At 71.5% G+C, this 56,740-nt stretch carries 49 protein-coding genes, 2 tRNA genes and 1 pseudogene (1 of these 52 cut by a window edge); 24 read left to right on the forward strand and 28 right to left on the reverse strand.

All coding sequences use genetic code 11. The features are described 5' to 3' along the window. Nucleotides 1-249: 249 nt before the first annotated feature. The 11 genes from HQM25_RS05285 (at nt 250) to HQM25_RS05335 (ending at nt 11,740) form a co-directional block, all read left to right on the forward strand. Nucleotides 250-747, forward strand: coding sequence for an HNH endonuclease (locus HQM25_RS05285; RefSeq protein WP_172989294.1), 498 nt, complete (start codon nt 250-252; stop codon nt 745-747). A 106-nt stretch (nt 748-853) separates the two neighbouring features. Then, nucleotides 854-1,420, forward strand: coding sequence for a cysteine hydrolase family protein (locus HQM25_RS05290; RefSeq protein ID WP_172989295.1), 567 nt, complete (start codon nt 854-856; stop codon nt 1,418-1,420). Between the two features lie 97 nt (nt 1,421-1,517). Next, entirely contained in the window at nt 1,518-2,261 is a 744-nt protein-coding gene (locus HQM25_RS05295; RefSeq protein WP_254359556.1) for a hypothetical protein, read from the forward strand. Between the two features lie 5 nt (nt 2,262-2,266). Next, on the forward strand, nt 2,267-3,859 hold the full coding sequence (locus HQM25_RS05300; RefSeq protein ID WP_172991522.1) for a DNA polymerase Y family protein: 1,593 nt from the start codon (nt 2,267-2,269) through the stop codon (nt 3,857-3,859). Between the two features lie 33 nt (nt 3,860-3,892). After that, a complete protein-coding gene (locus HQM25_RS05305) occupies nt 3,893-7,477 on the forward strand; it encodes an error-prone DNA polymerase (protein WP_172989296.1) in 3,585 nt (1,194 codons plus the stop codon). Nucleotides 7,478-7,569: 92 nt separating this feature from the next. Continuing rightward, nucleotides 7,570-7,998 carry a VOC family protein gene (locus tag HQM25_RS05310; RefSeq protein WP_172989297.1) on the forward strand — a complete coding sequence of 143 codons (429 nt, stop codon included), beginning with the start codon at nt 7,570-7,572 and terminating at the stop codon, nt 7,996-7,998. A gap of 28 nt (nt 7,999-8,026) precedes the next feature. Further along, complete coding sequence (locus tag HQM25_RS05315; protein ID WP_172989298.1) at nt 8,027-8,548, forward strand: GNAT family N-acetyltransferase; 522 nt, start codon at nt 8,027-8,029, stop codon at nt 8,546-8,548. A 109-nt stretch (nt 8,549-8,657) separates the two neighbouring features. After that, entirely contained in the window at nt 8,658-9,182 is a 525-nt protein-coding gene (locus tag HQM25_RS05320) for a hypothetical protein (protein WP_172989299.1), read from the forward strand. A 53-nt stretch (nt 9,183-9,235) separates the two neighbouring features. Then, nucleotides 9,236-10,177 carry a diacylglycerol/lipid kinase family protein gene (locus tag HQM25_RS05325; protein ID WP_172989300.1) on the forward strand — a complete coding sequence of 314 codons (942 nt, stop codon included), beginning with the start codon at nt 9,236-9,238 and terminating at the stop codon, nt 10,175-10,177. Between the two features lie 120 nt (nt 10,178-10,297). After that, complete coding sequence (locus tag HQM25_RS05330) at nt 10,298-11,002, forward strand: GAF and ANTAR domain-containing protein (RefSeq protein WP_172989301.1); 705 nt, start codon at nt 10,298-10,300, stop codon at nt 11,000-11,002. A 24-nt stretch (nt 11,003-11,026) separates the two neighbouring features. Then, on the forward strand, nt 11,027-11,740 hold the full coding sequence (locus tag HQM25_RS05335) for a GAF and ANTAR domain-containing protein (RefSeq protein ID WP_172989302.1): 714 nt from the start codon (nt 11,027-11,029) through the stop codon (nt 11,738-11,740). A gap of 19 nt (nt 11,741-11,759) precedes the next feature. Here the strand turns inward: HQM25_RS05335 and HQM25_RS05340 are convergent, their stop codons facing one another. Beyond that, a complete protein-coding gene (locus tag HQM25_RS05340; protein ID WP_172989303.1) occupies nt 11,760-12,860 on the reverse strand; it encodes a fatty acid desaturase family protein in 1,101 nt (366 codons plus the stop codon). Nucleotides 12,861-13,117: 257 nt separating this feature from the next. On the opposite strand from HQM25_RS05340, the gene HQM25_RS05345 reads away from it, so the two are divergent. Next, on the forward strand, nt 13,118-13,360 hold the full coding sequence (locus tag HQM25_RS05345; RefSeq protein ID WP_172989304.1) for a hypothetical protein: 243 nt from the start codon (nt 13,118-13,120) through the stop codon (nt 13,358-13,360). A 38-nt stretch (nt 13,361-13,398) separates the two neighbouring features. On the opposite strand, the gene HQM25_RS05350 is transcribed toward HQM25_RS05345, so the two are convergent. From HQM25_RS05350 to HQM25_RS05410, 13 genes are all read right to left on the reverse strand, one after another. Continuing rightward, complete coding sequence (locus HQM25_RS05350; RefSeq protein WP_172989305.1) at nt 13,399-14,856, reverse strand: glycosylase; 1,458 nt, start codon at nt 14,854-14,856, stop codon at nt 13,399-13,401. Continuing rightward, entirely contained in the window at nt 14,853-15,887 is a 1,035-nt protein-coding gene (locus HQM25_RS05355) for a glycosyltransferase (RefSeq protein ID WP_172989306.1), read from the reverse strand. The genes HQM25_RS05350 and HQM25_RS05355 overlap by 4 nt, the downstream gene beginning before the upstream one ends. Then, nucleotides 15,884-17,017, reverse strand: a complete 1,134-nt coding sequence (locus HQM25_RS05360) for a glycosyltransferase (protein WP_217275197.1) — start codon at nt 17,015-17,017, stop codon at nt 15,884-15,886. Before HQM25_RS05360 ends, HQM25_RS05355 begins: the two co-directional genes overlap by 4 nt. A 176-nt stretch (nt 17,018-17,193) precedes the next feature. Next, complete coding sequence (locus HQM25_RS05365; protein WP_254359558.1) at nt 17,194-18,186, reverse strand: glycosyltransferase family 4 protein; 993 nt, start codon at nt 18,184-18,186, stop codon at nt 17,194-17,196. A 204-nt stretch (nt 18,187-18,390) separates the two neighbouring features. Next, a tRNA-Arg gene (locus HQM25_RS05370) sits at nt 18,391-18,462 on the reverse strand. A 98-nt stretch (nt 18,463-18,560) separates the two neighbouring features. After that, nucleotides 18,561-18,842 (reverse strand): Fe-S cluster assembly protein HesB, encoded by a 282-nt coding sequence (locus HQM25_RS05375; protein ID WP_172989308.1) that lies wholly within the window; start codon nt 18,840-18,842, stop codon nt 18,561-18,563. Nucleotides 18,843-18,984: 142 nt separating this feature from the next. Continuing rightward, nucleotides 18,985-19,338, reverse strand: a complete 354-nt coding sequence (locus HQM25_RS05380) for a histone-like nucleoid-structuring protein Lsr2 (RefSeq protein ID WP_172989309.1) — start codon at nt 19,336-19,338, stop codon at nt 18,985-18,987. 98 nt (nt 19,339-19,436) lie between these two features. Continuing rightward, nucleotides 19,437-21,140, reverse strand: a complete 1,704-nt coding sequence (locus HQM25_RS05385; protein ID WP_172989310.1) for a carbohydrate-binding domain-containing protein — start codon at nt 21,138-21,140, stop codon at nt 19,437-19,439. Then, on the reverse strand, nt 21,122-21,913 hold the full coding sequence (locus HQM25_RS05390) for a polyphosphate polymerase domain-containing protein (RefSeq protein ID WP_172989311.1): 792 nt from the start codon (nt 21,911-21,913) through the stop codon (nt 21,122-21,124). The genes HQM25_RS05385 and HQM25_RS05390 overlap by 19 nt, the downstream gene beginning before the upstream one ends. After that, nucleotides 21,910-22,500 carry a DUF4956 domain-containing protein gene (locus HQM25_RS05395; RefSeq protein WP_172989312.1) on the reverse strand — a complete coding sequence of 197 codons (591 nt, stop codon included), beginning with the start codon at nt 22,498-22,500 and terminating at the stop codon, nt 21,910-21,912. The genes HQM25_RS05390 and HQM25_RS05395 overlap by 4 nt, the downstream gene beginning before the upstream one ends. After that, nucleotides 22,497-23,642 carry a bifunctional glycosyltransferase family 2/GtrA family protein gene (locus HQM25_RS05400; RefSeq protein WP_172989313.1) on the reverse strand — a complete coding sequence of 382 codons (1,146 nt, stop codon included), beginning with the start codon at nt 23,640-23,642 and terminating at the stop codon, nt 22,497-22,499. Before HQM25_RS05400 ends, HQM25_RS05395 begins: the two co-directional genes overlap by 4 nt. 6 nt (nt 23,643-23,648) lie before the next feature. Beyond that, the gene (locus tag HQM25_RS05405; RefSeq protein WP_172989314.1) at nt 23,649-24,632 is read right to left on the reverse strand and encodes a phosphodiester glycosidase family protein; all 984 of its coding nucleotides are present in this window, start codon (nt 24,630-24,632) and stop codon (nt 23,649-23,651) included. 72 nt (nt 24,633-24,704) lie between these two features. Continuing rightward, nucleotides 24,705-25,562, reverse strand: a complete 858-nt coding sequence (locus HQM25_RS05410; protein ID WP_172989315.1) for a helix-turn-helix transcriptional regulator — start codon at nt 25,560-25,562, stop codon at nt 24,705-24,707. A gap of 139 nt (nt 25,563-25,701) precedes the next feature. Here HQM25_RS05410 and HQM25_RS05415 point away from each other — a divergent pair, with 139 nt between their 5' ends. Next, nucleotides 25,702-26,055 carry a DUF485 domain-containing protein gene (locus HQM25_RS05415; protein WP_172989316.1) on the forward strand — a complete coding sequence of 118 codons (354 nt, stop codon included), beginning with the start codon at nt 25,702-25,704 and terminating at the stop codon, nt 26,053-26,055. Then, nucleotides 26,052-27,665: a solute symporter family protein gene (locus tag HQM25_RS05420; RefSeq protein WP_172989317.1), complete on the forward strand. Its 1,614-nt coding sequence runs from the start codon at nt 26,052-26,054 to the stop codon at nt 27,663-27,665. Before HQM25_RS05415 ends, HQM25_RS05420 begins: the two co-directional genes overlap by 4 nt. A 67-nt stretch (nt 27,666-27,732) precedes the next feature. On the opposite strand, the gene HQM25_RS05425 is transcribed toward HQM25_RS05420, so the two are convergent. Further along, nucleotides 27,733-28,257, reverse strand: a complete 525-nt coding sequence (locus HQM25_RS05425; protein ID WP_172989318.1) for a methylated-DNA--[protein]-cysteine S-methyltransferase — start codon at nt 28,255-28,257, stop codon at nt 27,733-27,735. A 175-nt stretch (nt 28,258-28,432) separates the two neighbouring features. Here HQM25_RS05425 and HQM25_RS05430 point away from each other — a divergent pair, with 175 nt between their 5' ends. After that, nucleotides 28,433-32,155 (forward strand): AAA family ATPase, encoded by a 3,723-nt coding sequence (locus HQM25_RS05430; protein WP_254359559.1) that lies wholly within the window; start codon nt 28,433-28,435, stop codon nt 32,153-32,155. Next, nucleotides 32,142-32,354, forward strand: a complete 213-nt coding sequence (locus tag HQM25_RS05435) for a hypothetical protein (protein WP_172989319.1) — start codon at nt 32,142-32,144, stop codon at nt 32,352-32,354. Before HQM25_RS05430 ends, HQM25_RS05435 begins: the two co-directional genes overlap by 14 nt. Nucleotides 32,355-32,366: 12 nt before the next feature. On the opposite strand, the gene mscL is transcribed toward HQM25_RS05435, so the two are convergent. From mscL to HQM25_RS05450, 3 genes are read right to left on the reverse strand one after another with little or no spacing between them, the layout of a single operon-like run. Next, the gene (gene mscL / locus HQM25_RS05440) at nt 32,367-32,783 is read right to left on the reverse strand and encodes a large conductance mechanosensitive channel protein MscL (protein WP_172991525.1); all 417 of its coding nucleotides are present in this window, start codon (nt 32,781-32,783) and stop codon (nt 32,367-32,369) included. Nucleotides 32,784-32,823: 40 nt separating this feature from the next. After that, nucleotides 32,824-33,099, reverse strand: coding sequence for an FmdB family zinc ribbon protein (locus HQM25_RS05445; RefSeq protein ID WP_172989320.1), 276 nt, complete (start codon nt 33,097-33,099; stop codon nt 32,824-32,826). 14 nt (nt 33,100-33,113) lie between these two features. Then, nucleotides 33,114-33,710 (reverse strand): 5-formyltetrahydrofolate cyclo-ligase, encoded by a 597-nt coding sequence (locus tag HQM25_RS05450; protein ID WP_172989321.1) that lies wholly within the window; start codon nt 33,708-33,710, stop codon nt 33,114-33,116. An 80-nt stretch (nt 33,711-33,790) separates the two neighbouring features. Here HQM25_RS05450 and galU point away from each other — a divergent pair, with 80 nt between their 5' ends. From galU to HQM25_RS05465, 3 genes are read left to right on the forward strand one after another with little or no spacing between them, the layout of a single operon-like run. Continuing rightward, on the forward strand, nt 33,791-34,678 hold the full coding sequence (galU, locus tag HQM25_RS05455) for a UTP--glucose-1-phosphate uridylyltransferase GalU (RefSeq protein WP_172989322.1): 888 nt from the start codon (nt 33,791-33,793) through the stop codon (nt 34,676-34,678). Nucleotides 34,679-34,702: 24 nt separating this feature from the next. Continuing rightward, nucleotides 34,703-35,332, forward strand: a complete 630-nt coding sequence (locus tag HQM25_RS05460) for a GNAT family N-acetyltransferase (protein ID WP_172989323.1) — start codon at nt 34,703-34,705, stop codon at nt 35,330-35,332. Nucleotides 35,333-35,389: 57 nt separating this feature from the next. After that, the gene (locus HQM25_RS05465) at nt 35,390-36,355 is read left to right on the forward strand and encodes a large exoprotein (RefSeq protein WP_172989324.1); all 966 of its coding nucleotides are present in this window, start codon (nt 35,390-35,392) and stop codon (nt 36,353-36,355) included. 54 nt (nt 36,356-36,409) lie between these two features. Here HQM25_RS05465 and HQM25_RS05470 read toward each other — a convergent pair whose 3' ends face one another. Continuing rightward, nucleotides 36,410-37,615, reverse strand: coding sequence for an amidohydrolase family protein (locus HQM25_RS05470; protein ID WP_172989325.1), 1,206 nt, complete (start codon nt 37,613-37,615; stop codon nt 36,410-36,412). 88 nt (nt 37,616-37,703) lie between these two features. Between HQM25_RS05470 and HQM25_RS05475 the strand changes: the two genes are divergently transcribed. Beyond that, a tRNA-Ala gene (locus HQM25_RS05475) sits at nt 37,704-37,776 on the forward strand. A gap of 120 nt (nt 37,777-37,896) precedes the next feature. Here the strand turns inward: HQM25_RS05475 and HQM25_RS05480 are convergent. Both HQM25_RS05480 and HQM25_RS05485 read right to left on the reverse strand, forming a co-directional pair. Then, a pseudogene (locus tag HQM25_RS05480) lies at nt 37,897-39,050 on the reverse strand (IS481 family transposase). A 543-nt stretch (nt 39,051-39,593) separates the two neighbouring features. Further along, a complete protein-coding gene (locus HQM25_RS05485) occupies nt 39,594-41,186 on the reverse strand; it encodes an AMP-binding protein (RefSeq protein ID WP_172989326.1) in 1,593 nt (530 codons plus the stop codon). 198 nt (nt 41,187-41,384) lie between these two features. Between HQM25_RS05485 and HQM25_RS05490 the strand changes: the two genes are divergently transcribed. After that, entirely contained in the window at nt 41,385-43,517 is a 2,133-nt protein-coding gene (locus tag HQM25_RS05490) for a beta-galactosidase (protein ID WP_172989327.1), read from the forward strand. A 25-nt stretch (nt 43,518-43,542) separates the two neighbouring features. Here the strand turns inward: HQM25_RS05490 and HQM25_RS05495 are convergent, their stop codons facing one another. Both HQM25_RS05495 and HQM25_RS05500 read right to left on the reverse strand, forming a co-directional pair. Then, a complete protein-coding gene (locus HQM25_RS05495) occupies nt 43,543-44,649 on the reverse strand; it encodes a Glu/Leu/Phe/Val dehydrogenase family protein (RefSeq protein ID WP_172989328.1) in 1,107 nt (368 codons plus the stop codon). An 89-nt stretch (nt 44,650-44,738) separates the two neighbouring features. Then, nucleotides 44,739-46,661 (reverse strand): heavy metal translocating P-type ATPase, encoded by a 1,923-nt coding sequence (locus HQM25_RS05500; RefSeq protein ID WP_172989329.1) that lies wholly within the window; start codon nt 46,659-46,661, stop codon nt 44,739-44,741. Nucleotides 46,662-46,729: 68 nt separating this feature from the next. Between HQM25_RS05500 and HQM25_RS05505 the strand changes: the two genes are divergently transcribed. Next, entirely contained in the window at nt 46,730-47,206 is a 477-nt protein-coding gene (locus tag HQM25_RS05505) for a YbaK/EbsC family protein (protein WP_172989330.1), read from the forward strand. A 62-nt stretch (nt 47,207-47,268) separates the two neighbouring features. Here the strand turns inward: HQM25_RS05505 and HQM25_RS05510 are convergent, their stop codons facing one another. Then, nucleotides 47,269-51,336: a S8 family serine peptidase gene (locus tag HQM25_RS05510; RefSeq protein ID WP_172989331.1), complete on the reverse strand. Its 4,068-nt coding sequence runs from the start codon at nt 51,334-51,336 to the stop codon at nt 47,269-47,271. Nucleotides 51,337-51,491: 155 nt separating this feature from the next. On the opposite strand from HQM25_RS05510, the gene HQM25_RS05515 reads away from it, so the two are divergent. Next, nucleotides 51,492-52,460 (forward strand): helix-turn-helix transcriptional regulator, encoded by a 969-nt coding sequence (locus HQM25_RS05515; RefSeq protein ID WP_172989332.1) that lies wholly within the window; start codon nt 51,492-51,494, stop codon nt 52,458-52,460. A gap of 18 nt (nt 52,461-52,478) precedes the next feature. Here the strand turns inward: HQM25_RS05515 and HQM25_RS05520 are convergent, their stop codons facing one another. From HQM25_RS05520 to HQM25_RS05535, 4 genes are all read right to left on the reverse strand, one after another. Then, a complete protein-coding gene (locus HQM25_RS05520) occupies nt 52,479-52,949 on the reverse strand; it encodes a SixA phosphatase family protein (RefSeq protein WP_172989333.1) in 471 nt (156 codons plus the stop codon). Nucleotides 52,950-52,969: 20 nt separating this feature from the next. Then, nucleotides 52,970-53,335, reverse strand: coding sequence for a gamma-glutamylcyclotransferase family protein (locus HQM25_RS05525; RefSeq protein WP_172989334.1), 366 nt, complete (start codon nt 53,333-53,335; stop codon nt 52,970-52,972). A gap of 38 nt (nt 53,336-53,373) precedes the next feature. Further along, nucleotides 53,374-54,600 (reverse strand): DUF445 domain-containing protein, encoded by a 1,227-nt coding sequence (locus tag HQM25_RS05530; protein WP_172991526.1) that lies wholly within the window; start codon nt 54,598-54,600, stop codon nt 53,374-53,376. Between the two features lie 77 nt (nt 54,601-54,677). Further along, a complete protein-coding gene (locus tag HQM25_RS05535; protein WP_172989335.1) occupies nt 54,678-55,841 on the reverse strand; it encodes an acyl-CoA dehydrogenase family protein in 1,164 nt (387 codons plus the stop codon). Nucleotides 55,842-55,918: 77 nt separating this feature from the next. On the opposite strand from HQM25_RS05535, the gene HQM25_RS05540 reads away from it, so the two are divergent. Next, nucleotides 55,919-56,740, forward strand: partial view of a TIGR00341 family protein gene (locus HQM25_RS05540; RefSeq protein WP_172989336.1) — the 5' portion only. It continues 183 nt past the right edge of the window; only the first 822 of its 1,005 coding nucleotides appear in the window; the start codon lies at nt 55,919-55,921; the stop codon falls past the right edge of the window.

Consider the following 56,740-nt stretch of genomic DNA (forward strand, 5'->3'; position numbering starts at 1 on the left):
TGTGGGCTAGCCTGAAACCCGACGCTGGAACGAAGCGGAGGGGAGCTGATGGGCGACACACCTCGCATCCGAACCATGGATGCGCTCGGACGACTCGTCCTTCGGCATTGCACGAGCGGATGCCGCGGCCATGCCGTGGCGCCATGGCGCTGTCAGTAGACAGCGCCTTTTTTTCATGCCTCTGCGCGGGAGTCCTGCGCCGACGTCGAATCACCGGGAAGCCGTCCCGGCCGTTCGAGAGGATGAGGAATGCGCACTCTGGTGCTCAACGCGGGCTACGAGCCCCTGGCCGTCGTGTCCTTCAAGCGAGCCCTCGTGCTCGTGATGAATGAGAAGGCCACCGTCGTCGAACACATCGTGGACGACCCGGTCTGGGGGACCAGACGCACCTACGATCGGCCGGCGGTCATCATCCTCACCCGCTATGTGCGGGTGCCCGGCGCTCGCCACATCCCGGTGACCAGACGCGGGGTGCTCCGCCGTGACGCGCACCGGTGCGCGTACTGCGCGAAGTCCGCCGCGACGATCGATCACGTGCTGCCCCGCTCCCGCGGCGGCGCCGACTCGTGGGAGAACCTCGTGGCGTGCTGCCTTCGCTGCAACAACGTGAAGGGCGACAAGACCCCGCAGGAGATGGGCTGGTCGCTGCGGATCGTTCCGCGCGCCCCGCACGGCGCCCAGTGGACCGTGCGCGGCACCGACCGCGCCGACCCGACCTGGGAGCCCTACCTCGCACTGGCGGCCTAGCGGGCTGGAGGTCTCGGGGCCGGTCTGCTCGGAGGGCGGCAGTGCGGCGATGCCGCCTGTCGGTTTCGCGAGCGCGCGGCGCCGGGGATCGTGGTCTGATGGGGGCATGACCCGTGCCCTTCTCGTCATCGACATGCAGCGCGGCTTCGACGATCTCGACTTCTGGGGTCCGACGGCCAACCTTCCGGCGTGCGAGCGCAACGTCGCGGCGCTCGTGAGCGCGTGGGAGCGTCGCGACGAGCCCATCGTGGTGGTGCGCCACGATTCCCTCTCACCGGCGTCGCCGCTGCATCCGTCCCACCCGGGCAACGCACTCGTCGATGCCGTCGCGGAGGTGGATGCCGCGCTCAGCGTGTCGAAGAACGTGAACTCCGCCTTCTACGGCACCCCCGATCTGCACGCGTGGCTGCGCGAGCGCGGGATCGAGGAGGTCGTCGTGTGCGGCATCCAGACGAACATGTGCGTGGAGACGACCGCCCGCATGGCGGGAAACCTCGGCTACGAGGTCACGGTGGCGCTCGACGCGACGCGCACCTTCGATCTGCGTGCCGAGATCCCCGGTCTGGGCGAGGTGACCCGCGCCGCGGCCGATCTCATGGCGTCGGCCGCGCTGGAGCTGCAGGCAGGTGGATTCGCGCGCATCGTGACGACGGCGGAGCTCGCGGGGGACTGAGCTCGGTCTGCGCGATCGCCCCCGACGATGTCGAAGGGTGAGCGTATCTTCGATCCCGACGGTGGAAGTACTAGAACATACGTTCTAGAATGTCGGAATGAGGGCGATCGTGCAGAGCACTGCTTCGGCGCCGAGCGCACGTGAGGAGATCGCGCGCCTGCGTGCGCAACTGGAGCGCGTTCAGGGCCGGCGCCTGGACGCGCCGGTCCTGCCGGTGCATCCCGCCCTCGCCTCTCTCCTTCCCGGCGGCGGGCTGCGGCAGGGCAGCGCCTACTCCGTCGCCGGGTCGATGTCGTTGCTGCTCGCCCTCATGGCCCAGCCGTCGCAGGCCGGCGCCTGGTGCGGTGCGGTGGGCATGCCGCAGCTGGGCGCGGAGGCCGCCGGGGCGCTCGGGGTCGACCTCTCCCGGCTGGTGCTCGTGCCCGAGCCGGGCCCGCGCTGGCTCGCGGTGACCGCCACCGTCGCCGAGGTGCTGCGGGTGGTCGCGGTGCGACCGCGCGGTCGCGCCGCCGACGGCGACGTCTCCCGGCTGGCGGCACGCCTGCGCGATCGCGGTGCCGTGCTGCTGGTCGACGGGCCGTGGCCGCAGGCGGAGGCGGTGCTCGAGATCGAGTCGTCGTCGTGGGTCGGGCTCGGTCGCGGGCGGGGCATCCTCGAGGGGCGTGAGATCGCGGTGACCTCCTCGAGCCGGCGATGGCCGCGCGCCCGTCGTGCCCGCGTGATGCTGCCTGACGCGCACGGTGAGATCGCCGTGGCGCCGGCGCTGCCCTTCCCCGAGCACGAGCCGGTGCCTGTGTCGGTGTCGGTGCCGGGGCCGACGCCGATCCGGGCGGCGGGGTGACGACGGTGCCGGCTCCCCTGCGCAGCCTGGTGCTGTGGTTCCCCGACTGGCCGGTCACCGCGCTCCTGCGGGAAGAAGGGGCGACCGCCGACGCCGCGCGGCCGGTCGCGGTGATGGAGCGCAATCTCGTGCGGGCCTGCAACGCGGCCGCGCGGGCGGAGGGGGTGCGCGGGGGTCTTCGTCGCCGTGACGCGCAGGCGCGGTGTCCGCGGCTGAGGGTGGTGACCGCCGACGATGCGCGGGATCACCGGGCCTTCGCCCCGCTGGTGGCCCGCCTCGAGGAGCACGCCCCCGGTGTGCAGGTGGTGCGTGCCGGACTGTGCGCGCTGCGGGCGCGGGGGCCGGCGCGCTACTACGGCGGTGAGCCGGAGTCGGCGCGCGTGCTGGTCGACGCGCTGCGGGCGGAGGGCGTCGCCGATGTGCGCATCGGCGTGGCCGACGGCCCGTTCACCGCCGAGCAGGCGGCGAAGGCCGCCACCGCCGCCGCGGATCCGGTCTTCGTCGTGCCGGCGGGAGCCGCCGCCGGATTCCTGGCACCCCTGTCGGTCGCCGTGCTCGACGCCTCGTCGCTCGGAGGGGGGTCGGCTACGGCATCCGACGACCTGGTCGGGCTCCTCGCCCGACTGGGCGTGCAGACCCTCGGGCAGTTCGCCGCGATGGACCTCGAGCGGGTGCGCGAGCGGTTCGGACCGCGCGGCATCCGTCTCCATGCCCTCGCCGCCGGACTCGACTCGCAGCAGGTGGCCCCGCGCACACCCCCACCCGAGCTGCATCGGGAGGTGGCCTTCGAGCCTCCCCTGGAGCTGGCCGAGCAGGTGGCGTTCGGCATGCGCATGGCCGCCGACGAGTTCGTCGCGCGGCTGGGGGCGCACGATCTCGTGTGCACCGAGCTGCGGGTGGAGATCACCGGCGACCGGGGCGAACACAGCGAACGGGTGTGGCTGCATCCCGGTTCGTTCGACGCGGCGGCCGTGGTCGACCGGGTGCGCTGGCAGCTGGCGGAGCGGCAGGAGACGCTGCGCAGCGCCGTCGCCCGGGTGCGCATCAGCCCCGAGGCCGTCGACGAGGCTGCCCACCACGCCCCGGCGATCTTCGGGGGAGGGCCCGATGAGCGCGTGCACCACGCCCTCTCCCGGGTGCAGGCGATGCTCGGCCACCGCGGGGTGCTCACCCCGGCGATCGGCGGGGGCAGGTGGCTGGCCGAGCGGCAGGTGCTCGTGCCGTGGGGGGACCGTCACGAGAAGGGGAGCGCGGGGCTGGCGTCGGAGAGGGCGCAGCCCTGGCCGGGAAGCCTTCCCGACCCGCTGCCGACCACGGTGTTCGCCCCGCCGCGGCCGGTCGAGGTCATCGCCCTCGGTGGAGGGGTGATCGACGTCGACGAGCGCGGGGCCGCCTCGGCCGCCCCGGCGGTGCTCGTGGAGGGCGGGCGTGCGCGGGCGGTGGCCGCCTGGGCAGGGCCGTGGCCCGTGGTCGAGCGGGGGTGGGATGCCGCGCGACGGCGTCGCGCCTACCGGTTCCAGATCGTCGACGACGAGGGGGCGGCCTGGCTGCTGGTGTGCGAGGGGGGCGTCTGGAGCGCGGAGGCCGCGTATGACTGAGCGGCTGCGCGCCGCGCGCGGGGCGGGGGACTGATGGGCTTCAACAACCCCTCGGTGCCGTGGTCGGAGATGGAGCGGCTGCTCAGCGACCGCCGCCGGCCCGGCGGACCGCCGGCCGGAGCAGACGGGGGCGACAGCCCGGCGTGGTCGCGCAAGCGCGGACCCTATGCAGGGCCGGCCATCGACCGCCCCGCGGAGGCGGTGCCGTACGCCGAGCTGCACGCGCACTCGTCGTTCTCGTTCCTCGACGGGGCCTCCTCACCCGAGGAGATGGCCGAAGAGGCGGAGCGGCTGGGTCTGCACGCGCTGGCCATCACCGATCACGACGGGTTCTACGGCATCGTGCGCTTCGCCGAGGCGGCCGAGGCGCTGCAGGTGAAGACGGTGTTCGGCGCCGAGCTGTCGCTGGAGCTGCCCGCACCGCAGAACGGCGAGGCCGACCCGGTCGGCTCGCACCTGCTCGTGCTCGCGCGCGGCGAAGAGGGCTATCACCGGCTGGCCAAGGCGATCACCCATGGGCAGCTGCAGGGCGCCGAGAAGGGGCGACCGGTCTACGACCTCGACGAGCTCGCCGCGCAGGGCGCCGACCACTGGGCGGTGCTGACCGGCTGCCGCAAGGGCGCCGTGCGCCAGGGCCTGGCCCGCGGCGGGGCGGCGGAAGCGGCGGTCGAACTCGACCGGCTCGTCGCCCGCTTCGGAGTGGATGCCGTGCACGTCGAGCTCATCGACCACGGCAATCCGCTCGACAGCCGCGACAACGAGATCCTCGCCGGGCTCGCCCGCGAGCGCGGGCTGCCGCTGCTGGCGACCAACAACGTGCACTACGCCGTGCCGCAGCGACAGCTGCTGGCCGCCGCGGTGGCGGCGGTGCGCGCGAACCGCGGCCTCGACGAGCTCGACGGGTGGCTGCCCGCCCACGCCGGCGCGCACCTGCGTTCGGGGGCCGAGATGGCGGAGCGGTTCGTGCGGCATCCCGACGCCGTCGCCCGCACGGTCGCGCTCGCCGACGAGCTGGCCTTCCCGCTGCGGCGCGCCAAGCCGGCGCTGCCGAAGCAGGAGGCGCCCCCGGGGCACACCCCGATGTCGTGGCTGCGGCATCTGGTGTGGGAGGCGGTGCCGCGCAAGTACCCCGATCTCACCGAGGCGGACCGGGCGCGCATCGAGAAGGAGCTCGGCGTCATCGAGATGAAGGACTTCCCGGGGTACTTCCTCATCGTGCACGGCATCGTGCAGGAGGCGCGGCGGCGCGGCATCCTGTGCCAGGGGCGGGGATCGGCGGCCAACAGCGCCATCTGCTACCTGCTCGACATCACCGCCGTCGACGCGATCGCCTACGACCTGCCGTTCGAGCGGTTCCTCTCGAGCCTGCGCGACGAGGAGCCCGACATCGACGTCGACTTCGACTCGGACCGGCGCGAGGAGATCATCCAGTGGGTGTACGCGACCTATGGCCGGGAGCGGGCCGCGCAGGTGGCGAACGTCATCCAGTACCGACCGAAGAACGCGATCCGCGACATGGCGAAGGCACTCGGCCATTCGCCCGGCCAGCAGGACGCCTGGTCGAAGCAGGTGGAGGGCTGGGGGGTCGGTCTCGAGACGCCGGCAGACCACGACATCCCGGATCAGGTGCTCTCGTTCGCGACGGCGCTGCTGAAGGCGCCGCGCCATCTCGGCATCCACTCCGGCGGCATGGTGCTCACCGACCGGCCCGTCGGCGAGGTCGTGCCCATCGAGCACGCCCGCATGGAGAACCGCACCATCATCCAGTGGGACAAGGATGACGCGGCCTGGATGGGGCTCGTCAAGTTCGACCTGCTCGGGCTCGGGATGCTGGCCGCGCTTCAGTACTGCTTCGACATGATCCGCGCCGCGACCGGGGAGGAGTGGGAGCTGTCGACGCTGCCGAAGGAGGAGAAGGCGGTCTACGACATGCTGTGCCGCGCCGATTCGATCGGTGTGTTCCAGGTCGAGTCGCGCGCGCAGATGGGGCTCTTGCCGCGCCTCCAGCCGCGCCGGTTCTACGACCTCGTGATCGAGATCGCGCTCATCCGTCCCGGCCCGATCCAAGGCGGGGCGGTGCACCCGTTCGTGCGGCGCAAGCTCGGCGACGAGGAGGTCACCTATCCGCACCCGAAGCTGAAGCCGGTGCTGGAGCGCACGCTCGGCATCCCCGTGTTCCAGGAGCAGCTCATGCAGATGGGCATGGCGGTGGGTGGGCTCAGCGGTGAGGATGCCGACCTGCTGCGCCGTGCGATGGGGTCCAAGCGCGGGGTCGAGCGCATCGAGTCCCTGCGCGAGAAGCTGTACGACGGGATGGCCGCGAACGGGCTCGTCGGGGACGACGCCGATGCGATCTACGCGAAGATCCAGGCCTTCGCGAACTTCGGATTCGCAGAGTCCCACTCGCTGTCGTTCGCGCTGCTGGTCTACGCCTCGTCGTGGATCAAGCTGCACTACCCGAGTGCCTTCCTCGCGGGACTGCTGCGCGCCCAGCCGATGGGCTTCTACTCGCCCGCGACCCTCGTCGCCGACGCCCGGAGGCACGGAGTCGAGGTGCGCCGCCCCGATCTCCACCTGTCGGGCGTGGAGGCGGTGCTCGAGCCGGCGGCCGGGGGAACCGGCACCTCCGCGACCCAGGGCGGGCCGGGTGCGGCATCCACTCGCCGAGATCAGGAGATCCGCTCGGAACAGGGCGGGCCTGGTGCGGCATCCACTCGCCGGGATCAGGTGATCCGCTCGGAACAGGACGATGGGGGGCAGGATCCTCCTGTTCTCGGCGGATCACCTGTTCCGAGCAACGGGATGCCGGACCCGACAGGCCTCGACACCTGCACGCATCGGAGGCAGCCGCCGGTGGGGGTCTTCGACCGTGACGCGCCCGATGAGTCGGCGGCGCACCGGCGCGACGGCGGGTTCGCGGTGCGACTGGGGCTCGCGGGGGTGAAGGGGATCGGCGCCAAGGTCGCCGAGCGCATCGTGGCCGCCCGCGAGGCGGAGGGGGAGTTCCGCGACCTTCGCGACCTCGTGCGGCGCACCGGGCTCGTGGCCGCGCAGCTGGAGGCGCTGGCCACGGCGGGGGCCTTCGAATGCCTGGGGCTCACCCGGCGGGAGGCGATCTGGCTCGCGGGTTCGGCGGCGCAGGACCGGGCGGAGTTCCTGCCCGACTCGCTGATGGCGGTGCAGCCGCCGCTGTTCACCGACCCGACCTCGTACGAGGTGCTCGCCGCCGATCTGTGGGCGACGGGCATCTCGACCGACGACCACCCCATGACGCACTACCGCTCCGGTCTCGACGCGCGAGGGGTGCTCACCTCGACGGGGCTGCGCGTCCACGAGACGGGCCGTCGCGTCGAGGTGGCGGGGCTCGTCACCCACCGGCAGCGACCGGCGACGGCATCCGGGGTCACGTTCCTCAACCTCGAGGACGAACACGGGGTGGTGAACGTGATCTGCTCGGTCGGGGTGTGGAACAGATACCGGCGGGTGGTCCGCGATGCGCCGGCCCTCATCGTGCGGGGCATGCTGGAGCGCTCCGTCGAGGGGGTGACGAACCTCCTCGCCGACCGGTTCGAGGACCTGCGGGTCGGCATCGACCACCGTTCGCGGGACTTCCGATGAGTGGATGCCGCGTGCTCGGACGAGACGTGCACCTGGCCGATGTCGTACGCCGTTCGTATCGTGAACGGAAGACGGCGACGAGAGGAGCCGACATGGCGACGAAGCTGGGCAACATCGTGTTCTACGCCGATGATCCGCCGGCGCTGGCGAGGTTCTGGGCAGAGGTGTTCGGCTATCCGGCGGCCGAGTGGGAAGAGCCGCTGCGCAGCGAGCTGCTGGCCTCGGGGGTGACCGAGGAGGACCTCGCCAAACGTGGACTGGTCGAAGACCCCGCGGGGGTCGGGCCGCGGTTGTTCTTCCACCACGCGTCGGGCGCGAAGGCCGGGCGCAACCGTCTCCATCTCGACATCAGCGCCACACCAGGACGTGCTCCCACGCACGAGGAGCTCGAGGCCGAGAAGGATCGCCTCGTGGCCCTCGGTGCCGAGGTGGTGCGCCTCGTCGACCAGACCTGGGGGCCGTGGCCCGAGCACTACTACCAGCTCCGCGATCCCGAGGGCAACGAGTTCTGCCTGCAATGAGGGTGCCGCATCGATGGTGGGGGGCGCCGTGGATGAGGTGACGATCCGCCGCGCGAGCAGCGCCGACGCGCGCGCCCTCGCGGTGCTCAAGCGCGCGTGGTCCGCGATTTCGTCCAGCGCCGCCGACTCCAGCGCCGCCGACTCCAGCGCCGCCGACCCGCCCGGCGCCGGGGCAGCGGGCGACGTTGCGGACGAGTTCGCAGAAGACCTCGCGGCCTGGATGCATGACCGCGCAGGCGACGTCGTGGCCGTCATCGCCGAGCGCGGCACCCGGCCGGTCGGCATGGGATGGCTCGTCGCCTTCGAGCGCGTACCCGACGTGCACGCCCGCGCGCGTCGTGTCGGCGATCTGCAGAGCGTGTTCGTCGTCGCCGAGGAGCGCGGCAGGGGCGTCGGCACCGCGATCGTGTCGGCGCTGTGCGCGGCCGCCGACGAACGCGGGATCCCTCGCCTCACGGTGAGCTCGAGCGTCCGTGCGGTCACGCTCTACGAGCGGGCGGGGTTCCAGCGGCGCGACGATGTGCTGGAGAGACGGATGCCGGGGCCGTGAGGTCTCCACGACGAGACCGCGCCGTCCTCCCGCCCCCACGCGACCACCGTCGGATTCCGCGATCCGGCGAACCTGTGAGGCGCACATCTTGGGGGCGTAACGTTCGATCATGGAGACACAGACACGAACGAGCGGCGTCGATGCCGCCACGCTGGGCCTGGGATCAGTGCTGGTGGGTTCGTTGCCTGCTGCGCTGCTGACCGACCACGCCCCCGAGCGGTACACGGTGGAGGCCGTGTTCACCCGCCGACCGGAGCGAGACGAGGTGACGGCGATCCTGGGGAGCGAGACGCGCGAGCGTCTCACGACGGCGGGATATCCGACGGTGGAGGTGACGGTCTCGGATCGACGACTGGAGATCGCGAACACCAGCTTGGAGGAACTCGGCGACGGGCTCGCGACGGTGCTCGCGGATCGGCTGGCCGAGATCAGTGGAGACGTCCGGGCGCGACGGGATGCTGCCGCAGTGAAGTACCACGATGCGGCGGAGATCGAGCACGTCCGCGCGACCGCGGTGGCGGCGCTCGCGTCATCGGTCGCCTTTCGCGTCTCTGCGCCGGATCGGGCGCCCGGCGCCGTGACGGACCGGGAGCAGACCGACCGTTGGCGCGGCGAGGGCGGTCACGGCCGCTGAGCGCGACAGGAACGGCGGAGACGCCGAGCGGAAGTCGGCAACCGCACGCGGCGGTGGTCTACAACCCGACCAAGGCACCCTTGCAGCGCCTTCGCACGGCGGTCGCCGAGCATGAGCGTCGCCGGGGGTGGAGACCGACGCGCTGGTACGAGACCGCAGGCGATGATGCCGGACGAGCAGCCGCGCGCCGCGCCGCAGACGGCGATCCGGAGGTCGTGATCGTCGCCGGCGGAGACGGCACCGTGCGCGCCGTCGCCGACGTTCTGCGCGAGACCGGCATGCCGATCGCATTGGTTCCCTCCGGCACGGGGAACCTGCTCGCCCGGTTCCTCGGCACGCCCCTCAACGACGTCTCCGCCAGCGTGTCGGCGGCCTTCACAGGCGTCGATCGCGCGGTCGACGTCGGTGTCGCGGAGATCGAGGACGAGGAGGGTGTCCGACGTACGCACGTGTTCATGGTGATGGCGGGAATCGGCCTCGATGCCCAGATGGCCCATGACACCAGCGCGATCGCGAAGAAGCACCTCGGATGGCTCGCCTACGTCACACCGATCGCACGATCGATCATCGCGAATCGGCTCTTCCACCTCGTCTACCGTGTCGACGGCGGACGCACGAGGTCGACCCGCGCGCACACGGTCATCGTCGGCAACTGCGGAACGCTCACGGGGAACATGCTCCTGATCCCCGCAGCGGTGATCGACGACGGGCTCCTCGACGTCGTCCTCATGCGCCCGGCCGGCCCCTTCGGGTGGGCGAAGATCGGAACGCGGTTCACGCTGCAGAGCGCCGCCCGCCGCTCGAGGATCACCCGGCGATGGCTCTCGCGCTCCCCGGACCTCCATTCGCTCGCCTACGTCCAGGGCAGACGCTTCGACGCCCGCTTCGACACGCCGCACGCCGTGGAACTGGACGGCGACCCGTTCGGGCACATCGTCCGGGCGCGCATCAGCGTGAGGCCGGGAGCCCTGCGTATACGCGGCGCGGCGACGTGATCGACCCCGGCTGCGGCTGACGCTGAGACCCGCCACCGCCCCCACGGCGCGGTGTACGATCGCGTCAAGGGCACCAAGACCCAGCGCCTGGCCATTTCGACCCGAACGGCGGCGCACGCGATGCCCACGACAGCCGGTCAAGATTCCTCCGGCGATCCCTTCGCACTCGTGGCGGCTGCACTCGCTGACGGAGAGAACGGCGACCTGTGCTCGCCGTTGCGGGCCGCCGTCTCGATGCCCGGTGCGGTGGTCTCCACCCTCGGCGCGCCGATGGGTTCGCAGACGCTGTGCGCCAGCACCAGGCTCGGCGCACAGATCGACGAGATCCAGATCGACCTCGGCGAGGGTCCGTCGTGGGAGGCGCTGCGCACGCGGCATCCCGTCACCGCCTCCGACCTCCAGGTCGACGGCGGGGCGCGATGGCCGGGCGCGTGGGCGGCGCTTCGCGAACTCGACGTGGGGGCGCTGTTCGCCTTCCCCCTGTTCGTCAGCACGCTGGGGATCGGGTCGATCGCCCTGTACTCCGTGACAGCTCGCGACCTGTCCGCGGCGGACATCGAACGGATGCGGAGCCTCGCCGTCGTCGTCTCGGCCATGCTGCTGAGGCGCGCGCTGAGCCGCCTCGAGGAGACCGACGACGCCGCGGAGGAGCGGCGGTACTCGCGTCGCGAGGTGCACCAGGCGACCGGAATGGTCGCGGCCAGGAACGGGATCGGGGTGGACGATGCCCTCCTGCTGCTGCGCGGTCATGCATACGGAGAAGGTCGTTCCGTGCGCGAGGTCGCGGCCGACGTGATCTCCCGCCGGCTCGACCTGGGTCTATGAGATGTCACGGCTTAGGATGACGACATGACGGCGCTCACCCGCGAGCATCAGCTGCTGGGAACCTTCGTCACCCTGGCGGATTCCCTGGTCGACGACTTCGACGTCGTCGATGTGCTCCAGCGCCTCGTCGATGACTGCATCTCGCTCTTCGACGCGTCGGCGGCCGGCATCCTCCTTCTGAGTCCGTCCAACGAGCTCGAGGTGATCGTCTCCACCAGCGAGCGGAGCGAACTCGTCGAGCTGATGCAGCTGCGCGTCGGCGCTGGCCCGTGCGTGGAGGCGGCAACCACCGGTGAGGTCGTCTCAGTGGAGGACATCGACCAGATCGCCCACCGCTGGCCCACGTTCGCCGCCGATGCGCGAGCGTCGGGATTCTCCGCGATCCACGCGATTCCGCTGCGACTGCGCGACTCGACTCTGGGCTCGTTGAACCTCTTCCGCGAGGAGTCCGGTGCGCTGGATGCCGCCGACGCGGCCTCCGCGCGGGCGCTGGCCGACATCGCGACCATCAGCATCCTGCAGCAGCGACGTGTCGAGGAGTCCGAGCTCGCGCAGGCGCAGCTCCAGCGCGCGCTGGACAGCCGGGTGATCATCGAGCAGGCCAAGGGGTACCTCGCTCAGCGTCAGGACATCGATATGGATGAGGCGTTCAGTCGGATCCGCAACCACGCGCGGTCCACCCAGACGCGGATCAGCGTGGTCGCCGCCGACGTCGTCGCCGGGCGTCTCGCACTCTGACCCGAGAAACCCGACGCGGCTACACGGCCTGCCGCTGCTGGAGCAGCGGGCACTCGAAGGGGTCCCGCTCGCCGAGTCCCACTCGGTTGATGTAGCGGACGACGATCGCATACGACTGCCAGAGGCCGGTCTGCGTATACGGCACCCCGTGTTCCTGACAGTAGGCGCGGATCATGCCCGACGCCTGCCGCAGGTGCGGGCGAGGCATCGACGGGAAGAGGTGGTGCTCGATCTGGTAGTTGAGCCCGCCCATCACGGTGTCCAGCACCCGGCTGCCGCGGATGTTGCGGCTCATGAGCACCTGGCGGCGCAGGAAGTCGACCTTCACGTCGGCGGGGACCAGCGGCATCCCCTTGTGGTTCGGCGCGAAGGACATCCCCATGTAGACGCCGAACAGGCCGAGCTGGATGCCGAGGAAGGCGAAAGCGATCCCCGGCGAGAGCACCAGGAACACGAGCACGAGGAACCCGATGAGCCGCACCGCGAGGAAGGCGATCTCGATCGGACGCCGGCGCAGCTGCTCACGGGCGAAGACGCGACGCACGCTCGAGGCGTGGAGGGAGAGCCCTTCGAGCAGCAGGATCGGGAAGAACAGCACGCCCTGGTGGGCGATCAGCCAGCGCAGCGGCCCGCTGCGGCTGGCACGTCGACGATCGGCCTGGTCCGGGGTGAAGGCGATGACGGGGAGTTCGATGTCGGGGTCGCTGCCGATCTTGTTGGGATTGGCGTGGTGCCGCGTGTGTTTGTGCTGCCACCAGCCGTAGCTCATCCCGACGAGGAGATTGCCGATGACGAGGGTGGTCCAGTCGTTCCACCGGCCCGAGCGGAAGATCTGTCGGTGGGCGGCATCGTGGCCGAGCATCGCGACCTGGGTGAGCACGACGGCGAGGGCGGCGGCCGTCACCAGCTGCCACCAGGTGTCGCCGAGAAGCACGAAGACGGTGAGCACGACCGCGATGACGATCGGCGCCGCGATGAGCTTGGTCCAGTAGTAGCCGTAGCGGCGCCGCATCAGGCCGCTCCCGGTCACCATCCGCGAAAGCTCGGTGTAGTGGTTGGGTGCCTTCGACGTCGTGGATCGCACGGGCGACGCGGCGGGCCCGGAACTGGTGACGGCCATCGTCGGCTCCCTGCACTCGATGCACACAGAGTGTGTGCGCCGATGACGGGGTCCGGGCCATCTCCCTTCAGGCTACGCCTGATTCCGGTCGTGCGCGTGGGTGTGCAGGAGATGTCCAGGCGATGGGTTCGTCCTCGCGGACCGTTGCGCCCTCCGTGCGGTGAGACGGGCCGCGCGGTGAGACGGGCCGTGCGGTGAGACGAGCGCCGACCGGCCCGCCTGTGAGCGCGTACATGTGCGGCGCGTAGGGTCCGAGCATGAGCAGACAACCTCCCGAGGACCAGACGCCCGATGAGCAGCGCACAGCGCGGGACGCACGGTGGGCGAGGACGACGAGCATGCACTGGCGCACGCGCGTGCCCACGGCGCCGACCTCGGCCCGGGCCGACGAGTACTACGAGTTCCGGGCGACGAAGCCGACCGAGATTCCGTCGCAGTCTCCGCGTGGACCGGAGCGTCCGACCTCGCCGACGTGGACGGGGTCCGCGAGCGGCGCGTGACGGCCGTCCCACCCCGGCATTCGCAGCCGCGCGCAGGCCTATGGCGCCAGCTGCGCCAGCAGGTCGTCGACGCCGATGGAGCATACCCCGATCCGCGAGTCCCCGATGCCGATCGGGATCCAGATCACGTCGTCCACGATGAGCCCGCCGCACGAGTACACGACGTTCGGGACGTAGCCGTCGCGACGATCGTCGACCGGCTGCAGGATCGGCGTGGCCGTCCGCCCGCGCACGATCGTGGGGTCGTGGAGATCGAGGAGCAGCGCTCCGAGGGAGTAACGGCGCATCGGGCCTACGCCATGGACGAGGACGATCCAGCCGTGCGGCGTCTCCAGCGGCGGGCCGCAGTTGCCGGTCTGGACGATCTCCCAGGGTTCCACGGGGGCATGGATGATCCCGGCCTGGTGCCAGATCACGCCGTCCTGCGACTCGGCCAGCGAGATGCTCTCACCGCCGGTCCGGCTCAGCGCGAGGTACCTGCCGTCCACGGGCCGCGGAAAGAGTGCCATCCCCTTGTCCTGAGCGGCATCGCCGGTCAGTCGATGGATGTCGAACCCGCGCAGATCCGGGGTGACGATCAGCCGCGGCGCGATGTCGCGCCCGTCATACGCGGTGTAGGTCCCGCGGTAGTGGACCGCGCCGGCGAGGTCGGTGAATCGCACGAATCGCGCATCCTCCATCCCGTGCCGCTCCTCGGCAGCCACCGGCGTGAGCACCCGCTGGCTGAGGGCGGTCTCGGGGGCGAACACGGCGCGATAGGCGGAGTTCGCCAGCTGGCGCAGCTCCTCGATATGACCGAAGCTGTCGGCCCGCCGCGCCAGCGCACTCGGCAAGGCGGCCACCGACGTCTCGATATCCGACGCGGTGAACCGCTCCGGGAGGTCACGCAGCACGCTGTGCGAGATCTCGTTGACGATGCCCTCGTCCTCCAGCGCGGCACGGAAGTGCACGGCGCTCCAGTCGCCTTCCTCGATGGTCGCTCGCCAGAGCGGCAGGGTCCGCTCCGCGAAGGTCCAGCACCGTCCCGGACCGATGGTCGCCTCGGCGAACTCGATCGAGGAGCGGTGGCCCTCTCCGATGGCGCGGAGGGCGATCGCGACGCGCACCTGCCCGGGCAGAAGTCCCGACTGGTCGGGGTGCTCGACCGCACTCGGGTTGCACAGAGCCGCCCCCTCGACGGCGTATTCCGACGTGAAGCCGGCGCCGAGCACCCGTCGTCGCTCGAGGCTGACATCGACCGGGTCGGCCAGACGTGAGCTCACGACATCGGCGTTGTCGAGGAACAGCTCGTCGACGCGCGGATGCCGCGCGCCGAAGTCGCGCGTCAACTCCGCTGCGAGCACAGCGACTCGGTCGGCGGGGATCGCCAGCACGCGCGCGACGATCTCGGCGGCGCGCGAGTGGTGCGCGGACCACTCCTCGCCGGGAAGGAACAGCTGCGCGATCACCCGATCCGGCTGCGCTGTCAGCTCCGCCGCGTGCAATCGGGCGGTCATGGCCGGCTCGACTCACCGTGCCGGGCCGCCTGCTGGTACGTGCTCAGTGCCGCCAGCGTCGACTCGGCCCCGCGGTTCTCGTTCCGGCCGGCCCGTTCGAGCCCGTCGAAGCCGGCGCCGGTGCGATCATCGAACATGACCGTGTCGCTGTCGTTGAGCCCGGTGAACCAACGCCAGGCGAGGCCGATCGGGGGGAGCCAGGCGGGATCGTCGGTCAACGCGTAGGCGGTGGCGCACGCGTCGGCGAGCGCGGCGAGTTCGATGGGCTGCTGATCGAACGAGGGTCCGCTCTCGCCCGGCCCCCGCCCTCCCGTTCCCGTCACGGAGAACATGCCGTCCGACATCTCGACCGAGAGCAGGAAGCGCAGCATGCTCACACCCCGCTGCGTGGCATCGGCATCACCGAGGGCATGCCCCGCGGCGATCAGGGCTTCCGCGATGGAGGCGTTCCCGTAGGCGAGACGGCGCTCGGGCCAGAACCAGGTCGGATCCGCGGGCACGGGCACCGCGGCCACGAACTCGCGGAGCAGAGTGCGGGCGATGTGGTCGTCTGCTCTTACGCGCACGACCTGAGCGGCGCCGAGTGCTGCGAAGGCCAGAGTGCGCAGGCTCGTCGACCGCGCGCGGGCGGCGATCCGGAACGAGCGCAGCGCGCGAGCGCGGGTCCAGGGATCGCCCCGCTGCGCGGCGATGGTGCCGAGCGCCCACAGCAGCCGTCCCCACCAGTCGCCCATCGCGGGCGCGTCGGACCAGTCGCCGGCGGCGCTCATGCGATTGTGCGCGAGCCCGTCGGGTCGCACGGCCGATTCGAGGAAGCGCAGATAGATGACGGCGAGCTCTCGGAGCCCGACGGTCTGCTGCGGTTCACGCGCCACCACGATCAGCGCCCGGGCGACGTCATCGACGCAGTAGCCGTGCTCGCGGCGCGGTGCGTCGAGGTGAGCGTGCTCGAAGATGCCGTTGTGGTCGGTCAGTGCGCTGAGGTGCCCATACGACGGTGACGGATTCTGCGGACCGGCTGTGCCCTTCATGCTGCCTGCGCCGCGACGAGCTCGGCGGTGAGCACGCGGTAGCGGTCGGCGACTGCGGACCATGTCGTCCCGTTCGTCTCGCGCAGCGCTGCCTCACGCATGCGATCGGCCACTGAGGAGCCGTCGAAGATCTCGCGAAGCGCCCCGGCGATGCTGTCGGGGTCGTGGTGCGGGACGACCGTTCCGGCTCCGGTCGACAGCAGCTCGACGGCGTGGGGGAATGCCGTGGCGACCACGGGAACGCCGGCCGCGACCGCCTCGGCGAGGACGCCCGAGGTCGCCTGGTCGACCGAGTCGTACGGCAGCAGCACGGCATCCGCGGAGGCGATGAGAGCGGCCAGCTGCGGCGCGTCGAGGTAGCGCCCGTCGATGCGAAGGGCCGAGCCGACGTCCAACTCGTCGGCGAGATCGGTGAGCATGGTGCGGTAGCCCTCGCCCGCGTGCGCGAGCACCTTGGGATGTGTCTGCCCGGCGACGACGTACTCGACGCGAGGCGTCATGTCCGCGAGCTGCGCGACAGCGCGAATGCCCCATTCGATGCCCTTGCCCGGCGAGAGAAGCCCCCACGTCACGACGCGGCGGCCGCTGTGGGGCTGCGATTCGCGCAGCCCCACATGGTTCACACCATGCGGGATGACGCGGACGCGAGTGAGATCGACCGCGTAGACCGCGGCGAGGTTGTCGCGGGCGTGCGTCGTCATGACGACGACGAGGGAGGCCAGTCGACACACGTCTTCGAGCACTTCCCGCTGGTGACGCGTGGGTGTCACGAGCACGGTGTGGAGCACGACGATGGTGGGGGTGTCCACCGCGGAGAGCACCTCGAGCACCTGATCTCCGTCGTGTCCGCCGTAGATCCCGTACTCGTGCTGAACGATCGCGACGTCGCACGCGTTGAGCGCCATGATCGCCCGCATCGTGCTCAGCCGGTCGCCCGCGATGAGGTCGGTGCGCACCGTCGACCGCGCGCGGGTGTCGTGCGGGCTGCGGTCGGCGGGCTCATCGAGCACCCGCACGATCGTGCCGTGCTCGTCGTCGCCGCGCACGAGGGCGTCGGCGAGGGACTGCGTGAAGGTCGCCAGGCCGCAGCGGGTCGGCGGAAAGGTACTGAGGAATCCGTAGTGGGTCACGGTGACGTCTCTCTGGTGATGCCCGCAGCGGATTCGCGGCGGACCATGGCGAGACGTCTGCCGGCGGCATCCCTCGTGGAACCGCGCCTCCATCGCCACGGTCCGGTCCACGCCCGGGTCTCTGCCCGGACGCTGTGGTCGCACGCTACACCTGCCACCTGTGCGTCGGCCCGGGATCAGCGCGCCAGCACGGTCTCGTAGACGGCCAGGTACTGATCGACCATGCGCTCCACGCCGAATCGTGCGACGGCGCGATCGTGGACGTCGCCCCGGTCCAGCCCGGTGACGGCGGGGAGGGCCGACACGGCCTCGTCGATCGAGGTCACCGTGCGGCCGGTCACGCCCTCGTCGATGACCTCCGCCATCGACCCCCGGCGGTATGCGAGAGCCGGGGTGCCGCACATCATCGATTCCACGACCGAGAGCCCGAACGGCTCGTCGAACTCGATCGGGTGGAGCAGAGCGGCGGCGTGGCCGAGCACGCGGGCTCGCTCTTCGGCCCCGACGGCGCCGAGGAAGACGACGCGGTCCCCGTCGATGTGGGGCTCCACCTGGTCGCGGAAGTAGTCCTCGTCCTGGACGAGTCCGCAGATCACGAGGCGGCGCCCCGCGCGCCGCGCGATCGTGATGGCCGCCGCGGTGCCCTTGTCGGGATGGATGCGGCCGAACGACACGAGGTGGTCGTCGGGCTCGGGCACGTACGGCAGCTCGCCCGGGTCGATCCCGTGGTGGATCGTCGCGAGGTACTCGAGGCCGGGGGAGCGATCAGCGTCGGAGATGGAGACGAACGCCGAGGCCGAGGCGAGGTACGCGGGAAGGATCGCGGGGCCGGAGAATCCATGGATGGTCGTCACCATCGGCGCGTCGCAGTGGGCCCCGAACGCGAGCGGCAGCCAGTCCAGCTGGTTGTGCACGATGTCGAATTCGCCCGAGCGCGCTAGGGCGCGCGCGACGTGCAGCGCCTCCCACACCCGGCCATCCATCGACGGATCCTCCGCGTAGCCGTGCGGAGCCACCGCATCGAGGTCGCCGTCGGTGATGGAGTCGGCGGTCGCGAACAGGGTCACATCCACTCCACGGTGCACCAGCCCCTCAGTGAGCAGGCTTGTGACGCGCTCCCACGGCCCGTAGGCCTTCGGAGGTGTCCGCCAGGCGATGGGCCCGAGCATCGCGACCCTCACCCGACCGCTCCCGGCCCGATCGCCGCTCGTACTGCGGCGGGGTGCGCCGGTGGGACGACGATCGCCTGTCTCCGTGTGTCCATGGTCGGACGGTACGCCCTCGACGGCCCCGTCGGCGACCGGCGACCGGCGTGCAGCTCGCGTCGAGACGGAGCCCGCCCGAGGGATTCCGGGCGGGAGCAGAAGATGACGTGCCCCTGGAGGGACTCGAACCCCCAACCGTTTGCTTAGGACGCAACTGCTCTTCCATTGAGCTACAGAGGCTGGCTGTCCGAGTCTACCCAGCCGTCGACATCGCGCCGAAACCGATCCGGGCCCCCGTCGGAGTCGACGGGGACCCGGAGATCTCGGTGCGGGGGCGCTCAGCCCTTGCCGGTGAGCGCGAACTTCACCGAGCCGTCCTGAGCGAGTTCGGCGTCGAGCACGCGGTCGTCGAGCGCCGCGGCGGCCGGGACGTCGAGGAAGACGCGCGCACCGTCGGTGACGACCACCGTGTCCTCGGGCTCGGGCGTCGGGGCGACGCTGAGTTCGAAGCCGCTCGACGGTCCGGTGTCGCGGATGCGCACGCCACCGTCCTCGGCCTGCGGGACGCGGGCCACGATGTTCTTGACGGCCTCTGCCGCGGTCTGGGTCAGGGTGAGCATTGCTTTCTCCTTCGGTTGCGGACTGCGGACGGGCCACGATTCCGAGAACCGCGCCGACATGCAACCGGAGTGCGGCATTTCATCCCCATTCCCACCGAATTCGGAGGTTCCGTCGAATCGCCGAATTTCGAAGGGGGAGAGGTCAGTGCGCCGCTTCGTATGCCTCGATGACGGATGCCGGAACCCGGCCGCGGTCGGAGACCTTGTAGCCGTTCTCCTTCGCCCAATCCCGGATGCCGGAGTAGTCCTGCTGGCCGGGGCGGCGGCGCTTGCGACCGGAGGATGCCGCGGCCGCGGCAGCGCGCGATGACGAGACGGTCCGCGCGGCGGCGGTCCACCGCGCGAAGGAATCACGCAGCTCCGCGGCATTCGCGTCACTGAGGTCGATCTCATAGGCGACGCCGTCGAGGGAGAAGAGCACACTCTCCCCCTCTCCGACTTCGAGGACGGAACCGTCGATATCGTCGACGAGCTGATGCACGATTCTGCGAGCCATGTTCGTCACAATACGCGGAAAAGTCGCGGGAGATCGATATTGGATCTCCCGCGACAATTCGCGTCGATATTCTGTTCGCTGCGGGCTGCTTGCGAGGCTCAGGGGCGCCGGCCGCCGGGGCCCCCGCCCATTCCTCCGCCGGGTCCTCCCATGGCGCTCTGCACGGTGGTCGACGCGGTGGCGCTGACCGCGCTGCCGCCGTCGACGGTCACGGTGTAGGTCTCGCCCTCGGTGACGTCGGCGCCGCCGTACACGACGCCGCTGAACGATGAGCCCGCCTCGATCGAGGCGACCACGTCGCCCGCCGCGTTCGTGATGACCACGGTCGAGCCGGCCGATCCGCTCGCGCTCACGGTCGCGACCGCCACGCCGTCGACGGCGATCGTGCCGTTCGCGTCGACGGTGTTCTCACCGCCGTTGGCCGGACCCACCAGGGCGAACGTGCCGCCGCTGAGGGTGATCGATCCGTTCGAATCGAGGCCGTCCCCTCCCGCGGTCACCGTCACGGTGCCGCCGGCGATGACGAGCGTTTCGCCGCTGTCGGCCTCGCCGCCCGCGGCGGCGCCCGCGGCGTTGATGCCGTCATCGCTCGCGATGACGCTGACGGTGCCGCCCGAGATCGCGACATCGGTCGCCTCGAGGCCCTCATACGACTGTGCGATCTCGACGGTGCCGCCGCGGATCTCGAGCACCTGCTCGGCGTGCACGCCGTCGTCTCCGGTCGAGATGGCAAGGGTGGCACCGCCGATGCCGACCGAGCCGTCGGAGTGGACCGCGTCGTCGGACGACGAGATGGTGACCTCGCCTCCGTCGAGGGCGATGACCGCTCCCGCGGCGATGCCCTTGGCGCCGGCATCCGAGGACTGGCCCTCACCGGCGACGATCGAGATCGTGCCGCCGGTGACGACGGCGTCGGTGGCTGCGGCGATGGCGTCGTCACCGCTGGTCAGCGAGATCTCGCCGCCCTCGATGGCGACGAAGCCCTGGGTCGCGTCAGAATCCTGGTCGCTCTTGAGCGCGTCGCCGCCGGCATCCACCGTCACGGTTCCCCCCTCGATGACGAGCGAGTCCTTGCCGCGCAGACCGTCGTCGACGGCGTCCACGGTGATCTCGCCGGAGAGGATCACGAGGTCGTCGGTGCTCGTGATGCCGTCGTTGCCGTTTCCGCTCACCTCGAGCGCGCCGGAGCCGGAGATCGTGAGGTCGGTGTCGGCGTAGATGGCGGCGTTGGCGTCGGCGTCGTCGGCGTAGGCGTCGGCGTCGGCGACGCTGTTGGCGGTGCCGGCGGCGAGCACGATCGCGACGTCGTCGGCCGTCTGCACGTCGATGGCGGAGCCGCCCGATGCCGAGATCGACGCGTCGTCGAGGATCAGCACCACCTGGGCGTTGTCGGGGGCGGCGACCACCACCGAGCCGTCGAGATCCCCATTGAGGCGGAAGACGCCGGCCTCGGTGATCGTCACGGTCGTGCCGTCGATGCTCACCGCGTCGGAATCGCTCGAGGCCGAGTCGCCATCGAGGACGATGTCGACGGCGTCGGACTCCGACCATTCGTCATCGCGGACGACCGTCGTGTCGGCGTTCGCGGCGAGCACGGCCTCGGCTGCGAGATCGGAGTCCACGGCGACCGCGGTCTCGGTCGTCGCCTCGGTCGAGGTGTCGGTCTGGGTCTGGGTGGTCGAGGTGCCGGCCGACGAGGTGTCGGCCGCGACCGCGCAGCCGGCCAGTACGACGCCGGTGAGGGCGAGGGGCACGGCGGCCAGGGCGATGCGGCGGGGCAGGGTCAGGCGGCGACGGGACATGATGCCTCCAGGGTTCGATGGGTCGGGGCGAAGGGGCCGCGCAGCAGGCGCGCCCAGCGGTTGCGGGGAAGGTCGGGGTTCATGGCGGCCATGCCGGTCGCGTACTTGCTGACGGTGGCCGGCCGGTGGCCGCGTCGCCAGAGCGCGCGGTCGACCACGGAAGCGGCGGCGCCGGACTTGGTCTCGACGATGGCCATGCCGGGAATCGAGAAGCCGTCGCCGGCGGGGGACAGCCACGCCAGGTCCGTGTCGACAGTCGCCCGGCCCACGCCGTCGGGGGCGAGCAGGGTCGCGCGGCGGTAGCGGGTGACCAGCGACGGTTCCAGCTCCTCTGCCCGGTCCGGGGTGACGCCGATCGCGGCGAGGGCCCCGGAGACCTCGCGCCGCGCCTCGGCGGTGAGATCCGCGGTCAGCGCCGGGTCGTAGGGGTCGCGCTCCTTCACGGTGACCCCGCGGGCGCCGCGGGTCTTGATCTCCAGGAACGCCGACCCCGAGTCGAGGTAGCTCCGGGTGCGCAGCTTGAAGCGGCGCCGCCGTGGCTGGGCCGCCATGCGGAAGCTCAGCAGATCGGGGGTGTCGAAGTACACGGACTCGTAGGCGAACGTGCGCGCCCCGTCGATCTCGAGCACGCGGGTCGCGTCGTCGAGATCGCCGAGCAGATCGCCGAGCTCGGCACGCGGCACCACGTACTTGCGGTCGACGCGCGTCAGCAGCGCCGCCTCCGTGACGAGTTCGTCGAGCGAGACGGGGGCGAACCGGTCGAGGGCGGTCATCGCGCGCTCCGGACGGGGGTGGATGCCGCCACCGGCGCGCGCTCGGCGCGGAAGCGCACGTCGACCAGCGTCGTGTCGTTGACGAGGTCGAGGTCCTGCACGGTGAGCGAGGTGACGGTGGCGCCCAGCCGCTCCTCGAGCTCGGCGCGCAGCTCGTTCTCGTCGGTGATGGCGCGATCGAGGCGCACGTTCTGATGCCGGCTGCGCGAGAGGAAGCGCGGGTGGTCGGCGGCCCACATCACGACGAGCACGAGGGCGATGAGTCCGGCGACCGGCCACGGGTCGGTGTGGGGGAGGCCCGCCATGAGTCCGATCGCGAGCGCGGCGAAGTAATAGGCCACCTCTCGCTGGGAGATCTCCGACGAGCGCAGCCGGATGATCGAGAGCACACCGAACAGACCCAGGCCCAGACCCAGTGCGACCTCGGCCGTGCCGAGCACGGCGGCGACGGCCATCACGCCGACGTTGACGCCCAGGAAGGCGACGACGAGGTCGCGGCGGTGGTGGCGGCGGTAGTAGAGGCCGAGGCTCAGAATGAGGGCCGCGATCAGGTCGATCGCGATGAGCGCGAGGGCGCTGACGGTCATGGGGTCCTCCCGGTCGTGATGGGGTGTGATTCCATTCGAGTCGGGCTCCCTATGCGGTTCCTATGACGCGCGTCTGCCTGGTCTCCGAATTCCGAAGGCCGTTCGGAAGCGCTGGCGCCGGCACGGAACACGAAGGTGCGCTGCACCCCGTAGCTCGTCACGAACAGCACGAGCTCGGTCGCGATCTTCGCGACCACGAGGGGAACGCCGACCTCGGTGAGGGCCTGCATCCATACGATGTTCGACGCCAGCAGAGCCACCGCCAGCAGGCCGTAGCGCACCGCCTGTCCGGCGGCGCCCCGGCCGTGCCGGCGGAAGACCACGCGCCGGTTGACGGCGAAGTTCGCCGAGGCGCTCACGAGGCGTGCCACCACGATCGACCAGACCAGGGAGCCGGTCAGCGCGGTGAGGGCCAGCAGCACGAGCGTGTCGATGAGGAAGGCGAGCATCGACGAGCCGGCGAACAGCACGACCGGCAGCACCACGCGCGCCGAGTCGATGAGCGGGCGGAAGTGGCTGGACGCATTGTCCTCGAGGTACACCGTCTCGATCGGCACCTCGCGTGTCCGGATCCCGGCGCCTCGGCAGCGCAGCAGCATGTTCTGCTCGTACTCGAACCGGTCGCCGGGAACCTGCAGCATCCACGCCAGGTGAGGGGAGGGGATGCCGCGCAGCCCCGTCTGCGTGTCGCTCAGCGTCCACCCCGCGGCAACCCGGAACAGACCGCGCGAGACGGCGTTGCCGGCGCGGCTGCGCAGCGGCACGGTGCCGGTGAACCCCCGGCATCCGAGGATCAGCGTCGGCGCACCCGTCGCGGCATCCTCGCGCAGCTCGTCGGCAACCCGGAGGATGTCGGCCGCGGTGTGCTGGCCGTCCGCGTCGGCGGTGACGACACCTTCACCCGGGTGCGCGGCGAGCGCGTAGGCGAAGCCGATTTTCAGGGCCGCGCCCTTGCCGCCGTTGGCGTCATGGCGCAGCACGACGGCGCCCGCGCCGGCGGCGGCATCGAACACCGACGCGAAGGCGGATCCGCTGCCGTCGTCGACCACGACGATCTCCACGTCGGGGTCGGCCGCCGTCAGCGCGGCGACGAGCGCCACCAGGCGCGCGCCGGGCTCGTAGGCGGGGATGAGCACGATCACGGTCGGTCACCCCGCGATGTAGAGGATGTCGCTGGTGCCGCGCTCGCCGCCGTTGGAGGGGCTGTTGACCACCTCGCCGTCGAAGTACATCGTCGAGGAGCCTCCGCCGTCGAGGTTGTAGGCGGTCGTGGCCCCGAGGTCGATCATGATGTCGGCGAGCTCGGTGAGGGTCACGCCCTCGCTGTAGCCGGTCTGGCGGCCGTCGACGACGACGAAGACCAGGTGGTTCTCGTCGATCACGCCGACGGCGGTGCGCGGCTGGTCGCCCTGGATGGAGTGATTCCCGAAGTTGGTGTCGATCTCGACGTCTTCGATGCCGTCGACGGCCGTGCCCTCCTCGACGATCGCCGGTCCGAAGCTCAGCGTGTTCCACGCGCCGTCGGCGAGCAGCTCGTCGGCGCTCGTCTGCGTCTCGTCGTACACCGCGACGGTGCCGTCGGCGTAGAAGACCAGCCCGTCACGTGCGCCGTCGTCACGGTAGACGACGCCGTTGCGGATCACGATGCCGGTGTCGCGGAAGCCGTAGTAGTCGCCGTTGATCGCGAACACCGCGCCGTTGTCGGCGGCGATCTGGCTGGTGAGCTCGGTGATGTTCTCCCCGAACTGATCCTTCGCGAAGGCGCTGCGAAGGTCGGTGGCATCGCCGAGGACCACGTCGGCGACGTAGTACGTCACCGTCTCCGATCCGCTGCCGGTGGTGACCGTCGACAGCTCGATCGAGGTCTCGCCCTCGGTGTAGCCGGTGTCGGTCGTGACGGCGGCGCTCGCGGAGGCGGAGTCGCCCTGATCGGCCGCGGTGGCGCCCGAATCGGCCTCGGCGCTCGACGCGTCGGAGGCGGAGATCTCCGCCTCGTACGCGGAGACGTCGGAGATCTCGACGTGCTCCACGAGGTAGCGGTCGGCCGCCCAGGCCGCGGCGCCGCCGGCGGAGAGGGCGACGACGAGGCCGGAGACGATGAGCGTGTTGCGTGTGCGATGACGAAGCGGCATGCTCCATGACTACGCACCGCAGTTAGTACCGCGGTCGCCGGAGCCTATGCGCCCCCTATGGATCGTCGCCGGTCAGGGGAGGATGCCGGCGCGGCGCGCCTTCGCCACCGCGGCGTGCCGGGTCGAAGCGTCGAGCTTGGCCATCGCGGCCTGCAGATAGGACTTGACCGTGCCCTCGCGCAGCGCCAGCGTCTGCGCGATCTCCGCGTTGGTCGCCCCCAGCGCCGCGCACGCGAGCACGTCGGTCTCTCGCGGCGAGAGCTTCACGTCGGCGGCGACCGGCTCCTCGGTGTCGCTGCGCGAGAGCGCCGCGAGCTTCTGCTCGAGGCTGGCGAGCCGCGCCTTCACGTCGTCGTCGGCGATGGCCGCGCCGATGCGCCGCAGCTCGGCGTAGCTCTCGCGCAGCTCTTCGCGCACCGAGGGTGCCATGGCCGGCGCATCGACCGGCACCGGCATCCGCGCCAGACGCCGCTGCACCTCGTCGCGCACGCGCAGTTCAGTGGCCAGCTCCTCGGCCACCGCGAACGCCGGGCGGGCGACGACGTCGCCGACGGGGGTCTGCGCCCACGAGCCGCAGTAGAGCATTCCGCGCGCTCGGCCCGAGACCATCACCGGCACGGCGAACAGCGTGGCGATGCCTTCGCCGAGCACCGCCCGGTCGTAGTCGTGCGTGATGCTGCGCGACGAGCGGTAGTCCAGTGCGAGGCGCGGGCGGTTCTCGACGAGGGCGCGCCCGCCCAGTCCCCGCTGGGCGTGCACCACGAGCCCCTCGAGGTTGCGCGTGCGTGCGCCGGCGACCGAGGTCACGTGGATCGCGGCATCCTTCTCGAGCCCGCCGAAGGCGAGGGGGAAGCGGGTGCGTCGTACGAGATCGGCGACCGCCTGGGCGACGATGCGCGCGTCGGAATCGATGCCCGCCGCTGCGTCCACGCACTACCTACTTCCGGGGGTGACGGCCACATCGCCGCTTTTCGTAGCGTCGACCCTACCACTCGGGGTGGGCCGACCGGCCGCCCGGAGTGCACCCCCGGCGCAACGCTGCGCCCCACCCATGTCGCAAGGAGGCCACATGTCCCAAGCCCGTGAAGATGCCGTCCCACGGGACGGCATCGACTACGTCGAGGTCGAGGAGTCGCCTCGGTTCCGAGAGCTCAAGCGGCGCCAGCGGGGATTCGTCTTCCCGATGGCGATCGCGTTCCTCGTCTGGTATTTCGCGTACGTGCTGCTCTCGTCGTTCGCGCCGGAGTTCATGGCCCAGCGCGTGTGGGGTGACATCACGATCGGCCTGCTGCTGGGGCTCGGCCAGTTCGTCACCACCTTCGCGATCACGATGACCTATGTCTGGTTCGCGAACCGCACCCTCGACCCGATCGCCGAGGAGATCCGCACCGACCTCGAGCAGAAGGCGGAGGTGGCCGCATGAGCGACATCTTCGCAACGGTGGAGGCCGCCGTGCAGACGGTGGAGAACAACCCCGTGCTGAACATCTCGATCTTCGGCGCGTTCGTGGCGGTGACCCTGTTCATCGTCATCCGCGCGAGCCGCAACAACAAGACCGCCGCCGACTACTACGCGGCCGGCCGCTCGTTCACGGGGCCGCAGAACGGCTTCGCGATCTCGGGCGACTATCTGTCCGCCGCATCGTTCCTCGGCATCTGCGGGGCGATCGCGATCAACGGCTACGACGGCTTCCTGTACTCGATCGGGTTCCTCGTCGCCTGGCTGGTCGCCCTCCTGCTGGTGGCGGAGCTGATGCGCAACACCGGCAAGTTCACGATGGCCGATGTGCTCTCGTTCCGGCTCAAGCAGGGGCCTGTCCGCATGGCGGCCGCCATCACCACCCTCGCCGTGTGCTTCTTCTACCTGCTCGCGCAGATGGCGGGCGCCGGCGGCCTGGTCTCGCTGCTGCTGGGGATCACCGAGCAGCTCGGGCAGTCGATCGTGGTGGCCGTCGTCGGCGTGCTGATGATCGTGTACGTGCTCATCGGCGGCATGAAGGGCACCACCTGGGTGCAGATCGTGAAGGCGTTCCTGCTCATCGGCGGCGCGCTCGTCATGACGGTGTGGGTGCTCGCGCTCAACGGGTTCAGCCTCAACGCGCTGCTGGAGAGCGCCGTCGAGACCGCCGGCACCAGCGACATCCTCGGGCCGGGCATGCAGTACGGCGCCAACCCGTGGGACTTCATCTCGCTGGCGATCGCGCTCGTGCTGGGAACGGCGGGTCTTCCCCACGTGCTCATGCGCTTCTACACGGTGCCCACGGCCAAGGAGGCCCGCCGTTCGGTCGTGTGGGCGATCTGGCTCATCGGCCTGTTCTACCTGCTCACCCTTGTGCTCGGCTACGGCGCGGGTGCGCTCGTGGGGGCGGAGGCCATCAAGGCCGCGCCCGGCGGGGTCAACTCGGCCGCGCCGCTGCTCGCACTCCACCTGGGCGGGCCGCTGCTGCTCGGGTTCATCTCGGCGGTGGCGTTCGCGACGATCCTCGCGGTCGTGGCCGGTCTCACCATCACCGCGGCGGCGTCGTTCGCCCACGACATCTACGCGAACGTCGTGAGGAAGGGGGACGTGCCGCCGGACGGCGAGGTCAAGGTCGCCCGCCGCACGGTGATCGTGATCGGCATCCTCGCCATCATCGGCGGTATCGGGGTGCAGGGGCAGAATGTGGCGTTCCTCGTGGCTCTCGCGTTCGCGGTGGCCGCCTCGGCCAACCTGCCGACGATCCTGTACTCGCTGTTCTGGCGCGGCTTCACCACGCGCGGAGCGGTGTGGAGCATGTACGGCGGCCTCGCCGCGGCGATCATCCTGATCGTGCTCTCGCCGGTATTCTGGGGCACGCCCACGAGCGTGTTCAAGGACGTCGGCACCGCGATCTGGCCGCTGAACAACCCGGGCATCGTCTCGATCCCGCTCGGCTTCTTCCTCGGCTGGCTGGGGTCGGTGACCTCCCGCACGAAGGAGGACCCCGAGAAGGCGGCCGAGATGGAGGTGCGCTCCCTCACCGGATTCGGTGCGGAGAAGGCATCCAGCCACTGAGGCGGCCGATCGATCGCGCGCGGCCCGGGACGGGGGGAGTCCCGGGCCGCGCGCTCGCGCGGGCGGCCTACTCGCCCGCGCCCTGCTCGAGGTCGATGAGGAAGCGCTTGACCTCGGGTCTGCCGCCGTACTCGCCGAGAGATCCGTCGGCGCGCACGACGCGATGGACGGGCACGACCACCGAGAACGGGGTGGTCGCGCACGCGGTGCCGACCGCCCGTGCGGCACGCGGGCTGCCGGCGGCGATCGCGACCTCGCCGTAGCCGGCCGTCTCGCCGTACGGGATCTCGCACACGGCCGCGAGGGCGGCGCCGGCGAACCCGCCGCGCACGAGGGACCAGTCCAACTCGAGGTCGAACTCCCGCCGACGGCCCTCGAAGTACTCGTCGAGCTGCGTCGCCGCCTCCGCCGCCGCCGGGGATTCCTCCGGCACGGGCGCGGCGTGCAGCAGCCGCGCAAGCAGCGCGAGTTCACCCTCGAGGTCGCCGTGCACCGGCTGGAGCCAGACGATGCCGGCGTCGCCGGTGACGATCACGATCTCCCCGATGGGCGAGGGGTGGACGGTGAAGCGAGGGGCGTCGACGGTGGTCATGTCGACCATCCTGGTGCCCGCTGCCGACGCCGTGCGCCGCGTGCGTCGAATGTGGATGGATGCCGCCGGCCCCGCTCCTGGGGAGGAACGGCCGATCGCCCGGCGTGTCGCTCAATCCCGCGAAACCGGCCCTGCCTGACGGCCCGCGGGCCGGCTCGCGCTTAGGGTTTGTGCTGTGTGGCGAGCAGAGCGAAGCGTCTGGACGGGCGCGGAGAGCGCGGATCCGGTGACTCCGGGCGTGCTCGGCATCGCCGAGACGGACGCGGTGGTGGTCCACATCGCCGAGCCCGAGCGCGACCGCATGCGCACCCAGGCCGCCGCGCTGGGCGGCCGTTCGACCTTGCGCCACTTCTCCGATCGCGACCCCGCCATCGAGATCACGCAGGCCCACCCCGGCAGCCTGCCGCAGTTCATCACCGGTCGTTCGACGCTGCTGTCGAATCTGTTCCGCGACGAGGTCGCCCTGCGCAACGCCCGGCTCGCCGCGGAGGCGGTCACCGCGAAGAACACCGAACTGGTCACCGCGCGAGGCCTGGAGGCGGTGCATCTGGCTGTGGGCCTGGCCTCGTGGCGCCTCGAGGGGATCGCCTGCACGGCGCCCGTGCTGCTGCGGCCCCTCGCCATCCGGCGCCACCACGCCGACTTCGAACTCAAGCTCCACGGGTCGTTCGTCGTGAACCCCGAGCTGATCCGGTCGCTGCGCGCGCATTTCGGCATCCGGATCGGCGCCCCGGCGGCCCTGGCCGCCCTCGCCTACGACGGAGGCGTGTTCAAGCCGCAGCGCGTGCTCGATCGGCTGCGCGCCCTCACCGGCGGGGTGGACACCCTCTCCGTCCAGCCGCGGCTCCTCGTGTCGAGCTTCGCGGACGTCGGCGCGGCGATGGCACGCGACTGCGCCACGCTGGACCACCCCGTGCTCAACGCTCTCGCCGGACATCACGACGACCGCGAGGAGCTCGCCCTGCGCCGACCGCTGCCGGTGCGCACCTCGCCCGACGAGCGCCCGCCCGCCGCCGACACCCTCCTCCTCGATGCCGACGCCGAACAGGAGGGCGTGCTCGCCCGCATCCTGTCGGGACAGTCGCTGGCCGTGCACACCCTGCCGGGCACGGGCGGAACGCAGACGGTCATCAACGCGCTGGGCGCGCTGGTCCGAGACGGCAAGCGGGTGCTCGTCGTCAGTGCGCGCCGTTCGACGCTCGAGGGCGTTCGGCACCGGCTCGCGGGCGTCGGCCTCGACGGCCTCGCCGTCTCCCCGCGGCACCTGCGGCGAGACCTCATCCGTGCGATCGGGCGCAACGAGAAGGCGGAGCAGCCCAAGGTCGCCGACATCGACGACGCCCTCGTGCGCCTGCGGTCCGTGCTGCGCGACTACCGCGGGGCGGTCACCGTGCGCCATCCCGATCTGGGGGTCTCGGCCCTCGAGATCCTGCAGGCCCTCGTGCGCGTGACCGGCGACGGCGCCGCACCGGCGACGGCGGCGCGATTCGATGCGCGCACCCTGGGCGCACTGGCCTCGCGGCGCGAGGAGGCGGCCGACAAGCTGCGGGCGGCCGCACGGCTGGGCGAGTTCCGCTTCGGTCCCGACGACTCGCCCTGGTACGGCGTGTCGTTCGCCACGACCGAGGATGCCCGGCACGCGCACGCGCTGGCCGGCAAGCTCCATCGCTCCGACGTGCCCACGCTGCTCGAGCGCGGCTACGAGCTGATCGGGCAGACCCGCATGCGACCGTTCACCACGGTCGCCGAGATGGGGGAGTACCTGCGCCTCCTGCAGGGCCTGCGCGACTCGCTCGACAGGTTCAGCCGCACCGTCTTCGAGCGCCCGCTGGGCGAGTTCATCCAGGCGCACGGGCCGCGACGCGACGCGCCCGAGCAGAGCGGGGCGAACCGCCGACGACTCAAGCGCCTGTCGCGCGAGTACGTGCGCCCCGGGGTGCACATCGCCGACATGCATGAGGCGCTGACGCGTGTGCAGCAGCAGCGCACCGAGTGGCAGCGGTACGTGGAGGCGGGCGTCGTGCCCGAGATCCCGCTGGGCCTGGCCGACACGGCCGTGGCCTGGCAGCGGGTGGCGGCCGAGCTCTCCGAGCTCGACGGCGTGCTCGGGCGCACCGGCGCCCACAAGCTGGCCGCGCTGCCGGTGGCCGAGCTCGTGCGCACGCTCGCGGGCCTCGCCGCGGAATCCACGGTCTTCGACAACCTGCGCGAGCGGGCGCAGCTGCGCACCGAGCTGGCGGAGCTGGGGCTGGAGCCGCTGCTGACCGAGCTGTCGGTGCGCCACGTGCCCGAGGAGCAGGTGGGAGTCGAGCTCGAGTTCGCGTGGTGGCAGTCGGCGCTGGAGCACCTGCTGCGCACCGACCGGGCGCTGCTGGGCGCCAACACGAGTGTCGTCGACCGCCTCGAGCGCGACTTCCGCCTCGTCGACGAGGCGCACGCCGCGGCATCCGGCCCCCTCCTCGCCGCGCGTCTGGCGACGCAGTGGCGCATCGGCATCGTCGATGAGGCCGATGAGGCGGCTGCCCTCCGGCAGGCGCTCAAAGAAGGTGCGACCTCGCCCGCGCAGCTGCACGTCGCCGCGCCCACCCTGCTGCGTTCGCTGGCTCCGATCTGGCTGGCGTCCCCGTACGACGTACCGGCGATCCCCGACCAGCTCGACTTCGACGTGGTGATCATCGCCGACGCGGGTGCGCTGTGCCTGGCCGAGGCGGCGCCGGCCCTCCGTCGCGCGCGCCAGGTGGTCGTCTTCGGCGACCCCGTCACGCAGAAGCCGACGCCGTTCCACGTCGCCGCCGGTCCCGCGCCGCGACCGGACCCGGAAGAGGACGAGCAGCCGTACGACGCCGTGAGCGTGTTCGAGCGCCTCGCCGAGATCGTCCCCGTCGAGACCCTGACCCGCAGCTACCGGGCGGGCGGCGAGGACCTGGCGGAGCTCGTCAACGACGCCTTCTACGGCGGCGAACTGGTCTCCCTCCCGTGGGCCGGCTCGTACCTGGGGCGCGGCAGCCTCAGCGTCGACTACGTCGAGGGCGGCATGGGGGTGCCCGACCCCGTCACGGGGGCGGTCGAGAGCCCCGACGCCGAGGTCGCGCGGGTCGTGACCCTGGTCGTGGAGCACGCCGTCAACCGCGGCTCGGAGTCGCTCATGGTGGTGACCGCCAGCGCGCGGCACGTCCGCCGCATCCGCGCGGCGGTGGAGGCCGCCTTCGCCGGGCGCACCGACGTGGCCGACTTCCTCTCGCGCGACACGTCGGAGCCGCTCGCGGTGCTGACGCTGGAGGAATCCGTCGCCGAGAGCCGAGACCGCGTCATCTTCTCACTCGGGTTCGGACTCACCCGCCACGGCCGCGTGCTCAGCGACTTCGGCGATCTGTCCACGCCCGACGGCGAGCGCCTGCTCACCGTCGGGATGACACGCGCCCGGCGGTCGATGGTGATCGTGTCCTCGATCCGTCCCTCGGCGTTCGACGACGGTCGTCTCGAGCACGGGGCGGCGACCCTCATGAGCATCCTGGGCGGACTGGCCGCCCGGGCCCGCGACGCGCGCCTCGAAGACCTGGCCGACCCGCTCACCCGGGCCCTCGCCCGGGAGCTGCGGCGCCTGGGCGTCTCGGTCGACGTGCATTACCGGGGGCTGCTGCCCCTGGTCGCCCAGTACGGCGGCAAGGCCGTCGTCGTCGAGAGCGATCCCGAGACGATCGGCGAGTCGCTGCGGGAATCGCTGCGGCTGCGGCCGCAGATCCTGCGACGCCTGGGCTGGCACTACGTGCGCGTGCACGCGTTCGATCTCTACAGCGACCCGGCGGCGGTGGCGCTGCGGATCGCCCTCATGCTCGGCGTGCCGCCCGAGGCGGCCACCGCAGACCACGACACGCAGCCCATCGATGTCACCGAGTGACGAGCCGGGCGCCCGGCAGCGGATTCAGCGCGTCCCCGGGTCACGGCGGGTCAAGCTGACTCCGGCGCCGGGAACCGCGGCCGAGCCGGTGCCCGGCGATGAGACGGTGGATGCCGCGCCCGGCCCGGACGCGGCATCCACCGCTTCACGTGGTCCCAATGACGAGCGGCTGCGGCGCGACGTGCCGCCCCACTACTGAGAGCGGCCGGGCTCAGCGCGACGGGGTCTGCGTCTGCAGCAGGTCCCGGATCTGGATGAGCAGCTCCTGCTCGGTCGGCAGCGGCTCGGCCTCGGGCTCGGCGCCCACCCCGGCCTTGGCCGCCGCGCGCTCCTTCATCTTGTTCATCGGCATCACGAACACGAAATAGACCACGACCGCGACCGCCAGGAACGCGATGACCGCATTGATGAGGTCGCTGATCGGGAAGGTGACGGGGCCGTGCAGACCCTCCACCGTGTAGCCGATCACGCCCTCCGCATCGGGCTTCCACACCAGCGCGATGAGCGGATCGATGATGCTCGACACGATCGCGGTCACGACGGCCGTGAACGCGGCGCCGATGACGACCGCGACGGCCAGATCGATCACATTGCCCCTGAGGATGAAATCCTTGAAGCCCTTCAGCATTTCCATCTCCCCCTGTCTCCGACCGCAGGGGGTCGGAGGATCAGCCCGCCGAGGCGGGTGAGGCCTTCGCCTCGGATTTCGATGATGGCGAAGATGACCCGTCGCCGCCAGCCGAGGAGCCCGAGTCGCCCTTCGCGCCGCTGCGGGAGTCGGTGCGGTAGAAGCCCGACCCGTTGAAGGTCACGCCGATCGAGCCGTACTCCTTGCGCAGCGGCCCGGAGCATTCGGGGCACTCGGTGAGGGTCGGGTCGGCGAAGGACTGCACGGCGTCGAAGCGGTGGCCGCACTCCTTGCAGGCGTAGGCGTAGGTGGGCATGGGGCTCTTCCTGGTCAGTGTGCGGCGGGTGCCAGCAGGAGGGTCTGCGTCGGGGTGACCACGCCCGTGACGGGCTGGTCGTGCAGGTCGCGGGGGACGTCGTCGAGGATCTCGGTATCGAACACGACGGCGTACACAGGTGGGCAGTGCTCCATCGAGCCGAGCGTCTTGTCGTAATAGCCGCGCCCCCAGCCCAGGCGCATGCCGTCCCGGCCGACGGCGGCGGCCGGGACGATGAGAAGGTCGACATCGTTGACGGCGATGGGGCTGAGCACCTCGCCGACCGGCTCGGGCAGGCCGAACATGCCCTCGACGACGTCGCCGTCGGAGGTGGCCACGACCCAGTCGAGCAGGCCGTCGGCGCGGGTCACCGGCAGCAGCACCCGGATGCCGCGGGCAAGGGCCTCCGTCAGAAAGGGGCGCGTGCCGGGTTCGGTCGACGTGGAGAGGAAGCAGGAGATCGAGGTCGCGCCGTGATTCTCGATGAGCGCGTCGAGCTGCTGCCGGATGCCGTCGGCGGCGGTCTCGCGCGCCCGGTCCGAGAGCAGGTTGCGACGCTCACGCAGCTCGGCGCGCAGGGCGCGCTTCGCGTCGGCGATCGCATCGGACATGACCTCGATTGTAGGCGGCGTGGCGGGGGTGGCCATGCGGCCGTCATCGCGACGTCACACGTCCTCGTTAGACTCGGGGAATGCCTCAGAAGCCCTTCAAGGCCGTGATCCCCGCCGCAGGCCTCGGCACGCGATTCCTTCCCGCCACCAAGGCGATGCCGAAGGAGATGCTCCCGGTCGTCGACAAGCCCGCCATTCAGTACGTGGTGGAAGAGGCGACGAACGCCGGCATCCGCGACGTGCTCATCATCATCGGGCGCAACAAGAACAACCTGTCGAACCACTTCGACTCGGTTCCCGAGCTCGAGCACAACCTGCGCAACAAGGGCGATGAGGCCAAGCTCGCCAAGGTGCAGCAGTCCAGCGACATGGCCGACATCCACTTCGTCCGCCAGGGCGAGCCGAAGGGGCTCGGTCACGCCGTGCTGCGGGCGCGCGCCCACGTCGGTGATTCGGCGTTCGCCGTGATGCTCGGCGACGATCTCATCGATGAGCGCGACGAGTTGCTGACGACCATGCTCGCCGAGCAGGAATCCCGCGGTGCGACCGTGATCGCCCTCATGGAGGTCGACCCCGACTCGATCCACCTCTACGGCGCGGCCGCGGTGGAGCCCACCGACACCGACGGCATCGTCAAGGTGACCGGACTGGTCGAGAAGCCGAAGAAGGAGGAGGCGCCCTCCAACCTCGCCATCATCGGCCGCTACGTGCTCACCCCCGACGTCTTCGACATCCTCGAGCGCACCGAGCCCGGCAAGGGCGGCGAGATCCAGCTCACCGATGCGCTGCAGGAGATGGCCACCGACCCCGAAGGCCCCGGCGTGTACGGTGTCGTCTTCCGCGGTCGCCGCTACGACACGGGCGATAGGGTGGACTACATCAAGGCCATCGTGCAGCTCGCGGCCGATCGCGACGATCTCGGTCCCGAGCTGCGACCCTGGTTCAAGGAGTTCGCGGCGAAGCTCTGACGCCGCTCGTACGAGGGGGTCGACGTGGAGGGGATCGCGCCGCGTCGCCATGGGTCGGTCTCGATCCGGCTGATCCGTCAGCGCGACGCGCGGGTGCTCCAGCAGGAGCTGCTCGCCAACCGGGGCTGGCTCCAGCCGTGGGAGGCCACGAGCCCCGACGGGCCGGTGTCGTTCGACATGCGCCTGGGCGTGCGCCGACTGCTGCAGCAGTACCGCGACGGCGTCGGCGTGCCGTTCGTCATGGAGCACGACGGCGAGACCACCGGGCAGCTGAACGTGTGGGGGATCGCGCGCGGGTCGCTGGCATCGGCCACGATCGGGTACTGGGTGAGTGAGCGCTTCGCCGGCCGCGGCATCACCCCGACGGCCGTCGCGATGGCCACGGACCTGTGCTTCACCGAGTTGCGCCTGCACCGCATGGAGATCTGCATCCGCCCCGAGAACGCCGCCAGCCTGCGGGTCGTCGAGAAGCTCGGGTTCCGCTACGAGGGCCTGCGCAAGCGCTTCATCCACATCGACGGGGACTGGCGCGACCACTACGTCTTCGCGCTGGTGCGCGAAGACGTGCCCGAGGGCGTGCTGGAGCGGTGGGTCTCGGGGCGCGTGCCGCACGGGGCGGCCGCCGTTCCGCCGACCGATCGGCTCCACGCGTAACGACGACACGCGACGGGATGCCGGGGGCGCGGCATCCGGGTCGTTAAGTTTGTCACCATGGGTGGGCAGGTGCTCGGCGGGGGCGTCATCGTGCTGGTGGCGGCGCTGCTGTGGCTGGTCTACCTGCTGCCGTCCTGGTACAGCCGGCGCCAGTTCGACGCCGCCGAGCGCAACGCCGTCCGCCTCAATCAGGCCCTCCGGGTGCTCGCCGAGACGAGCGAGACACCCGAAGAGGTGCGTCTGGAGCTGACCGCCCGCACGGCGCTCGCCCAGCAGCGCCTGGCCCGCCGTGCCCTCGCGGAGCGCGAGCAGTCGGCGCTGGAGAAGGCGCGGGTCGATCTGGAGGCTGCACGGAGCGAGCGGGTGATCGCGCGCGAGCAGGCCCGCGTCGACGTGGAGGCGGAGCGCGAACGCGCCCGCCTCGAGCTCGAGGCGGCCCGTGCCCGGCGGCAGGCGGCGCGTCTTCAGCCGCACGCCCGTCGCGCCCGTGCCCGCCGTCGCACGCGACTCGCCCTCACCGTGACCGCCGTCTTCGGGCTCGGGCTGGTCGCCTGGGGCGCGTGGGACCTCGTCGTGGCGGGAACCCAGGCGATCCTGTGGACCGGTGTCGGCGTGGCCGTGCTGGCGGGTCTGCTGCTGCGCAGGATGGCGCGCATCGCGCGTCGGTATGCGGTGGCCCCGGTGGCGGCCGCTCCGCGTCGGGTCGTGCACGTGCAGGACGTCGCCCTCTCGGTGGAGGAGCGCTCCTGGGCTCCGCGCGAGCTGCCGCGTCCGCTCACCACCTCGGCGGGATCGCGGGCGGCTGCCGTGCTCGACGCCGAGGCCGCGCACGAGGCGCTGCGTCAGTCGGCCCTGGAGGAGTCGCTGCGCGCACGCGTCGAAGAGCAGCGCCCGCCCTCGATCGACACCGCCCGCATCGCGCGAGCCGCGGCGGGGGACTTCGCCTCGATGGGATACGTCGACGACGCTGAGATCGAAGCCCACGTGCGCCGGCTCCTCGCCCGCCGCGCCGCCGGCCAGTAGGGCGGCCGCGGTCGCACGATGCCCGCGAGGGCGCCACCGCTGAGGGCGGTCCGCTCAGGCTTCGTAGAGCAGACGCCCGGCGCCGATCACGTGCGCGCGCGGCGGGGTGCGCACGAGGGCGTCCATCGCATTCTCGGCGTCCAGCAGCACGATGTCGGCGCGCGCACCGGCGACGAGCCCGTCGGCGGGGAGCCCTGCGAAGGGGGCCGAGGCGGCCGTGGCCAGGCGCATGACGCGACGGAGGTCCTCGTCGCGCACGAGTCCCGCCGCCCGCGCGTACTGCCACGCGATGCCGAGCAGGTCGCCCGTTCCGTACGGGCTCCACAGGTCGCGGATGCCGTCGGTGCCGAGCCCGAACCGCACTCCCGCGGCATCCATCTCCGCCAGCGGAAGCTGCGGCAGTCGCAGCGGCGCGACCGTCGTGAGCGTGACATCGAGCGCCGCCATGCGCTGCAGCAGGTCGCGGCGCCGCGTCGCGTCGACCTGCGCGAGCGCGAAGCCGTGGGCGATGTTCACCCGGCCCGCGACGCCCAGCGACTCGGCGCGGTCGAGGATGAGGTCGAACTGGAACGCGCCGAGCTCCGCCGGGTCGTGCAGGTGGATGTCGAGGCCGCACCCGGTGTCGGCCGCGATCGCGAACAGCACGTCGAGCTGGCCGACGGGGTCCCGGTCGATGCTCGCGGGGTCGAGTCCGCCGACGTGCTCGGCGCCCGCCTCGGCCGCTGCACGCAGGAGGTCGGCGACGCCCGGTCGGCGCAGCACGCCGTCCTGGGGGAAGGCGACGACCTCGGCGGTGAGGGCCCCGTCGTACTCGGCGACGGCCTCGCGCACGACCTCGATCCCACGCATCCCCACCCCGAGGTCGACGTCGACGTGCGTGCGCAGTGCCGTCGTGCCGAAGCGCACGAACTCCGCGAGCACGCGGCGCGTGATGTCGAGCCCGGGGATGCCGAGCTCGTCTCGGCGCGCGCGTTCGTGGCGGATGCGCCCGTCGGTGCCGCCCTCGCCGGCGTACGGCTGCCAGGGGTGCCCGATCCACGATTTGTCCACGTGGGCGTGGCTGTTCACCAGTCCCGGAAGCGCGAGCAGCCCGCGGCCGTCGATCTCGGTCTCGGCGGTCGCGGAGGAGTGGATGCCGGAGGCCGGCGTGATCGCCTCGATATGGCCGTCGGCGGTCAGCAGCAGATCCTGGGGGATCGCGCTGCCGTCGAACCGGACGTTGCGGACGGCGGTGACACGGCGGAACGATGTATGGAGCACCGTCCCATCGTCTCGCGGTTCGGCCGTTCGCGGGGCCTCGCGTGGTTCGGGAGCGGTGCTCGGGCGTGATAGTGTTGCTGAGGTTCACGGGCCTGTGGCGCAGTTGGTAGCGCGCTTCGTTCGCAATGAAGAGGTCAGGGGTTCGAATCCCCTCAGGTCCACCGATTGTCCTGAGTCGCGACATCGTTTACACGATGTTGCGACTCAGGGCTTTTTTGTTGGGTTCGTGGTGTTGACGGTGACGGCGTGCTGGTGAGTCGGGTCATCGTTGACGGGCGTTCTCATTGCTTTCGGGGCTGGTAGTTCCGGGTCGGGTCGATGGTGTGTTCGGCGATGATCTCGCCGGTGTTCATGTCGCTGACGGAGACTTCGCGGTCTTTGATGAGCATGAGCACGGGTGTGCCGGCGTGGGCTTTCCCGACGCCGAGGTGGCGGAGTGTGCCGGCGTATCGGACGGTGAGTTTTCCGTGCTGGTCGACTTTGTCGGTGCGGGTCCGCCACTCGGAGGTGGGCTTGCCGTTCGGGGTTGCTTTCGGGAGGGCCGTGTAGGCCTGTTCTGGGGTGCGGCGCCCGAGGGAGCGGTGTGGGCGGGCGGTGTTGTACCAGGTCCGGAACTCGTCCAGCAGGGTTTGCAGATGCTCGATGGTGTCGGGTAGCGGGCGGGCGGCGAGCGTTTCAGGGTCTGGTGGAAGCGTTCGATCTTCCCCTGGGTCTGCGGGTGTCCGGGGCGGCCGTTCTTCTGGGTGATGTGGTGCGCGGCGATCAGTTTCTCGAACCCGCCGCGGGCGCCTTTGTGGCGGGCGAGACGGGTGGTGAATACCAGTCCGTTATCGGTCAGTGTCGACGCGGGCGGGCCGTATCTGCTGATCAGGTCGGTCATCGCGGTGACGACCATCGGGCCGGTGAACGCGGCTGCGGCGTGGATGGTGAGGAGGTAGCGGGCATGGTCGTCGAGGAAGTCGAGGATCTCGACCCGGATACCGGTGGACAGGTGCCAGTGGGTGATGTCGGCCTGCCAGCACTCGTTGGGCAGATCTGCTTCGAACCGGATGTATGAGGAGCGGGGGCGTTTCTCGGGTGCGGGGGTGATGAGGCCCGCGGTGTGCAGGATGCGGCGGATCGTCGCGGTTGACGGCCCGTGGTGGCCCTCTTGTTCGAGGTGCCATGCGATCGTCGCCGGTCCCGCGTCCGCGCCCGATCTGACCAGCTCGTGTCGCAGCTCGATGACGCGGGTGACCACCGCGTCGGGTGTCGCGCCGGGGCGGGTCTTCGGCGCCCGCGACCGGGGTGTGACACCGTCGGGGCCGTCCGCGTCGTAGCGGCGGACGAGGATGTGCACCCATTGCCGGGTGACTCCGTATCGGGCGGCGGCTTCCGCGTGCGTCAGGCCCTGGTCGCGGACAGCACGGACGATGACAAGATTCTTCGGCTTCACCACCGCATCGTCCCGACGCCGGGGCGTCAACGATGACGCGACTCACCCGTCAACGATCACGACGTCGGTGGTGTCAACGATGTCCCGACTCACGTGTCAACGATCACGAGCCCGATCCACGCGAACAGGCGTCAACGATGTCCTGAAACCAGACACCCTCAGGTCCACCGAATCGGGAAGGCCCTCCGCTCAGCGGGGGGCCTTTTCCGTCGGCGCGTGCGCGGCGTGAGTCGGCGGGTGTGTGCGTTGGTGCGGGGTGTGCGCGGTGGCGTGCGCGTTGGTGCGGTGGTGTGCCCGGGGTGTGTGCCGACGCGGGGACCCTCGATCACACGACCGCTGCACGTTCCGGCATCCGCGGTGTCGATCTGCGGCGCGGATGCCGGAAAGTGGCGCGGACGTGGGGCGAGGGGTGCTCCGACCTGGCGCGGATGCCGGAAAGTGGCGCGGACGTGGGACGACGGATGCCGCAGCCACCGCCGTCACCCAACGGATGAGCCCTCCGCCACCGGGCGGAGGGCTCATCGCAGCGAAGCGCGCGCAGGCTCAGACCGTCGCGACCTCGCGGGCGCGCAGGTCCTTGCGCAGGATCTTGCCCGAGCTGGACTTGGGGATGGCGTCGATGAACTCCACGCGACGCACCTTCTTGTACGGCGCGACGTGCTCGGTGACGAAGGCCATGACGTCCTCCGCCGCGAGCTCTGCGCCCGGCGCTGCCACGATGAAGGCCTTCGGGATCTCCTGCTTGTCGTCGTCGAGCACGCCGATGACGGCGGCATCCATCACCTTCGGGTGGCTCAGCAGCAGCGCCTCGAGCTCGGCCGGGGCGATCTGGTAGCCCTTGTACTTGATGAGCTCCTTCAGGCGATCGACGATCGAGAAGTAGCCGCCCTCGTGGTACACGGCGATGTCGCCCGTGTGGAGGAACCCGTCCGCATCGATCGTCTCGGCGGTGGCGTCCTCGCGCCCGAGGTAGCCGAGCATGATGTTCGGCCCCTTGACCCACAGTTCGCCCGGGAGGGTGACGCCGTCTTCGCCGAGCTCGGTGATCTCGTCGCCGGTCTCGGGGTCGACGAGCTTGACGAGCTCGTTGGCGAGCACGACGCCCGCGGAGCTCGCGGGGATGTCGGGGCGGTCGGCGGGGATCACGAGGGCGGCGGGGCTGGTCTCGCTCATGCCGTAGCCCTGGAGCACGTGGGCGTTGATGCGGCGCGCGGCCAGCTCCGCGGTCTCGCCGTCGAGCGGGGCCGCGCCGGAGAAGAGGGTGCGCACGCTCGAGATGTCGAACTCGTCGACGATCGGGTGCTTGGCGAGCGCGACCGCGATCGGCGGTGCGATGTACAGGTAGGTGCACTGGTAGGTCTGGATGCTGCGCAGGAACTCGACGAGGTCGAACTTCGGCATCGTCACCATGCTCGCCCGTCGCTGGAGCGCGAGGTTCAGCAGCACGGTCATGCCGTAGATGTGGAAGAACGGCAGCACGGCCAGCACCCGGTCGTCACGCGTGAGATCGATGACGTCGCGGCACTGCTCGACGTTCGCGACGAGGTTCGTGTGCGTGAGCATGACGCCCTTGGGGATGCCGGTGGTGCCCGACGAGTACGGCAGCACGGCCAGGTGCGTGGCCGGGTCGATCGAGACCTCGGGCGCCGGAGCTCCCTCGGAGAGGAGCTCGCGCAGGTTCGGGTGGCCGTGGGCGCCGTCGAGCACGATGACGCGCTCATGGGGAATGCCGACCGCCTCTGCGGCCGCCGAGGCCTGGGGGAGCAGCGGGCTCACCGTGACGAACCAGGTCGCCTTCGCGTCGCGCAGCTGCTTCTCGATCTCGCCCGCGGTGTAGAGCGAGTTCAGCGTGGTGACCGTCGCCCCGGCGCGCAGCGCGCCGTGGAAGACGGTGGCGAAGGCGGGCACGTTCGGGCACAGCACCGCGATGACGGTGTCGGTGGAGACACCGCGTGCCGCCAGGGCGCCCGCGAACGCGTTCACCTGGGCGCGCAGCGCCGCGTAGGTGGTCTCGGCGCCGGAGGCGGGGTCGATGAGCGCGACGCGCGTGAGCTCTTCGTCGGTGAGCCCGCCGAACAGATAGTCGTAGATGGTGACGGCGGGAATCTCGCGCTCGGCATAGGGACTGGTGAACACCGGTTCTCCTCGGGTCGTGCGTGCCGCGACGTCGCGGCCCCGCGGCGACGTCGCCGCAGTGCCCTCCATTGTGCCACTTCCGACCGAGTGGTCTGCGACGGGATGCCTCGAAGTGTGGAACTGGATGCCACGCGCGGATGCCCCAGGCGCAGCTGCGGGCCCTATGCTGGGCAAGCGCATTCCCGAAGGAGAGGCTGCATGACCGACCTCGCTCGTCTCGCGATCCCGACCGCATCGCCCGCCGCGCCGACAGGGCTCGGCGACGGGGAGGTGACCGTCACCGAGCGATTCGTCGCCGAGCGCGGCATCCCTCGCGTTCTCGTGTCGGGGGAGATCCACTTCTCCCGCGTGCCCCGAGCGAGTTGGCCGGCCGTGCTGGCCGCGGCCCGCGCGGGCGGAGTCACCCACGTCGCCACGTACGTGCTGTGGAACCACCATGAGCCCGAGCGCGGCGCACCCTCGTTCGAGGGTGATCTCGACCTTCGCGCCTTCCTCGACCTCGCCCGCGCCGAGGGGCTCGGGATCGTGCTGCGCATCGGACCGTACGCCCACGCGGAGACCCGGCACGGCGGCCTGCCGGACTGGCTGGTGGAGTCCGGACTGCCGGTGCGCACCGACGACCCGCGCTATCTCGCCCAGGCGGAGCGCTGGTATCGCGCCATCGCGGCCGAGGTCGCGGGAGTGCCGCTGTTCGCGATCCAGGTGGACAACGAGCTGTACGACCGTCCTGAGCACCTGGCGAGCCTGCGGCGGATCGCCGAGGAATCCGGGCTGACCGCACCCCTGTGGACGGCGACGGCGTGGGGCGCGGCGGCGGTGCCGGAGGGGATCCTCGGCGTCTACGGCGGATACCCCGACTCCTTCTGGATCGAGGCGGGCGAGCTGCGGGATCTGCGCAGCGAGAGCAACTTCACCCCCTCGCCCGTGCGCGATGACGACGGCATCGGCGCGGACCATCGCGGCGAGGTGGATGCCGCAGGGGCCGCCGTCGGAACGAGCGGCGCGCAGCCGTTCGTGACGTGCGAGCTCGGCGGGGGCATGATCAGCGCCTATCACCGCCGTCCCGACGTCGGCGCCCGCGATATCGAGGCCCTCGCGCTGGCCAAGCTCGCCTCGGGGAGCGTGTGGCAGGGGTATTACATGTACGCCGACGGCCGCAATCCGCGCCGTGGCCTGCAGGAGTCGCACGCGCTCGGCGAGCCGAACGATTTCATGGAGCTGTCCTACGATTTCGGGGCGCCGCTGACCGTCGACGGGATGCCGCGCGAGAGCTGGTTCCGGCTGCGGCGGCAGCACCTCATGCTCGAGCGGTGGGGGAGCGCGGTGGCGGCGATGCCGGCGGTCTTCCCCGCGACGCTCGGCGACGCCGATGCGCTCCGGTGGTCGGTGCGCTCCGACGGTGCGGGGGGCTTCGTGTTCGTCGCCAATCGGCAGCCGGGCGTCGTGCTGTCCGCGCGCGCCGGGGCCGGCATCCATCTCGATCTGCCGGCGGGACCGATCGAATTCCCCGTCGTCGACGTCCCCGCTGAGACGGCCTTCGCGTGGCCGTTCGGGCTGCCGCTGGGAGCGGTGACGATCGCGTGGGCGACGGCCCAGGCGGTGACCGAGGTGCAGTGGCGGGGGATGCCGCTGCTCGTGCTCGCAGCGACCCCCGGCGTCGAGGCGCGCTTCGCGGTGGACGGCGACGCCTCGGCCGAGCCGCTGGCGCAGGCCGGACCCGGACGGTGGTGGCAGGTGCGTCGCGACGGCGCCGCGGTCGCGCACCTGCTCGTGCTCGAGGAGGAGGAGAGCCTCACCGCGGCGATCGAGGCGGGGCGCCTCGTGCTCGCCGCGGGTGTCGTCGCGCACGGCGAAGCGGTGCTGTGGACGGCCGGGAGTGTGCGGGTCCTCGATGACGAGGGGTGGCGTGTCGCGGGAACGGTGGATGCCGCGCCGTCGCGGCCGATCGCGGTGCGCGCGTCGCGCCCGGCCGGCGGCGCCCCCGCCTGGCGCACCGCCGGCAACGGGCGCGCCTCGATTCCGCGGGAGTGGTCGGCGGCGGCCGAAGCGGTGCTCGAGGTGGCCGATCTCGCCGCCGACGAGACGGTGGTGATCGAGTGGGAGGGCGACCTCGCCCGCGCGTGGGACGGCGATCGCCTCGTCTCGGACGCCGTGTACTGCGGGCGCCCGTGGCGCATCGGCCCGGCCGAGCGTGCCGGCGCGGCTGCGCTGCGGGTGGAGATCCTTCCGCTGGCCGCCGACGCGCCCGTGCTCGTGTGCGCGGGCGCGCCGACGGCGACCGCCCTGCACGCGGCCGCCGCGCACCGGCCGGTGCGGGTCGCGCTGACCTGAGCCGCGCGACCCGCACCGTCGCGGGTCAGCCGGCCAGCGCCGGAGTGCCGGCGTCGGCGCCGCGGTCGGCGCCCGACGCCTCGCGGGTCGCCAGGCGCGACGCGGCAAGAGCCTCGGCGGCGACGAGCGGCGTCACACCGCGGCTGTCGGCCTCGTCGAAGATGCGGCGCACGGTGTCGCCGATGCCGCCCACGCGCGCCATGATCTCGGCGCGGGTGCCGAGCTTCTTGGCCTCGAGGTCGAGGTAGATCACGCCGCCGGCGTTCACCACGAAGTCGGGAGCGTAGAGGATGCCGCGGGCGGCGAGGCGGTCGGCGCCGCTGCGGGCGGCGAGCGGGTTGTTGGCGGGCCCGCAGACGGCCTTGGTGTCGAGGTCGTCGATGACCTCGTCGGTGAGGAGGCCCCCGATTCCCGCCGGAACGAACACGTCGGAGGCGACCAGGTGCTCCTCGCCGGGGCTCACCCAGGCGGCGCCGAGCTCTGCCGCGAGGTCGCGCTTGGCGGGGTTGACGTCGGTGACCGTCAGCGCGGCGCCCTCGGCGGCCAGCCGCACGGCGAGGCGGCTGCCCACCTGGCCGAGCCCGGAGATCGTGATGCGCCGCCCCGCGACCTCAGCCGAGCCGGCGACGCGCTCGAGCGTCGCGCGCAGCGACTCGTACACGCCGAGGCTCGTCGGGCCGGCCGGCTCGCCCGAGCCTCCGACCGCGTCGGGGAGTCCGACCACGTGCTCGGTGCGCTCGCTCACCACCAGCATGTCGTCGGTGGTCGAGCCGACGTCTTCGGCGGTGCGGTACAGGCCGTGGAGCGATTCGACCGCGTCGCCGAGGTCGAGGAAGGCAGCCCGGCGGCGCTCCGCGTCGAGCACGGTGCCCTCGGGGAGGGCGATGACGGACTTTCCGCCGCCGGCATCCAGACCCGCCGCCGCGTTCTTCAGCGTCATCGCGGCCGACAGTCGCAGCGCGTCGCCGAGGGCGTCGCTCCAGTGCGGGTAGGTCCACAGGCGGGCGCCGCCGAGCGCGGAGCCGAGCACCGAGGAGTGCAGTGCGACGGTGATGAACAGGCCGCTCCTGCGGCCGGTGATCACCTCCACGCGTTCGTGGGTGAAATCGGGCAGGGGCAGGGTGTGCGTCATCGCAGTCTTTCCTTCGGCCGGCCTTGTGGGCTGTGCGCTCGTGCGGAGGCCACGGTTGTGCGGCATCCATTCACCATTGTGCCTCACGCTCACTCGGCGCGGTCGCCGACGGGCACCGTCTCGTCCGCGCCGCGGGTCAGCTCCGACGCGGCGGGGAGGTCGACGGCCGGCCCGGTCAGCGCCCGGAGCGCGGCGAGGATGGCCGCCAGATCCACGAACTCCTGGATGAGGGCGCCGGCGACGGCGGGGATGAGACCGGTGGCGGCGACGAGCATCAGCCCCAGGCTCAGGCCGATGCCGATCCAGATCGCCGCGAACGCGACGCGCAGGGTGTGCCTGCTGATCGAGACCGCCTCGGCGACCTTGGCGATCGAGTCCGTCAGGATCACCGCCGCCGCCGCGTCGCCCGCCGCGGTCGCGCCCTTGGCGCCCATGGCGATGCCGACGTCGGCGGCCGCCAGCACGGGGGCGTCGTTCACACCGTCGCCGACCATCAGCACCGGGCGGGGGGTCAGCTGGGCCGCCAGGGTCACCTTCTGCGCCGGCAGCAGCTCGGCATGCACCTCGTCGACGCCCACGAGGCGCGCGACGGCCTCGGCCGTCGGGCGGGCGTCGCCGGTGAGCATCACCATGCGCTCCACGCCGTTCGCCCGCAGCCAGCGCGTCACCGCGGCCGCCTCGGGGCGCACGGCGTCGGCCAGCACGAGGGCGCCCGCGAAGCGCCCGTCGATCGCGACGTACGCCGCGGCCTGCCCGGGCGAGAGCGGGGTGCGCTCGAGTGCGGGGGCGAGGGAGGCGACGAAGGCGGGCTTGCCGACCACGACGGTGCGCCCCTCGATCCGCGCGGTGACGCCGTTGGTGGCCGATTCCTCGGCCTCGGTCGCGGTCAGCAGCCCGAGACCGCGCTCGGCCGCGGCGCGGCGGATGCCGTCGGCGAAGACGTGGCTGGAGTACTGCTCGGCGGCGGCGGCCCAGGAGAGCACGTCGTCCGCGGCGAATCCGGGGGCGGGCCGCGCCTCGACCAGCGCGGGACGCCCCGCCGTGAGAGTGCCGGTCTTGTCGAAGGCCGCCGCCCGCACGCGCGCCAGCTGCTCGATGACGGCGCCGCCTTTCACGATCACCCCGGCCTTCGCCGCGCGCGAGAGCCCGCTGAGGAAGGCGACCGGGGCGGCGATCAGCAGCGGGCAGGGCGTCGCCAGCACGAGCACCTCGGCGAAGCGCACCGGGTCGCCCGAGATCGCCCAGGCGGCCCCGGCGATCGCGAGGGACACGGCGGTGAACGGGATCGCGAAGCGGTCGGCGAGGCGCACGACTGGGGCGCGCGAGTCCTGGGCCTCGCGCACGAGCGAGACGATCTGCTGGTACTGGCTGTCGGCGCTGCGGCGGACGGCGCGAAGATGCACCGCGACGGTGCCGTTGACGGCTCCCGAGAGCACCTCCTCTCCCGTGGTCCGCGTCACCGGCAGGCTCTCCCCGGTGATCGAGGATTCGTCGAACGACGCGGTGTCGGTGAGCAGCACGCCGTCGACCGGCACCACCTCGGCGGGACGGACGAGGAGCACATCGCCCACCTCGACATCGTCGGCGGGCACGTCGCGCGATTCGGCGCCGAACCCGTCTGCGCCCCGCACCTCCGAGACGACATGGGCGACGCGCGGCGAGCGGTCGAGCAGGGCGGTCAGCTCCCGCCGCGCCCGGCGGCCCGCGTAGTCCTCCAGGGCCTCACCGCCCGAGAGCATGAGCACGATGATGAGGGAGGCCAGGTACTCGCCCACGGCGATGGTCGCCACCATCGCCACGATGGCGAGCACGTCCAGCCCGACATGCCCGCGCAGAACATCGCGCACCATGCCGGCGATCGTCCACACGACGAAGGCGCCGACATACCCGATCGCGATCCAGCGGGCCGCGCCGGGAGATCCGGCCGCCTCCAGCCACAGCACGACGATGCCGACCGCGACGGTGAGCGGGATCACGGGATAGCGCCGGAGCGCCGTGAGCAGCTTGTCCACGTTTGCCAGCCTGGCCGGGGCGGCGCTCGCCGACAACAGTCGGAGGTCCCGCCGATATCGTGGTCGGCGTGACCGCACACCTCCACCCTCGCAGCCGCCTCGTCCACGACTCGCTCCGCGATGCGGGCATCACCGGGGAGATCGTCGTCCTGCCGGATGCCGCCTCGACCGCCGCACTCGCCGCCGCGGCGCTCGGCATCGAGGTAGGCGCGATCGCCAACAGCCTCGTGTTCTGGTCGGACGGCGAGCCGCTGCTGGTCATGACCAGCGGCGCCCACCGCGTCGACACGGCGGCGCTCGCGCGGCGGCTGGGCCGCGGCTCGATCGTGCGGGCGACGGCCGAGCAGGTGCGCCAGGCGACCGGTCAGGCGATCGGCGGCGTCGCCCCGACGGGGCATCCGGCGCCGCTGACCACCGTCGTCGACGAGGACCTCGCCCGCTACGACGAGATCTGGGCCGCCGGGGGCACGCCGCACACCGTCTTCCCGCTCACCTACGACGAGCTCGTGCACCTCACCGGCGGAACGATAGCGAAGGTCGACTGAGCAGAGCGCCGTGACGCAGAAGAGGCCCGGGCGATGCCCGGGCCTCTTCCGTCAGCGCTGGATCAGCCGGCGAAGGCCGCCAGCACCTGGTCGAGCGTGACGCCCTTGTGCTTCACCTTCGGGGTGGGCACGGTATCGGCCGTGTGGTTGCGCGCGAGGAAGTTGAGCTCCACGAACGCGAGGTCGACCGCATCCACCGTGCCGTCGGCGTTGATGTCGGCGGCGCGGTCGGCGGTGCCCTTGGCGTCGCGGATGGCGACCGCGTCGAGGATGTCGACCACGTCGTCGCCGTTCACGTCGCCCGCGGCCAGCTGTGCGCTGAAGCTCACGATCGCCCCGGCGGGCTTGCCGTCGGCCGCCATGGTCGACAGCGCCAGCGGCTGGTTCCAGGCGAGGTGACCCGGGATCTCGACGCGCAGCATCCAGTCGTCCTCCGACAGCGGCACCGCGTGGTTCGACAGTGCGCCGTCCGTGCCGATCGTCATGCCGACGACTTCGCCCGCGCTCGAGGTGAGCGTGGCCTTCGCACCGACCGCCGAGTGGTCGAGCGCGCTGTTCGGCTGACCGGCGGGGGTGAACAGGCCCTGGGCGTAGAAGCCGCCCGCCGCGATGCCGTGCGGGCGGATGGCCTGCACCGTGTCGAACGTGCGCTGCATCTGGATGCCGCGTCCGGCGGTGTTCGTGACGAAGGTGCTCACCGTGAGGAAGCCGGTGTTCTCGGCGGCGATGGTCGCCGGCACGTCGTACGCGATGTCGACCAGCGGCAGTCCGTCGCCCGTGTACTCGCTCTGGCCGTCGAACACGATCGACTGGCTCCAGCGCGAGGTGCTCGCGTTCACGGTGGTGATCGTCGGCTCACCGGAGAGGCTGCCGTACTCGGCGAACGCCTCCTGGGCGGCGACGCGGATGTTCTCGGCATCCCGCGGGTTGTAGAGCACCTCGATCCGCATCGTGGCGAACTGCGCGGCGTTGCTGGTCGAGAAGGACGTGATGACCGACTCGCCCACGCGCGCCGCCTTCTTGTCGGCGCTGCCGACGACGTAGGGCTGCGTGTCGCGGAACCACCAGGTCTCGACGCGGTCGCCGAGGTTGCCCGCGGCATCCATCCCGAGGAAGCGGTGCGACTGCACGGGGCTCGCCAGCAGGTTCACCGGGGTGGCGAAGGTCCCGTCGGCCGCGGCGGAGATCGTCTTGGTCGGGTTGATCGTCGCCGAGAACAGCTGGATGCGGTTGTCGGACTGGTCGATGTCGATCCCGGCCGCGCGGATCGCCTCCACGTCGCCGTCGATGAGCGTTCCCGACAGTGCGAACGACGACTGGCCGTTGGTGAACTCGTGCACGCTGTCGGCGCCCGTGATGGCGCCCTCGCCGAAGTTCGTGGCGAACACCGGTGCCGTGTTGTCGACGTAGAAGTCGGCGGTGCGCTCCGAGGTGCTGCCGCTGTCGTCGGTCGCGACCACGCGCAGCGTGTGCAGGCCCGGCTCGACGGTGACCGCCTTGTGGCTGATCGGCAGGTTCTTGTCGCCGGTCAGCGGCAGGTACTGGCCGTACCACGCGAACGGGCCGTAGCGCAGACCGTCCTTCATGAGCGACGGGTCGATGCCGCCGAGATAGCCGATGTCGGCACCGGTCGCGGCATCCACCAGGAACAGGTCGAGCGTGCGCGTGGGCGTGGTGACGCCGGCCGAGAACTTCAGCGCCGGGTCGTACACGTCGGTGCCGGTCGTCATGACGGGCTTGAGCATCGTGAAGTCGAACAGCTCGAGGTCGTCGACGCGGAAGCCCAGCGGCAGGCGCAGCGCCTCCTCGCCCGACTGAGCGACCGTGATGAACGCGCCGTAGGTGCCGTCTGCCGCACCGGCGGGCAGGGTCAGGGTGACCTTGACCTTCTTGGTGGAGCCTGCGCTCACCTTGACCGTCTTGTCGAAGGCGACCTTCGCGCCCGAGGCGGCGAAGTCGGCCGTGCCGGCGCCGTTGTCCGTGTCGATGGCGAGGGTGTAGGTGGCCGACTTCGTCGAGCGGTTCGTGATCTCCACGGTGCGGGTGACGGTGGATGCCTCGGTCGAGGGCAGCATGCCCAGCGACAGTGCACCGGTGATGTCGTCGATGACGGTGGTCTGGCCGCGGTGCTCCGGCACCCACAGCTCGTCGAGCACCTGTGCGTCGGCGGTGCCGCGCACCGCCTGGCGCGGGTCGACCTGACCGGCGCCGGACTCGAACACGCCGGAGGCGTCGTTCAGGTCGTCGGCGGTGTTCATGAGGCGGGTCTTCACGTCGGCGGGGGCGAGCGTCGGCTCGGCGCCGAGCATGAGACCAGCCAGGCCCGCCACGAACGGCGTCGCCATCGAGGTGCCCGACTTGCGGGCGTACGCGTCGGTGTAGGGGAAGTCGGTGGCCTTCGGGTCGATGTCCCACGTGGGAACGCTCGACATCACCGAGACGCCGGGGGCGGTGATCTCGGGCTTGATGTCGGTGGTGCCGTTGGCCGGGCCGCGCGAGCTGAAGCTCGCCAGGTTGTCGGCGTCGGTGGTGACGGTGCCGAGCGTGCCGAAGGTGACCTCGGTCGCGCCCGCGGTGAGGGCCGCGCGCAGCGCCGCGCCCTGCGTGGCATCCACGCCGAACATGACGGCGTAGGAGTCGCTCTCGCCGAGGAAGACGTCGATGGGGCCCTCGGGGCGGTTGTTCACCACGATCGCGCCTGCCGCGCCGCGCGTCTTGGCGTAGGTCGCCATGTCGGTGAAGGTGGCCGTGCCGCGCTGGATCAGCACGATCGCCCCGGTGGGGTTCTTGCCGATGTAGCCCGACGAGTTGCCCGGGCCCACGTCGACGAGGCGGTAGGTCTTGCCGGCGAGGGCGCTCACCGAGGAGGCGGCGCGCTGCTGCGAGATGAGGCGCAGATCGCCGGATGCCGCGCCGACGGCCGCGGTCGTGGTCGCGAGCTTCAGCGGGCTGTCGTTGGCGCCCACGGTGATCGCGAGGGCCGAGGTGCCAGGCGAGCCGAGGGTGGCTGCGCCCAGGTCGCCGTCGTTCCCGGCCGCGATGACGGTGGTGACGCCGGCGAGCGTGAGGTTGTCGGCGGCCACGCTCAGGGGGGAGCGGTGGTCGTTGTACGAGCCGCCGAGCGACATGTTGACGACATCCATGCCGTCCTGCAGTGCGCGGTCCATGCCCTCGAGGATGTCGGCGGTCGAACCGCTGCCGTACGGACCGAGCACGCGGTAGCCGTAGATCTCGGCGTCGGGGGCGACGCCCCAGGCGGTGCGCCCGCCGAAGGTGTCGTCCTGTCCGGCGATGATGCCCGCGACGTGCGTGCCGTGGCTGGTGTAGTACGGCGAGCCGTTGACCTTCTCGACGCGGCCGGAGCCCTTCCAGTCCGCGTAGGTGGTCTCCATCGGGTCGTCGTCGCCGTCGACGGCGTCGTAGCCGCCGCGGTAGACGTCGGCCAGCGCCGGGTGGTGGTAGTCGATGCCCGTGTCGAGGACGCCGATCTTCACGCCTTCGCCGGTGATGCCCGCCGCATGCAGGGCGGCGACCTCGTCGTACGTGACGCCGCCGCCGGTGAGACCCGACTCGCCGTCGCCCTCGGCGTCGGGCAGGTTGAGTTCGAAGATCTCGTTCGGCCACACCGACGCGACGTCGGGCGAGTCGAGCAGCGCGGTGATCTGGGCTCCGGTGGCCGACAGGGCGACCGCGTTGATCGCGGACGTGTAGCGCTCGGTGATCCCCTTCGCGACGCCCTGGGCGCCCAGGTGCTTCTCGAAGCGCTTCTGCGAGGCCTTCACCGCCTTCTCGGCGTCGGCCTGCGAGAGCGTCTCGCCCTGAGCGGACGCCAGAGCGCGTGCCGTCGCGGCGACCGGCTGGCGCAGCACCACGACCACCGCGCGGGCCTCGGCGGCGTCGAGGTCGACGCCGTCGGCGACGTGCACCTCGTCCGGCGACGTGAGCTCGATCGCGGCGGCGAGTGCCTGCCGCTCGGCGGGGGTGGTGACGTTCAGCACGTCGTCGGCGCCGAGCGCGGGCGCCGCCAGCGCGGGGGTCGGCACCAGGAGCGCGCCGACCAGCACGGCGCTGACCGCCGTGCACACGGACGCCCGGGCGCGGAAGCTGCGCGGGGGGGTGGGGTTGGCCATGGTGGATCACCTTCGTCAGAGGGAGCGGGGATGGTTCCTGGCATAACTGTGCCATTTGCCCCCTGGGGGTACGCTGACGTAAATACGACATGACTACTTCTCGTCGCCGGATCCGGCGGCCGGCCCCCCAGCCGGCGGAGAGAGTGGAGGGTGTGATGGGACTGGAAGTGCTGGGCCTCGGCGTCGTCGAGCATCGTGTGTACGAGTACCTCGTGCGGCACCGAGCGACCACGCCGACGCGCATCGCCGCCGACCTGGGCCTTCGCACCGCCGAGATCTCGGCCGCGCTGGCGGCGCTGGCCTCCCGCGGACTGGTCTCACGCGACGGGGCCGGTGACGACGAGTTCGCCGCGTCGCCCCCCGACGTCGCGCTCGGCGCGCTGATCCTCGAGCACGAGGATCGGCTGCGCCAAGCAGAGACCGAGATGCTCCTGCTCGAGCAGCTCTATCGCGACGCGGGTGCCGGCGAGGCCGACGTCGTCGACGTCGTGCGCGGCACCGAGGCTGTGGGCCAGCGCTTCAACCAGCTGCAGCGCAGCGCCCGCAGCGAGGTGCTGCTGTTCGTCAAGGGCGACGCGGTCGCCGTCGACCGCGACGCCAACGTCGAGGAGGAGCTCGCCGTCGCCCGCGGTGTGCGCTACCGGTGGGTGCTCGAGCGCTCTCGCCTGGAAGCGCCCGGCGTCATCGATGCGGCCCGGGAGGCGATCGCGGCGGGGCTGGACGTGCGCGTGGCGGGCGAGCTTCCCACGCGCATGCTCGTTGTGGACCGCGCGATCGCGATGGTCCCGCTGGCCGCGCAGGGCGAAGATCAGTCCGGCGGCGCGCTGCTGCTGCACGCGGGCGGTCTCGTGGGCCTGGCCATCGCGCTGTTCGAGCGCACGTGGCTCGCCGCCTCGCACCTGGTCGCCACCGCCGACGGCACCCTCGCCGAGGTGGAGCTCGACGACGAGGAGCGCGAGGTGCTCTCGCTGCTGGATGCCGGGCTCACGGACAAGGCGATCGGCGTGCGCACCGGCACCTCGGTGCGCACGGTGCAGCGGCGCGTGCGCGAGCTGATGGACCGCGCCGATGTCGACACACGACTCCAGCTGGGGGTCGCGGCCGTGCGCCGCGGCTGGCTCTGAGCCACCCGATCGCGCCGCTCAGCGCGGCGTGTCGAAGGTCCAGTCGTCGGGGTCCAGCGCCGTCGCGACATCCCAGTCGTCGGAGTCCCACGTGAAGGTGGCGACCGCGCACGTGGGCATGTGGGCGATCTCGTCGCCGGAGAGGCGGCCGGCGAGCACGCTCATGCCCGGATCATGGGCGACGACGACCACCGCGGTCGCGCCCGACCCCGCCGCAGCGGCCAGCAGCGCACTGGCGGGCGCTCCGTAGAGGTCGGGATCGAGGTCGACCGCCACCCCGAGGGCCTCGCCGAAGGCGGCGGCGGTCGTGCGCGCGCGCACCGCGGTGCTCGACAGGATCGCATCGGGCCGGAACCCGGTGTCGGCGAGCAGTTGCGCCATGCGGGGCGCGTCGCGCTCGCCGCGCGGGTTCAGCGGCCGGTCGTGGTCGTCGAGCAGGCGGTCGCCCCAGTCGGACTTGGCGTGCCGCACCAGCACGAGTCGGATCATCGTGTCGTCCCTCCCGTGCCTCAGTCCGCCCCGCCGGCGGGTGCGTCGGTGACGTACACCCAGGCGGGGCGTCCGCTGGCGAGCGTCACGGTGGTTCGTCGGTACATGCCCGCCTGGTACTCGTCGCAGGCGTCGAGCTCGTCCTCGGTCACCAGGAGCGCCCGCCCGGTGACCTTGTCGAGCCGATCGCCCGTGGCACGCACGAGCGGCTGCACGGACAGTCCCGACAGGGCGGCCATGCGGTCGTCCTGGATCTCGGCGTAGTCGACCGTGAACCCGGGGAGGGCGTCGTCCTCGCCGTCGAGCAGTCGTCCGAACGTGTCGAGCTGCACCTCGGGGTGCAGGAATGTGCCGTAACTGAAGAGGAGCTCATCCGCGCCTGCCACGCGATCAGAGTAGCCGTCTGCGCGCGCCGGAGCGAGGGTCAACCGAGGAGCGCGTGCGCGATCGAGAAGATCGCGACGCCGGCAAGCGCTCCCACGATGGTGCCGTTGAGGCGGATGTACTGCAGATCGCGCCCCACCATGAGCTCGATCTTCTCGCTCGTCTCCTCCGGATCCCACCGCTCCACCGTGTCGGTGATGATCGACGCGATGTCGTGGCGATAGCGATCGACCGCGAACACGGCGGCGTCGACGACCCAGGTGTCCAGTCGGCGCTGCAGCGCGGCATCCACTGTCAGCCTCTCGCCGATCTCGGCGAGCGCCGCCGCCGCGCGCCGGCGCAGTCCGCTCTGCGGGTCATCGAGCGCGGAGAGCAGTCCGGTCTTGGCCGCCCCCCAGGCCTGGGCGGCCAGCTCCCGCACGCGGGGGCTGTCGAACACGGCGATCTTCGCGTCTTCGAACCGGCCGATGGTCGCCGGATCGTGCTGCATGCTGCCGGCCAGCCGGGAGAGGTACGCGTCGATGGCGAGGCGGGCGGGATGGCGCGGGTCGGCCTGGACGGCCGCGACGAACTTGACGGCCTCGTTGTAGACGGTCTCATCGACCAGACGCTGCGCGATCGAGGGCACCCACGCGGGCAGGCGGCGCGAGACCAGGCCGCTGAAGGCGGCGGGGTTGGCCGCCAGCCAGGTGCCGATGCTGTCGATCCCCATGTCCACGGCGCCGTGATGGGCGCCGGCCTCCACGATGCGCGAGAGCCATGCCCCCAGCGGAGGCGACCACTCCGGCGCGATGAGATGCTCGCGCGCGAGGTCTTCGATGACGTCCTGCACGTCGTCGTCGCTGAGCGCGCGCAGCACGCCGGCGGCCAGCGCCGCCCCTTCGCCGCTGACCCGCTCGGCGTGGGTGATGCCCGATGGGCCCGGGGCGGGGTCGGCCAGCCACTCGCCGAGTCGCACGGAGATGCCCGCGGTCTCGAGCTTGGCGCGCACCACGTCGCCGCGCAGGAACTCCGTCTCGACGAACTCGCCGAGGGTGCGGCCGATCTCGTCCTTGCGGGTCGGGATGATCGCGGTGTGGGGGATGGGGATGCCCAGGGGATGCCGGAACAGCGCCGTCACGGCGAACCAGTCGGCCAGTGCCCCGACCATGCCGCCCTCGGCCGCCGCCCGCACGTACGCGAGCGCCGGCACCTCCGTCTGGAAGGCGAACGACACCGCGAACACCGCCGCCATGAGCAGCAGCGCCCCGAGCGCCACCGCCTTCATGCGCCGCAGTCCCCGGCGCCGCTCCTGGTCGGCGGGGCTCAGCAGCGCCGGGGCCGTGGTGCGTGCGCCGGACACGGTCACGCCTCCACGGGGCCGAGCCACGCGGTCGCCGCCGTCGCGTGCGCCGATTCCGGGTCGGAGGGGTGGAACATCCCGGCCAGCACGTCGCGGTACAGCCGCTGCAGTTCGCCGGCGGCGAAGTACGACGATCCGCCGGCGACGAGCATCGCGTCGTCGACCACGCTCTTGGCCATCGTGACGGCGCGGTGCTTGACCCCCGACAGCAGCGTGAACCACCGCGGACCGTGGTCGACCAGCCCGTCGACGTCGTCGCACAGCGCGGAGATCTGCGGCGGCAGGGCGTCGTAGACGAGGGCCATGTCGGCGATCCTCCAGCGGATGTCGGGGTCCTGAGCGTACGCGAGGCCGGTCTTCTTCGAGGTGCGTCGGCCGGCTGTCTCCACCGCGACCTCCAGGGCGCGCCGCGCGATGCCGGTGTACACCGAGGCCAGGAGCAGCTCGAAGACGCTGAAGATGCCGAACACGATCGCGTCGGGGTTCGGGCCGGGGGCGATGCGCCGCACGATGCGGTCGGCGGGTGCCACCGCGCCGTGCAGCTCCGTCGTGCGCGACTGCGTACCGCGCATGCCGAGCGTGTCCCAGTCGTCGCGCGTGCGCACCGCATCGCTGCGCGGCACGAACGCGTAGACCATCTGCGGTCCGTCGTCCGAGGTCGTGTCCAGACCGTGCAGGCCCAGCTGCGTCCATACGGGCGCGAGCGAGGTGAAGATCTTCGTGCCGGTGAACGCGTAGCCGCCGTCGGCGAGGGGCGCGGCATCCGTGTCGCTGCCGAACAGCACGAGGTCGTTGCCGGCCTCGCTGATCCCGAACGCGAAGATCTCGCCGGCCGCAGCCCCCTCCTGCACGAAGCGGAGGGACGGGATGCCGCGCGCGGCCAGCACGCGGGCGACGCCGGTCCACACCAGGTGCATGTTGATCGCGAGCGCCGTCGCCGGCGCCGCGGTGGCCAGTCGCTGCTGCAGGAGCGCGGCCTGTGCGAGGGTCAGGCCGGCCCCGCCGAGCTCGGAGGGCACGAGGATCGCGAGATAGCCCGCGGCAGCCAGATCGTCGAGGTCGTCGTGCGGGAACGTGTTGTCGCGGTCGTGCCCGGCCGCGCGCTCTCGGATGCGCCCGAGCAGGTCGTCGGGCAGGTGGACCGCGGGGTCGAAGGCAGCATCCATGCCGCCCATTGTCCCGCGATCGGCGCGCCGCGGCTTCGCGCACGCGCGCGGGTGCGCGCGTGCGCGAAGATGTGCGCATGTCCCGCTTCACGCGCCTGCTGATCCCGCGATCGCAGCGCCAGTCTCCGGCCGACCTGCTCGATCTGCTCGACCTCTCGCGGGGCGATGTCGTGGGAAAACGCAGCGGGTTCTTCATCATGCTCGTGCTCTCGGGCATCATCGCCGTGGCGGGCGTGCTCTCCGACTCGACCGCGACGGTCATCGGGGCGATGATCATCGCCCCGCTCGGCACGCCGATCCTCGGGATCGCCGCGGGGCTGGTGACCGGCAGCCGCAGCCTCATCGCGCGCTCGTTCCTCTGGGTGCTCGTGGGGCTCGTCATCGTGGTGGCCACCGGATTCCTGCTGTCGGCGTTCATCTCCGATCCCTCCGAGATCGAGACGAACTCGCAGATCACCGGGCGCACCTCGCCCCAGCTGCTCGATCTGCTCGCGGCTCTCGCGACCGGCACCGCGGGCGCCTTCGCCATGTGCCGCAAAGACCTCAGCGCCGTGCTCCCCGGCGTCGCGATATCGATCTCGCTCGTGCCGCCGCTGGGCGTGGTGGGGGTGTGCGCCGGGCAGGGTGCGTGGGATGCCGCGATCGGCGCGTTCCTGCTGTTCGCCTCGAACGTGGTCTCGCTCGTCATCGCCGGCAGCATCGTGTTCACGCTCGCCGGCTACGCCCGCGGGGAGGAGTCCTCGCGCTTCGCCAACCGGCGGCGCGCGTACACGATCGTCGCCGTGCTGTCGGTGATCATCGTCATCCCCCTCGCGCTGAACACCGTCGTGACGGTGGCGCTCACGCACTGGACGAACGTGATCCGCGATACCACGATCGACTGGCTGGAGGCCGACCCG

Source organism: Microbacterium hominis (assembly GCF_013282805.1).
In the GTDB taxonomy this organism is placed as follows: Bacteria; Actinomycetota; Actinomycetes; order Actinomycetales; family Microbacteriaceae; genus Microbacterium; species Microbacterium hominis_B.

Excerpts from the sequence above, each read along its gene's own strand:
- HQM25_RS05285 (WP_172989294.1), top strand. The coding sequence starts at position 250 with ATGCGCACTCTGGTGCTCAACGCGGGCTACGAGCCCCTGGCCGTCGTG.
- HQM25_RS05290 (WP_172989295.1), top strand. The coding sequence starts at position 854 with ATGACCCGTGCCCTTCTCGTCATCGACATGCAGCGCGGCTTCGACGAT.
- HQM25_RS05295 (WP_254359556.1), top strand. The coding sequence starts at position 1,518 with ATGAGGGCGATCGTGCAGAGCACTGCTTCGGCGCCGAGCGCACGTGAG.
- HQM25_RS05305 (WP_172989296.1), top strand. The coding sequence starts at position 3,893 with ATGGGCTTCAACAACCCCTCGGTGCCGTGGTCGGAGATGGAGCGGCTG.
- HQM25_RS05310 (WP_172989297.1), top strand. The coding sequence starts at position 7,570 with ATGGCGACGAAGCTGGGCAACATCGTGTTCTACGCCGATGATCCGCCG.
- HQM25_RS05320 (WP_172989299.1), top strand. The coding sequence starts at position 8,658 with ATGGAGACACAGACACGAACGAGCGGCGTCGATGCCGCCACGCTGGGC.
- HQM25_RS05330 (WP_172989301.1), top strand. The coding sequence starts at position 10,298 with ATGCCCACGACAGCCGGTCAAGATTCCTCCGGCGATCCCTTCGCACTC.
- HQM25_RS05335 (WP_172989302.1), top strand. The coding sequence starts at position 11,027 with ATGACGGCGCTCACCCGCGAGCATCAGCTGCTGGGAACCTTCGTCACC.
- HQM25_RS05340 (WP_172989303.1), bottom strand. The coding sequence starts at position 12,860 with ATGGCCGTCACCAGTTCCGGGCCCGCCGCGTCGCCCGTGCGATCCACG.
- HQM25_RS05345 (WP_172989304.1), top strand. The coding sequence starts at position 13,118 with ATGAGCAGACAACCTCCCGAGGACCAGACGCCCGATGAGCAGCGCACA.
- HQM25_RS05350 (WP_172989305.1), bottom strand. The coding sequence starts at position 14,856 with ATGACCGCCCGATTGCACGCGGCGGAGCTGACAGCGCAGCCGGATCGG.
- HQM25_RS05355 (WP_172989306.1), bottom strand. The coding sequence starts at position 15,887 with ATGAAGGGCACAGCCGGTCCGCAGAATCCGTCACCGTCGTATGGGCAC.
- HQM25_RS05365 (WP_254359558.1), bottom strand. The coding sequence starts at position 18,186 with ATGCTCGGGCCCATCGCCTGGCGGACACCTCCGAAGGCCTACGGGCCG.
- HQM25_RS05375 (WP_172989308.1), bottom strand. The coding sequence starts at position 18,842 with ATGCTCACCCTGACCCAGACCGCGGCAGAGGCCGTCAAGAACATCGTG.
- HQM25_RS05380 (WP_172989309.1), bottom strand. The coding sequence starts at position 19,338 with ATGGCTCGCAGAATCGTGCATCAGCTCGTCGACGATATCGACGGTTCC.
- HQM25_RS05385 (WP_172989310.1), bottom strand. The coding sequence starts at position 21,140 with ATGTCCCGTCGCCGCCTGACCCTGCCCCGCCGCATCGCCCTGGCCGCC.
- HQM25_RS05390 (WP_172989311.1), bottom strand. The coding sequence starts at position 21,913 with ATGACCGCCCTCGACCGGTTCGCCCCCGTCTCGCTCGACGAACTCGTC.
- HQM25_RS05395 (WP_172989312.1), bottom strand. The coding sequence starts at position 22,500 with ATGACCGTCAGCGCCCTCGCGCTCATCGCGATCGACCTGATCGCGGCC.
- HQM25_RS05405 (WP_172989314.1), bottom strand. The coding sequence starts at position 24,632 with ATGCCGCTTCGTCATCGCACACGCAACACGCTCATCGTCTCCGGCCTC.
- HQM25_RS05415 (WP_172989316.1), top strand. The coding sequence starts at position 25,702 with ATGTCCCAAGCCCGTGAAGATGCCGTCCCACGGGACGGCATCGACTAC.
- HQM25_RS05420 (WP_172989317.1), top strand. The coding sequence starts at position 26,052 with ATGAGCGACATCTTCGCAACGGTGGAGGCCGCCGTGCAGACGGTGGAG.
- HQM25_RS05425 (WP_172989318.1), bottom strand. The coding sequence starts at position 28,257 with ATGACCACCGTCGACGCCCCTCGCTTCACCGTCCACCCCTCGCCCATC.
- HQM25_RS05435 (WP_172989319.1), top strand. The coding sequence starts at position 32,142 with ATGTCACCGAGTGACGAGCCGGGCGCCCGGCAGCGGATTCAGCGCGTC.
- mscL (WP_172991525.1), bottom strand. The coding sequence starts at position 32,783 with ATGCTGAAGGGCTTCAAGGATTTCATCCTCAGGGGCAATGTGATCGAT.
- HQM25_RS05445 (WP_172989320.1), bottom strand. The coding sequence starts at position 33,099 with ATGCCCACCTACGCCTACGCCTGCAAGGAGTGCGGCCACCGCTTCGAC.
- HQM25_RS05450 (WP_172989321.1), bottom strand. The coding sequence starts at position 33,710 with ATGTCCGATGCGATCGCCGACGCGAAGCGCGCCCTGCGCGCCGAGCTG.
- galU (WP_172989322.1), top strand. The coding sequence starts at position 33,791 with ATGCCTCAGAAGCCCTTCAAGGCCGTGATCCCCGCCGCAGGCCTCGGC.
- HQM25_RS05465 (WP_172989324.1), top strand. The coding sequence starts at position 35,390 with ATGGGTGGGCAGGTGCTCGGCGGGGGCGTCATCGTGCTGGTGGCGGCG.
- HQM25_RS05490 (WP_172989327.1), top strand. The coding sequence starts at position 41,385 with ATGACCGACCTCGCTCGTCTCGCGATCCCGACCGCATCGCCCGCCGCG.
- HQM25_RS05495 (WP_172989328.1), bottom strand. The coding sequence starts at position 44,649 with ATGACGCACACCCTGCCCCTGCCCGATTTCACCCACGAACGCGTGGAG.
- HQM25_RS05510 (WP_172989331.1), bottom strand. The coding sequence starts at position 51,336 with ATGGCCAACCCCACCCCCCCGCGCAGCTTCCGCGCCCGGGCGTCCGTG.
- HQM25_RS05515 (WP_172989332.1), top strand. The coding sequence starts at position 51,492 with ATGGGACTGGAAGTGCTGGGCCTCGGCGTCGTCGAGCATCGTGTGTAC.
- HQM25_RS05520 (WP_172989333.1), bottom strand. The coding sequence starts at position 52,949 with ATGATCCGACTCGTGCTGGTGCGGCACGCCAAGTCCGACTGGGGCGAC.
- HQM25_RS05530 (WP_172991526.1), bottom strand. The coding sequence starts at position 54,600 with ATGAAGGCGGTGGCGCTCGGGGCGCTGCTGCTCATGGCGGCGGTGTTC.
- HQM25_RS05535 (WP_172989335.1), bottom strand. The coding sequence starts at position 55,841 with ATGGATGCTGCCTTCGACCCCGCGGTCCACCTGCCCGACGACCTGCTC.